This window comes from Pseudomonas sp. NPDC089407 (assembly GCF_044900445.1).
GTDB lineage: Bacteria > Pseudomonadota > Gammaproteobacteria > Pseudomonadales > Pseudomonadaceae > Aquipseudomonas.
In genome coordinates this window covers 199,414-255,709 of sequence record NZ_JBJDNB010000002.1, presented here as the reverse complement: position 1 = coordinate 255,709, position 56,296 = coordinate 199,414, and the positions used below count along the sequence as shown (strand labels likewise).

Below are 56,296 nucleotides of genomic sequence, written 5' to 3'. Positions count from 1 at the left end.
AACAGAATCATATTCGTTTAGTGAAAAAACACTTCTCGGAAAAATTCACGACTTCATTAGTCGCCATAACTTCGACACTCTCCACGTCATGGCTGGCCACTTCATGTTATTTTATGATCCTCAAGGCAAACACCTAGTACCGGGCATATTCGAAGACATCCAAAATCCCGTTCTGCAGGAACAAGTAAAATCTCGTGTTGGCATATTTCCTACATACACGTGGAAACTTGCAATAAAACTTGCCGAGCTCCAGTTAACTACCAACAACATATCGGCGAAATTCATACTTCTAATAAACGACTGGCAGTACATACCGGGCGAGCCAAACGACACAGACTACAGGGCCGAGTTCTACAAGCGCTTTACAAAACTGCCAGACTCTTACCTTTCATTACTGGAAGCGTCGAACATCATTTCAACCAACAATCTTTGCCAAAAGTCGGAAACACTCAATATGTTTCCCTGAGACTTGGCTTAAAAATCGTTTTCGAAATGAGGCTGCGCGCTTAGTTAAACAGAGAAAACTCGAAAAACGGTATCTACCGGATAGACCAGAAATGTCAGAAATTTCATTCACTGACTCTTCAGGTATAACTTTACCACTAATCAGTTGCGGCATGACTGGTTGTGCGGGCGAAATAACGGAACTGATTTCTGAGGCCTATAAATCAGGCGCTCGTCTCTTAGTAATTTTTGCACCAAGCGAATGTCATGCGCCGATTCGAAAAGGCATTGAAATCGCACTATCACTCTATGACTTCGAATCCGTCAGCATATTGGTAGCAGATTTGGGAGGCTCTGGAGAGTTCACACCGGAGGAGATCTTCACCAAAGGTGCTCAAGTCATCACTTATGAAACCTGAGAAATACACCATGCCTCAGACACCTATTATTTACTTAGACGCCGCATCAACTACTCCGTGCTCAGATGAAGTTATCCAGGAGATGCTCGAATTTAGCAAATCAACCTTTGGAAATCCATCCTCCTCCCACCTTATGGGCCGGCTTGCAAGATGTGCTATATGCGAAAGCACTTCAACCATTGCAAAGCTGCTCGGTTGCCGAACAAGCGAGCTTATATTTACCTCCGGAGCAACCGAGAGCAATAACATTGTGATTCTTGGGTCTACGAAACCACACCAAGGCAGTAATATTATAGTATGCCCCATAGATCATAAATCCACCCTTGCCGCGGCAGAAGAATTAGAGCGAAGAAATATCGAAGTCCGTAAAATGCGTGTAACTTCGAACGGACGGGTAGATATCGATCATCTCAGCAGCTTGCTCGACGAACGCTCAACCTTACTTTCAATTTCCTACGTCAACTCTGAAATAGGAACATTTCAAAACTTGAAAGAAATAAGATTAGCGCTCAATAAAAACCCGCATACATTATTCCATGTCGATGCTGCCCAAGCATTAGGAAAAATCCCAATAAACCTTAAAAAGCTTGGAGTTGATTGCGCCTCGTTTTCTGCGCACAAGATAGGCGGTCCAAAAGGGATCGGCATTCTCTATGCTTCTCAATCTGCAATCTCACGCTTGCAACCTCTTACATTTGGCGGTGGACAGTCACCACTTCGAAGTGGAACCCTACCTACACAACTTATAGTCGGCTTCGGTGCGGCTGCGCGCCGTATACAACTACAAAACAATCGTGACTCTTGGAATGCTGCTTCTCAACGTAGAACAGCGATCCTCGAGATTTTTAAAGCTTATAAAATACCGTACTTGACCAACTCCCCTAGATTTAAATCTACCCCCCACATCCTTAATATCACCATCACCGGAATTCAAGCTGAAACATTGATTAGCCACCTTGGACACGTATGCATCTCATCCGGGTCAGCTTGCAACGCTCATGACTTAAGGCCTTCACATGTTATCACGGGCATAGGGCATGATATGAAAAGAGCCACCAGTTCAATTCGCCTTTCATTCACAAGCGACACGGATATTGACCTAATCCGTAACGGAGCTGAAGTCATTTGCAAAACCATATCAGCATTGAGCCAGACCTCTCACAGGAGCAATTAAGATGAATAGCAATATTGCCATCATAACTGGGGGCGACTCCTCAGAACGGGATGTTTCTCTTCAGACCGCCGATGCCGTATCTAATTCCTTAAAGAAATCAAAGGTCCGCCATGAAACATTCACGATAGCTAATTTTAAAGAACTTCTCGAACTAGACCTTAGTAAGTTTACCCGCGTGTTTCTTGCCCTCCATGGCGGCTTCGGTGAAAATGGAATGGCTCAGAGTTATCTTGAGGCCCTTGGGATGCCTTACAACGGCCCCTCTCCCCAAGCCAGCGCAGTATGTATGGACAAGCTTCTTACCAAGCACATCGCACAGGGTTTAGGCATCAGTGTCGCAAACTACATATATTTCAAGTCCAAATGTAATATTGATTTTCAAGCAGCAACGGCACACCTCGGTACTACGTGCATTGTTAAGCCAAATCGCGAAGGCTGCAGTTTTGGCGTCTCCCTTGTCCGTGACAATGCTGTTGATTTTTTGACAGCAGTTAAACGAGCCGAAGCATTTAACACAGGAGTTCTCATCGAAGAATTCATTACAGGGCCAGAGCTATCAGTATGCTACTACTATGGCCACTTACTTCCCATTTACACAATTGATTTCGAAAACGACTTTTTTTCATACGATGCCAAGTTCACCTCCACGAAAACAACAGCCACACTTACCACTCTCGAGAAAAACTGCCATCAAAAGCTAAACGTTAATTGCCTAGCCATTGCACAAGCACTAGAACTCGACTATTTTCGAGCAGACTTTATTATCCAAAACTCAACACCGCATTTAATTGAACTCAACACGCTTCCTGGATTAACTAGTCACAGCCTTTTTCCAAAAGCGTGCTTGGAACATGGCATTCCTTTTGACGACTTGATTCTCCGCCTAAACAACTTACACGACAGTTTTCAAACACCCTAAACACATGATTTTCTCAAATGATAAGCCAGTCAAAAGAAATTCATGCAAAATTTAGGCGCCCACCTGCAGCCTAGACTCGACGCGACAAAATACCTTTCAGCTTTGGCAGAGAATGAATAAATTATTTGAGAAACTTATTCATACTAGGGCTGCTTTGCGGCCCTAGCCCTGTATAAAAAGTGTCGGCCGCATAGAACATGCCATCAAAACAATAGCAGCGAAGCTTTGGGAAGGTCGTCGAATCGTCGCGCTGTCAATACTTGAGGCAAACAGTCTATGTATCCGAGCTTGGGTTGTGCTTCATAGTGTGCAGTGGGATGACGGGCAGCTGCGATATCGGTCACAGTGGCGGCGCAATACCTCGGCGTAATTACCTTTGCCGGCAACCATTTACAGCGCTACATGGACGGCAACGTGCCCCCCAGATGAGTCACGACTAGACCGCGCAACTGTCGAGTCAATCATCCAAGTTTGCAAGTCGATCAAACCTTGATCATTGAGTTTGAGGTGCAATCGCCTGAGCATTTGATCGAATGTTCCTTGGTTCCGCCAGCCTCGAAACCGATGGTAGACCGTCGGCCAAGGCCCAAAACGCTCGGGCATATCGCGCCATGCAGCCCCCCGAACAAAGCACCCACAATACGCCATCAAGCATCAGTCGATCACTGGTGCGCGGCCTGCCTCTGACGTGGGTTTCGGTAAACAGGTCAGCGACCGCCTCCCACGCCTCGTCCGAGAGTTCATAACGCTTTCCCATCACAGAATTCCTTTCCGTCGATGGGCGGACACTCTACATGAACTCAGTCCTTTGAGGCGCAGCAATTGGGTTGCGCGGGATTTCACACAGGCCCTAATACGACACAAGGCTACTCCGGAAAGCTACCTATCGATCAGATAGATGATAATCATCTGCATTAAAGGGCTTGTCTTTAGATATATCTTGAGTAATATCTTACGATATATCGCAAACGACGGAGCCCTTTCCTTATGCGCGAACATGCCCCCCATGACCCCTTCGAGCGGCGCCCCGGCCGTGGCGAGCGCGGCCCCCGCGTGTTCGCCCCCGGCGACCTCAAGCTGCTGATGCTGGACCTGCTCGCCGAGCAGCCTGGCCACGGCTACGACCTGATTCGCCAGATCGAGAACCTGTTCGACGGCAGTTACAGCCCCAGCCCCGGGGTGATCTACCCCACGCTGAACTTTCTTGAAGAAGCCGAGCTGATCAGCGGCCAGGTGCAGGGCAGCAAACGCCTGTATGCCATTACCGACGCCGGTCGCAACGCCTTGGCCGAGCAGGCTGTGGCACTGGACGGCGTGCGCATGCGCATCGAAGTCAGCAAGCGCGCCCTGCGCGGTCACGACCGCCCGCCAGAAATTCATGAAGCCGTCGGCAACCTGCGCCACGCACTGCACATGCACAGCGGCCGCTGGACAGCAGAAGAAATCGAGCGGGTCCGCGACCTGCTCAACCATACCGCCAAGGCCATTGCCTCCGGGCCGGCCGAACCTGTCAGGGAGACTCCCCATGAGTGACAGCATTCACCGCGTCAACCACGAGATCCGCCAGCGCCGCCTGCAAGTGCTGCGGGTTACCGACCTGACCCCGCGCATGCGCCGCATCACCTTGGGTGGTGCCGAGCTGCAGGGCTTCACCAGCGTGGGCAGCGACGACCATATCAAGCTGCTGTTCGGCGAAACGCCAGAGCAGCAACAGGCCATCGAGGCGCGCAACCTGGGCAAGGAGGGCGGCGCACGGCCAACCATGCGCGAATACACGCCACGGCGCATTGATCTGGTGGTCAATGAGCTGGACATCGACTTCGTCTTGCACGGCGACGGCCCTGCCTCTACCTGGGCCGCGCAGGCCGCACCCGGGCAAACCCTGAACATCGCCGGGCCACGGGCTTCGCTGGTGGTGCCGGATATTTTTGACAGCTACTTGCTGATTGGTGACGAGACGGCCATCCCGGCGATTGGCCGGCGGCTGGAGGAGTTGCCCGCAGGCCGCCAGGTACTGGCGGTGATCCAGATCGAGGACGAACAGGAACGCCAGCCGCTGCCGAGCAAGGCGCAGGTGGAAGTGATCTGGGTGCGTCGACAGCAGGAAGACTTGTTGGCACTGGTGAAGAACCTGACCTTGCCGCAAGGCCGTTTGTACGGCTGGGTGGCGCTGGAAAAGGCACTCACCCGCCAGGCCAAGGCGATATTGCTGGAGAAAGGTGTGCCGGAAGATGCGCTGAAGGCTGCGGCCTACTGGCGGGCTGACGGGACTGCGGAAGACGAATAATTGTGTATTGCCTGCACGCGCCCTATCGCCGGCAAGCCAGCTCCCACACCGATCGCATTGCCGTCAGGCCCTGTGCAATCTCTGTGGGAGCTGGCTTGCCGGCGATAGGGCCGGAACAGGCTAAGCAAGCCTCTGCATGCCACGCCACCGGTCCAGTCCCAGCAACACCAGCCCGATCCCCCAGAACCCCGCCAGTACCCCCAGGGCATTGAGCATCACCCGCCCATACCCCAGGCTCGCCACATCGATGAACGGGTAGGCATACACGCCAATCTCGCTCCCCCGCCACAGGGCATAGCCAAAGTAAACCGCCGGGTACAGCGCCCACGGCGCCAGGTGCCATAACCGCAGCCGTCCCTTGGGCACTTCACACCACCAGTACAAGGCGTACAGCACCGGCATCACGTCATGCAGCAACTCGTCCGCCAGCCACTGCCAGCCCTGCGGCTGCCACAGGTGCCGCAGCAACACGCTGTACGCCAGCGCTACCAGCACGATACTGGCAGCCACTGCGGAACTCACCGACGGCGACAGGAAAAAACGCCTGGCACGGCCTTCATGACCGAACGCCGCATAACTGAGCACCGTCGCCACCAGGGTATTGGTCAGCACAGTGAAATAGCCGAACACATTGATCAGGCCGCCAATCAGGCTGGCCTGCTCCTGCCAACGCGCCAGCAGCACCAGGTACACCTGCACGGCCAGGCCGAACCAGCCCAGCACTGCCATGCCGGTCAGCCAGGGGCGGCGCGGCATGTCAGGCCTGACGCTGCAGCTTCACGTACAACTGCTCGACCTTTTCCCGCGCCCAGGGTGTTTTACGCAGGAAGGTCAGGCTCGACTTGATGGTCGGGTTGCTCTTGAAGCAGCGCACGTCGATGCGCTCGGCCAGGCCCTGCCATTGGTAGTGCGCCACCAGCTCGGTGAGGATCTGTTCGAGGGTCTTGCCGTGCAGCGCGTTGTGTTGGGCCGTGCTCATGCTGTGCTCCGTAGGAAAGATGCGCACCTTACACGAGTGTAGTGGCGGGTGGGATCAGGCAAGTAGACAGAAAAACTGCTGGCCACGGGCAAAACCTCTGTGCTGAAATAGTTATGTTATGTTGTAACACTATAAAAGCATCTGCCAAGGAGCGCCCCACTCCCATGCTGTACACACCGCTTCGCCTCTCCCCCGTTGCCGTCGCGCTCTGGCTGGCCGCATCACCCAGCCAGGCCGTGGAACTCGAACCCCAGGTCATCACCGCCAACCCATTGGGCAACCGCCAACTGGCCGCGCCCAGCACCGTGCTCGAAGGTGACAACCTGCTGCAACAGCAGCACGGCAGCCTGGGCGAAACCCTGAACAAACAACCCGGTGTCGCCTCGACCTGGTTCGGCCCTGGCGCCAGCCGCCCGGTTATTCGTGGCCTGGACGGCGACCGCATCCGCATCCTGCGCAACGGCGTAGGCGCACTGGATGCCTCGTCGCTGTCCTATGACCACGCCGTACCGCTGGACCCGGTGACCGTCCACCGCGTCGAAATCGTCCGGGGCCCAGCCGCCCTGCTGTATGGCGGCAACGCCATCGGCGGCGTGGTCAATACCTTCGACAACCGCATTCCGGACTCGCCGATCGAGGGCATCCACGGTGCCGGCGAACTGCGTTACGGCGGCGCCGACACCACCCGCAGCAGCGCCGGTAAACTGGAGGCCGGCAACGGCGCGTTCGCCTTGCACCTGGACGCCAACAGCCGCCAGTTCAATGACCTGCGCATCCCTGGCTACGCGCGCAGCGCCAAGGTGCGCGATGCCGACGAACCCGGCAGCAAGCACCGCCTGGAAAACAGCGATGGGCGCCAGGACGGCGGCGCCATCGGTGGTGCCTACCATTGGGACCACGGTTACGCCGGCCTGTCATACAGCCGCTACGACAGCAACTATGGCTCGGTGGCCGAATCCGGCGTGCGCCTGGACATGAAACAGGACCACTACGCCTTCGCCTCCGAACTGCGCGACCTCGACGGCCCGTTCAGTTCGGTCAAGCTCGATGCCGGCTACACCGACTACGAACACAGCGAAATCGAAGAAGGCGAGGTGCACACCACCTTCAAGAACAAAGGCTACGAAGCGCGTATCGAAGCCCGCCATCAGCCGCTCGGGCCTGTGGAAGGGGTTATTGGTGCGCAGGTCAGCCGCAATGAATTCTCTGCCCTGGGCGAGGAAGCCTTCGTTCCGCACACCAATACCGACAGCCTGGCGCTGTTCATGCTTGAGCAGTGGCAAGCCACCGAGCGCCTGAACCTGAGCCTGGGCGCACGCATGGAACACACGCGTGTAGACCCGGACGCCAAGGGCAACGAGAACTTCGTCGACGCCGACAGCGCCAGCAGCTTCAACGCCTTCAGCCTGTCCTCGGGCGCGGTGTACCAGCTCGACCCGACCTGGTCGCTGGCGGCCAACCTCGGCTACACCGAGCGTGCCCCTACCTTCTACGAGCTGTACGCCAACGGCGCGCACGTGGCCACCGGCGCCTTTGAAGTGGGCGATGCCAGCCTGAACAAGGAAAAAGCCATTTCTGCCGACCTGGCCCTGCGTTTCGACAATGGCACGCACAAAGGCAGCGTCGGGGTGTTCTACAGCCACTTCCGCAACTACATCGGCCTGATCGGTACCGGCAACCTGCGCGAAGGCGGGCATGACCACGGGCATGACGAAGATGACCATGACCACGACCATGATCACGACGACGGCTTCCCGGAATACCAGTACCAGGGCGTGCGGGCGCGCTTCTACGGCATCGAGGCCCAGGACCGCTGGCAGTTGGTCGAGAACCGGTATGGCAGCTTTGCACTGGAATTGTCTGGTGACTACACCCGGGCCAAGAACCTCGACAGCGGCGAGCCACTCCCCCGCATCGCCCCACTGCGGTTGCGCAGCGGCCTGGTCTGGGAACTGGACCGCTGGCAGGCGCGAGTGGACGTACAGCACGCGGCATCGCAGCACCGCAAGCCAGCCAACGAAACCAGCACCGATGGCTACACCACGCTGGGCGCCAGCGTTGGCTACCGCTTCGAAGTTGGCCAGAGCCAGTGGCTCGCGTTTGTACGCGGGGAAAACCTGACCGACCAGACCGTGCGCTACGCCAGCTCGATCCTGCGTGATATTGCGCCGGCGCCGGGGCGTAGCGTGGAAGTGGGCCTGCGTACCACCTTCTGAAATCACGGGGGCGCTATGCGCCCCAATCGCCGGCAAGCCAGCTCCCACAGATACTGCTTCTGCCGCAAGTGCAACGCGATCATGTGGGAGCTGGCTTGCCGGCGATTGGGCTGCAAAGCAGCCCCTTGCAAGTCAATTGTTACTTAGTGAGCAACAATCAACTGCGACAATTTGTCTTTTTTTCTTACAACTTCCCCTATATCCTCCCCGCCGCAAGCTGAAACGCTTCACTCAGACCACTTAGTCGCCATATCCATCGAAGGGCCCCTGCCTTCGATGCGCTTGCCGTTTTTTCAATAATCAGAAGATAGCGCTATCTCATGCTCCAACTGCCCAAAACCTGTTACATCGGCCTTGCCCTTAGTGCCTTGACCACCCCCGTCGGCGCCAGCGAAATGTTCGCCAGCGACTCACCCTGGATGCTCGGCGACTGGGGCGGTACCCGCAGCCAGCTGCTGGAACAAGGCTACGACTTCACCCTCGGCTACACCGGCGAGATGGGCAGCAACCTGCACGGCGGCTACGACCACGACCGCACCGCGCGCTACAGCGACCAGTTCACCTTCGGCAGCCACCTGGACCTGCAGAAGATCCTCGGCTGGCAAGACACCGAATTGCAGTTGACCGTCACCGAGCGCCATGGCGACAACATCAGCAACGACCGCATCAACGACCCGCGCGTGGGCGGCTTCACCTCCGCCCAGGAAGTCTGGGGCCGCGGCGAAACCTGGCGGCTGACGCAGCTATGGATCAAGCAGAAGTACTTCGATGGCGCACTGGACGTGAAATTCGGCCGTTTCGGTGAAGGCGAGGACTTCAACAGCTTCCCTTGCGACTTCCAGAACCTGGCCTTCTGCGGCTCGCAGGTCGGTAACTGGGTGGGTGGCATCTGGTACAACTGGCCGGTCAGCCAGTGGGCCCTGCGCGTGCGCTACAACCTCAACCCCGCGCTGTACGCTCAGGTTGGCGTGTTCGAACAGAACCCCTCCAATCTCGAATCGGGTAACGGCTTCAAGCTCAGCGGCAGCGGCACCCAGGGCGCAGTAATGCCGATCGAACTGGTATGGAGCCCACGTATCCAAGGTCTGAAAGGGGAATATCGCGCCGGCTACTACTACAGTAATGCCAAGGCACAAGATGTTCTCAAGGACAGCAACGGTCAGCCCGCAGCCCTCAGCGGCGCCGCTTACCGCAGCAACTCGAGCAAGCACGGCTTGTGGATCGGCGCCCAGCAGCAAGTGACATCGCTGGCATCCGACCAGTCGCGCGGCCTGAGCCTGTTCGCCAACGCCACGGTGCACGACAAGAAGACCAATGCCATCGACAACTATGTACAGGCAGGGCTGGTATACAAAGGGCCCTTCGACGCCCGCGCCAAGGACGACATCGGTTTCGCCCTGGCCCGTGTGCACGTCAACCCTGGTTACCGCAAGAACGCCCGCCTGGCCAACCAGGCCGCCGGCCTCGACGACTACGACAACCCCGGCTTCCTGCCTGTGCAGGACACCGAGTACAGCGCCGAGCTGTACTACGGCATCCATCTGGCCGACTGGCTCACGGTACGCCCCAACCTGCAGTACATCCGCCACCCGGGCGGGGTGTCGCAAGTCGATGGCGCCCTGATCGGCGGCCTGAAGATCCAGAGCAGTTTCTAACCCCTTTTTTGACCTGACGGAGAACCTACGATGAGCACTGAAGGTGCCAACCATGGAAGCCGCTGGCTACCGCGCCTGATCGGCGTGTTGCTGTTACTGATGGGCCTGGCCCTGCTGGCCGGCGGCATCAAGCTGAGCCAGGTGGGCGGATCGCTGTACTACCTGATCGCCGGTATCGGTTTTGCCCTGTCCGGCGCACTGCTGCTGGCCCAACGCCGCATCGCCCTGGGCCTGTACGGCCTGGTGCTGCTGGGCAGTACCGTCTGGGCGCTGCTCGAAGTCGGCCTCGACTGGTGGCAACTGGTGCCGCGCCTGGCCCTGTGGTTCGCCATCGGTGTGGTACTGCTGTTGCCATGGGCACGTCGCCCGCTGACCGGCCCGGCCAGTAAGGCCAACACGGCCCTGCTCAGCGTGGCCGTGGTCGCTTCTGGCGCCTGCGCCCTGGGCAGCCAGTTCACCCACCCCGGTGAAGTGTTCGGCGAACTGGGCCGCGATAGCAGCGAAATGGCCAGCGCTGCCCCGGCCATGCCGGATGGCGAATGGCAGGCCTACGGCCGCACCGAGCATGGCGACCGCTACTCGCCACTGCGCCAGATCACCCCGCAGAACGCCTACCGCCTGGAAGAAGCCTGGCGCATCCGCACCGGTGACCTGCCGACCGAAAACGACCCGGTGGAGCTGACCAACCAGAACACCCCGCTGAAGGTCAACGGCATGCTTTACGCCTGCACCGCGCACAGCCGCCTGCTGGCCCTGGACCCGGACACCGGCGCGGAAATCTGGCGCTACGACCCGCAGGTCAAGAGCCCGACCGGTACCTTCAAAGGCTTTGCCCACATGACCTGCCGCGGCGTTTCGTACTATGACGAAAACCGCTATGTCAGCCGCGACGGCAGCCCGGCGCCGAAAATTACCGACGCAGGCCAAGCCGTAGCCCAGGCCTGCCCGCGCCGCCTCTACCTGCCTACCGCTGACGCTCGTCTGATCGCCATCAACGCCGACAACGGCAAGGTGTGCGAAGGCTTCGCCAACCAGGGCGTGATCGACCTCACCACCGGCATTGGCCCGTTCACCGCCGGTGGCTACTACTCCACTTCGCCTGCCGCGGTCACCCGTGACCTGGTGATCATCGGTGGCCACGTCACCGACAACGAGTCGACCAACGAGCCGTCCGGCGTGATCCGCGCCTACGATGTGCACGACGGCCACCTGGTGTGGAACTGGGACAGCAACAACCCGGATGACACCAAGCCGCTGGCAGCCGGCAAGATGTACAGCCGCAACTCGGCCAATATGTGGTCGATCGCCAGCGTCGACGAAGACCTTGGCATGATCTACCTGCCATTGGGCAACCAGACCCCGGACCAGTGGGGCGCCAACCGTACCCCGGGTGCCGAGAAGTACAGCGCCGGCGTGGTCGCCCTGGACCTGGCCACCGGCAAAGCCCGCTGGAACTACCAGTTCACCCACCACGACCTGTGGGACATGGACGTCGGCAGCCAGCCGACCCTGGTGCACCTGAAGACTGACGATGGCGTGAAGCCGGCGATCATCGTGCCGACCAAGCAAGGCAGCCTGTATGTGCTTGACCGCCGCGACGGCACGCCGATCGTGCCAATCCGCGAAATTCCCACCCCGCAAGGTGCGGTGAAAGGCGACCACACTTCACCGACCCAGGCTCGCTCCGACCTCAACCTGCTTGGCCCAGAGCTGACCGAACAGGCCATGTGGGGCGCCACGCCGTTCGACCAGATGCTGTGCCGCATTCAGTTCCGCGAGCTGCGCTACGAAGGCCAGTACACCCCGCCGTCCGAGCAGGGTTCGCTGGTCTACCCGGGCAACGTCGGCGTATTCAACTGGGGCAGCGTGTCGGTCGACCCGGTGCGCCAGCTGCTGTTTACCTCGCCCAACTACATGGCTTTCGTGTCGAAGATGGTCCCGCGTGAGCAGGTTGCCGAAGGCAGCAAGCGCGAAAGCGAGACCAGCGGTGTGCAGCCGAACACCGGGGCACCGTATGCAGTGACCATGCACCCCTTCATGTCGCCGCTGGGTGTACCGTGCCAGGCCCCGGCCTGGGGCTATGTCGCCGCCATCGACCTGTTCACCAACAAGGTGGTGTGGAAGCACAAGAACGGCACCACCCGCGACAGTACCCCGGTGCCGATCGGCCTGCCGGTGGGTGTGCCAAGCATGGGAGGCTCGATCGTAACCGCAGGTGGCGTCGGTTTCCTTAGCGGCACCCTCGACCAGTACCTGCGCGCCTATGACGTGAGCAATGGCAAGGAACTGTGGAAAGCCCGCCTGCCAGCGGGTGGCCAGGCCACGCCGATGAGCTACACCGGCAAGGATGGCAAGCAGTACGTGCTGGTGACAGCCGGCGGGCATGGCTCGCTGGGTACCAGAATGGGCGATTACATCATCGCTTACAAACTCGCTGAGTAAGCTGCAAGCCACAAGCTACAAGCTGCAAGTAAAAGCGGGGCCAATGCGGTCCCGCTTTTTTCTTGCAGCTTGCAGCTTGCAGCTTGAAGCTTGAAGCTTGAAGCTTGAAACCCATCCCCCTCCGCCCCATCTAAGCACCATAGTCATTCACGCAGGTGCCCCATGAGCGACCAGCAGGATTTCCCGGAACACCCCGACGAACACAGCGAAGTCGAACACACCACCACTCAGGCCGAACCCGGCCACGCCCTCGCCCTGCCCGGCCAGCAGCTGCCGGACAAGGTCTACGTGATCCCGATCCACAACCGCCCGTTCTTCCCGGCGCAGGTACTGCCGGTCCTCGTCAACGAGGAGCCTTGGGCCGAAACCCTCGACCTGGTGGCCAAGTCACCGGATCACTGCCTGGCACTGTTCTTCATGGACACCCCGGCAGAAGACCACCGCCACTTCGATACCGCAGCGCTGCCGCAGTACGGCACGCTGGTCAAGGTGCACCATGCCAGCCGTGAAAACGGCAAGCTGCAGTTCGTCGCCCAGGGCCTGACCCGGGTCCGCATCCGCACCTGGCTCAAGCACCACCGCCCGCCTTATCTGGTCGAAGTCGAGTACCCGCGCCAGCCCGCGGAGCCGACTGACGAGGTCAAGGCCTACGGCATGGCCCTGATCAACGCGATCAAGGAACTGCTGCCGCTCAACCCGCTGTACAGCGAAGAACTGAAGAATTACCTCAACCGCTTCAGCCCCAACGACCCGTCACCGCTCACTGACTTCGCCGCCGCACTGACCTCGGCCACTGGCAACCAGTTGCAGGAAGTGCTGGACTGCGTGCCCATGCTCAAGCGCATGGAAAAGGTCCTGCCGATGCTGCGCAAAGAGGTAGAAGTCGCGCGCCTGCAGAACGAGATCTCGGCCGAGGTCAACCGGCAGATCGGCGAACACCAGCGCGAGTTTTTCCTCAAGGAGCAGCTCAAGGTCATCCAGCAGGAGCTGGGCCTGACCAAGGACGACCGCAGTGCCGACCTTGAACAGTTCGAACAGCGCCTCGAAGGCAAGACCCTGCCGCCCCAGGCGCAAAAGCGCATCGATGAAGAGATGGGCAAGCTGGCCATCCTTGAAACCGGCTCGCCGGAATATGCCGTCACCCGCAACTATCTGGACTGGGCCACCGCCCTGCCTTGGGGCATCTACGGCAAGGACAAGCTCGACCTCAAGCATGCGCGCAAAGTGCTTGACCAGCACCACGCGGGCCTCGACGACATCAAGGAACGCATCCTCGAATTCCTCGCCGTAGGCGCCTGGAAGGGCGAAATCAGCGGCTCGATCGTGCTGCTGGTAGGCCCGCCCGGGGTTGGCAAGACCAGCATCGGCAAGTCGATCGCCGAGTCGCTCGGCCGTCCGTTCTACCGTTTCAGTGTCGGCGGCATGCGCGACGAAGCCGAAATCAAGGGCCACCGCCGCACCTACATCGGCGCCCAGCCCGGCAAGCTGGTGCAGGCCCTGAAAGACGTCGAAGTGATGAACCCGGTGATCATGCTCGACGAAATTGACAAAATGGGCCAGAGCTACCAGGGCGACCCGGCCTCGGCGCTGCTGGAAACCCTCGACCCGGAACAGAACGTCGACTTCCTCGACCACTACCTCGACTTGCGCCTGGACCTGTCCAAGGTGCTATTCGTATGTACCGCCAACACCCTGGACTCGATCCCCGGGCCGTTGCTTGACCGCATGGAAGTGATTCGCCTGTCTGGCTACATCACCGAAGAAAAACTGGCCATCGCCAAGCGCCACCTGTGGCCCAAGCAGCTGGAAAAAGCCGGCGTGGCCAAAACCAGCCTCAGCATCAGTGACAGCGCCCTGCGCCTGGTCATCGAGGGCTATGCCCGCGAGGCCGGTGTGCGCCAACTGGAAAAGCAACTGGGCAAACTGGTGCGCAAGGCGGTGGTCAAGCTGCTGGACAACCCCGATGCCAAGCTGAAGATCGGCCCGAAGGACCTGGAAGCCGCGCTCGGCATGCCAGTGTTCCGCAGCGAGCAGGTACTGGCCGGCAAAGGTGTGATCACCGGCCTGGCCTGGACCAGCATGGGCGGCGCCACGCTGCCGATCGAGGCGACTCGCATTCACACCCTCAACCGCGGCTTCAAGCTGACCGGCAAGCTGGGGGACGTGATGAAAGAGTCGGCGGAAATTGCCTACAGCTACGTCAGCTCCAACCTCAAGCAGTTTGGCGGTGACCCGGGCTTCTTCAACGAGGCTTTCATCCACCTGCACGTCCCTGAAGGCGCTACGCCCAAGGACGGCCCGAGTGCCGGTATCACCATGGCCAGCGCCCTGCTGTCACTGGCCCGCGACCAGGCACCGAAAAAAGGCGTGGCCATGACCGGCGAGCTGACCCTCACCGGCCAGGTGCTGCCGATTGGCGGCGTGCGCGAGAAGGTGATTGCGGCGCGGCGGCAGAAGATCTTCGAACTGATCCTGCCGGAGCCTAACCGGGGTGACTTCGAAGAGCTGCCGGATTACCTGCGCGAAGGCTTGACGGTGCATTTCGCCAAGCGCTTTGCCGACGTGGCAAAAGTGCTCTTCTAACCTGCACCGGCCCTTTCGCGGGTGAACCCGCTCCCCCAGGTACCCCATTGGATTTGAAACTAGTGGGTTACCTGTGGGAGCGGGTTTACCCGCGAAAGGGCCGGCACAAGCAACCAAATCTGCGTGATCATCGGTTATCCTCAGGCAATCGCCAGCCTCCGGAGCCAACATGACCACCCCTCGTCTGCTCGTTCCCCTGAGCTTCGCCCTGCTTTCTGCCTGCGCCCAACAACCCACGCAGCCCGTTGAACTGGACGCCGAAAGCGAATGCCCGACGCGCCTGCAGGTGGGCCAGGGCCTGACACTGAGCTTGCCTGGCAACCCGTCCACCGGCTATCGCTGGCGGGTACAGAACCCAGCATCCAATGTGCTGCAAAGCCTCGGCCCCGAGGTTTACAGCGCTCCCGAAGACAGCGATGTGGTCGGCAGCTCGGGCCTCTCGACCTGGCGCTACCAGGCCCGCGCCACTGGCGAAGGCAACCTGGTACTGGTCTACCAACAGCCATGGGCCCTGGAAGTGCCGCCAGTGCAGACCTTCGATTGCGCCATCCGGGTCAACTGAACGTACAGCGCTGGTCAGCCGACCATGCATCCAGGCGGCAGTTTGGCTAGAATGCGCCCCCTGCCCATCAGCCGCCGCCTGGATTCACCGTGAGCAAACAACCCGACCGCCTCTTCGCCCACCCTCTGGAGCAGGTGCCCGACTTCGTCTTCAACGAGGACGTAGTGCGAGTATTCCCGGACATGATCAAGCGTTCGGTGCCGGGCTACCCGACCATCGTCGAAAACCTCGGCGTGCTGGCTGGCCGCTTCGCCCAGGCAAACACCGCGCTGTACGACCTGGGCGCATCGTTGGGTGCAGTCACCCAGTCGCTGCGCCGCCATGTGCGCAGCGACGGCTGCCGGGTGATCGCGGTAGACAACTCCGCGGCCATGGTCGAACGCTGCCGCCAGTACCTCACCGCGCAGGACTCCATGTTCCAGGAGCTGCTGCCGGTGCAAGTACTGGAAGCCGATATCCTCGCCCTGCCCTTCGAGCCCGCCTCGGTGGTGGCAATGAACTTCACGCTCCAGTTCATCGCCCCCGACCAGCGGCTGGAACTGCTCGGCCGTATCCGCCAGGCGCTGCTGCCGGGCGGCGCGCTGATCCTCTCGGAGAAGCTGCGCTTTGCCGATGAGCACGAGCAGGACCTGCTCAATGAACTGCACCTGGACTTCAAGCGGGCCAATGGCTACAGCGAACTGGAAATCGCCCAGAAGCGCAGCGCCATTGAAAACGTGATGCGCCCCGATACCCTCGAAGCCCATCGAGAGCGCCTGCGTGCCGCCGGTTTCTCGAAAGTGGTGCCCTGGTTCCAATGCCTTAACTTCGCCTCGTTGATAGCCCTGCCATGATCGATCTGTCCCCCCTCGTCCGCCGCCTGGCGGGCACGCCCCTGGCTTCTTGGTCGCAAGGCCTGCAAGCGCAACTGGAAGCCAAGCTGGAAAAAGGCCACGGTGACCTCGACCGCTGGCGCGGCGCACTCGACGCCCTGCCCACCTTGCAACCGAGCGAAATCGACCTGGTCAACGGGCTACGCCTGGACTGTGACTGCGACGACGCCACGCGCGCGCAGATGCGCCAGGCGCTGATGGGCCTGGCGCCTTGGCGCAAGGGGCCATTCGACCTGTTTGGTGTGCACGTGGACACCGAATGGCGCTCGGACTGGAAATGGTCACGGGTTGGTCCGCACCTGGACCTCAAGGGCAAGCGCGTGCTCGATGTGGGCTGTGGCAACGGCTATTACCAGTGGCGCATGCTCGGTGCCGGCGCCGACATGGTGGTGGGCGTCGACCCCAACTGGCTGTTCTTCTGCCAGTTCCAGGCCGTTCAGCAGTACCTGCCAGCGCTTCCGGCCTGGCACCTGCCGTTCGCGCTGGAAGAGCTGCCGGCCAACCTGGAAGGCTTCGATACGGTGTTTTCCATGGGCGTGTTCTACCATCGCCGCTCGCCCATCGAGCACCTGCTGGCGCTCAAGGACTGCCTGGTGAAGGGTGGTGAGCTGGTACTTGAAACCCTGGTGATCGAAGGCGACGAAAACCAGGTGCTGGTCCCTGAGGACCGCTACGCGCAAATGCGCAACGTCTGGTTCCTGCCGTCGGTACCCGCGCTGGAGCGCTGGTTGCGCCGTGCCGGCTTCAGCGATGTGCGTTGCGTCGATGTGAGCGTGACCAGCGTCGAAGAGCAGCGCAGTACCGATTGGATGCGCTATCAGTCACTGGGCGACTTCCTCGACCCGAACGACCACAGCAAGACCATCGAAGGCCTGCCCGCCCCACGCCGCGCCACGCTGGTGGCACGCAAATAAAAAAGGCGCCCGTTCGGGCGCCTGAAAACACCTGCGGCGAGGAGCTGTCGCGGCGCAGGTGCGGTTACCTCAATCCTTTGCTAGCTCGCGGGCCTTCTCTTGCGCCTTGCGTTCACGTTCGGCAACGGCCTGTTGCTTGTCGCCGTGCAGGCGCTGCTGGTCTTCGCGGAAGGCTTGCCAGAACTGTCTGGAGCGCTCCGCACCGCCCTCGGCGTAGACGCTGGCGCTGCCCAGGGCAAGGGTGGCCAACAGCAGGTATTGGGTCAGGTTCATCGTGTTTGCCTCGTGATAACCGATCAGACAGGGCCATCCTAGCGAGGGCTAGCTAACGGCAAAGTGAGGCGGGGATTACAGTCCTGCAATGTGGCTTCGTCTCTTCTGTTCTGGCCCTATCGCCGGCAAGCCAGCGCCCACAGGATCACCACAAGTTCTGAAAACTGTGAAAGACCTGTGGGAGCTGGCTTGCCGGCGATATGGCCAGAACAGACACCCACATAACACCAGGATTACAAATCCGTTATCCACGCCGCAGCCCCATTCTCATGCCGTAACATCCTGCCCCTTGACCCTGATGTCACTAAAGGGTCAAGAATCGCCCCCTTTCATTACTCCGAGCACTCCATGCGCCTACTGATCATCGAGGACGAGCTGCGTACCGCCGACTACCTGCAACAAGGCCTGCGCGAAAACGGCTACGTGGTCGACTGCGCCCACACCGGCACCGACGGCTTGCACCTGGCCCGCCAGCAGCCTTACGACCTGGTCATCCTCGACGTGAACCTGCCCGAACTCGATGGCTGGACCGTGCTGCAGCGCCTGCGCGCCGAGTCGGCCACGCGCGTCATGATGCTCACCGCCCATGGCCGCCTGGCCGACCGGGTCAAGGGCCTGGACCTGGGCGCCGATGACTACCTGCTCAAGCCTTTCGAATTCCCTGAACTACTGGCACGCATCCGCAGTCTGCTGCGCCGCAACGACCGGCAACTGCAACCCAGCACCCTGCGCGTCGCCGACCTGGAGCTGGACCCCGGCCGCCACCGAGCCTACCGTAGCGGGCAGCGTATCGACCTGACGGCCAAGGAGTTCGCCCTGCTGCACCTGTTGATGCGCCAGACCGGCGAAGTGCTGTCGCGCACGCAGATCATCTCGCTGGTATGGGACATGAACTTCGACTGCGACACCAATGTGGTCGAGGTCTCGATCCGGCGCCTGCGGGCGAAGATCGACGACCCCTTCGACAGCAAGCTGATCCATACCCTACGTGGCGTCGGCTATGTGCTGGAGGCCCGTTTTTGAAAAAGGCCAGCCTGTCGCTACGCCTGGGCCTGAGCGTAACGCTGATGGGCGCCGCACTGGTGCTGCTGCTGGCCTGCCTGGCGGTATTCGCCCTTGATCACGAACTGGACAGCCGCGCCCGCAAAGACCTGGCGCGCAAGATGCTGCAGGTCGAGCACAACCTGCGCGTCGACCTGCGCAGCGAGGACCTGGGCAGCCGCGCCCATCCGCTGCTCGATCTGGTGATGGGGCACGACAACCTCAGCCTTAACGTGCTGGCGCTGGACAGCCGCCACCCGCACCTGCTCAGCCTGGGGCCTGGCTTGGAGTCACGGGTGGCTGAACTGCCCACCGCTGCCCGCCTGGCCTTTTACCCTTGGCGCGACAGCAGCGGCAACCAGATCCTTACCGTGACCCGGCTGATGCACCTGCGCGACAACACCCCGGTCAAGGTGATGATGTCGCTGAACCGTGCCGACGATAACGCCCTGCTCCAGGCCTACCTACACTCCACCTTGCTGGCGTTGCCGTTGCTGCTGGTGTTGATTGGTGCGGCCGCCTGGTGGCTGATGCAGCGTGGCTTGAAACCGCTGCGGCGCTTTCGGCGGATCGCCGGGCAGGTTTCGACCCAGGACCTGCAACATCGCCTGCCCACCAACGACCTGCCGCTGGAGCTGGCGGAACTGGCACGCAGCATCAACGTGATGCTCGACCGCCTCGACCAGGGTGTCAGCCAGCTGTCGCAATTTTCCGATGACCTGGCCCATGAGCTGCGTACGCCGCTGAGCAACCTGATGGGCAAGGCCCAGGTGACACTGGCGCGTGAGCGGGACAACGCCAATTACCGAGAGGTGCTGGAAGACAGCATCGAGGAGCTGACCCGGCTCAACCGCATCATCAACGACATGCTGTTTCTTGCCCAGGTTAGCCAGCCACAGACTCTGGTGGCGCTGAAACCCTTGGCACTGGGTGACGAGGCGGTGCGGGTGGTCGAGTTGTTTGCCTTCAGTGCCGAGATGAAAGAGGTTGAATTGGTTGTCGAGGGCTGGGGGACGGCAATGGGAGACCGCCTGATGTTCCAGCGGGCATTGTCGAACCTGTTGAGCAATGCCATTCGGCATAGTCCTGACGGCAAGCCTGTGCTGCTGCGCATAGAGCGCCAAGGCAGTGAAGTTCGGCTATCAGTGGAAAACCAGGGGCCAGGCATTGCGGCAGAACAACAACCGCGCTTGTTCGAGCGGTTTTACCGGGTCGGCTCGGGGCGCTCGCGGCTGGAAGGTGGGACCGGATTGGGGCTGGCGATCGTCAAGTCGATCATGCAGTTGCATGGGGGGCGGGTTGAAGTGAGCAGCAGCCCTTTGGGGCCGACCTGCTTCAGCCTGGTGTTTCCTGCCGAATAATCGGCTGCCTGTGCCGGCCTCTTCGCGGGTGAACCCGCTCCTACACAGATCGTGGTGCTTGTGTAGGAGCGGGTTTATCGAGGCGTCGAACCGCCGCGAACAGGCCAGTACAGGCAACCGGCAAATCAGCGCGAAGCCGCCACGATCAGCGCCTTCATCTCGGCCACAGCCGCCTTGAAACCAACGAACAAGGCATGCGCCACCAGCGCGTGGCCAATGTTCAGCTCGTTGATCCCTTTGATCGCCGCCACCGCCTCGACGTTGTGGTAATGCAGGCCATGGCCGGCATTGACGATCAGCCCCTGGCCTACGCCAAACGCCACGCCATCGACAATGCGCTGCAGCTCTTCAGCCATTTCGGTCGGGGTTTGGGCGTCGGCATAACGGCCAGTATGCAGCTCGATCGCCGGCGCGCCAACACGGCGCGAAGCCTCGATCTGCCGCTCGTCGGCATCGATGAACAGCGACACTTCGGCACCGGTACGTGCCAGGCGCTCGACCGCCGCCTTGATCCGGGCCTCTTGGCCCGCCACGTCCAGGCCACCCTCGGTGGTCAGCTCCTGACGGGTTTCCGGTACCAGGCAGATATGCGCCGGGCGAATCTTTTCGGCAAAGGCCATCATCTCTTCGGTGATGCCCATTTCGAAATTCATGCGCGTCTGCAGCACATCCTTGAGCACCACCACATCACGTTCCTGGATGTGCCGACGGTCTTCGCGCAGGTGCACGGTGATGCCATCGGCGCCTGCTTCCTCGGCATCCAGGGCCGCCTTGACCGGGTCAGGGTAACGCGTGCCGCGGGCCTGGCGCAGGGTCGCCACGTGGTCGATGTTGACGCCAAGAAGCATGCGGTTGCTGTGAGTCACGAAAGGCTCTCCTGAAGATTGAGCCCCACAGCATACGTCGTGATCAGCGCTTGCGAAACAGTTCCCGGCTGACCAGCGGTTTTGCCCCCAGATGAACCGCCAGTGCCTGGCGCATCAGGCGCTTGGCAGCCAGCAAGGCGCCGGGCGCGTCCCAGTCGGCGTCAGCCAGGGCCAGCAGTTCGGTGCCGCGGAACAGGCCGGGTTGTGCCAGTTCGACCCGTTCCAGGCCGGCATCCACGCGCAAGCGGTACAGGCCGTCGGTGGCGATGGGCTGGTCGTTGACGTCCTGGCTCAGGGAAAACGCATAACCGAGCTCATCCAGCAGCCGCCATTCGAACGAGCGCAGCAAAGGCTCCAGCGGTCGTCCTTCGGCCAGGGCTTGCAGGGTCAGGGAGTAGTGCTCGAACAGCGCCGGGAATGGCGCTTCGGCAGGCAGCAGGCGCATCAGCAGTTCATTGAGGTACAGCCCGCTGAACAGTGCATCGCCATGCAGCCAGGCGGCGATGCCAGCGCTGTCCATGCGCCCGACATTTTTCAGCTCGCCGCGCCCGCGCAGCTCTACCTCAAGCGGCACGAACGGCCGCACCAGGCTGCCACCCTTGCCGCGTGCACGGCGCAATACCGCGCGCATACGGCCCTGCGGGGTGAAAAAGTCCACCAGCGCGCTGGTTTCCTTGTAGGCACGGCTGTGCAGCACATAGGCTGGCTGGCCGACAGGTTGTTCCATAAAGATCACTCGCCCCAAGGTTGCACTGGCCCTTGTAGGAGCGGCCTTGTGTCGCGATAGGGGCGCGAAGCGGCCCCAGGTTCTCAGCTTCGCAGCATGAATCGCTGGGGCTGCTGCGCAGCCCATTCGCGACGCAAGGCCGCTCCTACAGGGGCGAGAGCGCGGCTTAGAGGTCGCCGTAGCCCAGCGAACGCAGGGCGCGCTCGTCGTCGGACCAGCCGCCTTTTACCTTGACCCACAGGTTGAGCATGACCTTGGAGTCGAACAGCACTTCCATGTCCTTGCGTGCCTCGGAGCCAATGCGCTTGATGCGCTCGCCCTTGTCACCAATGATGATCTTCTTCTGGCCGTCACGTTCAACCAGGATCAACGCGTGGATGTGCAGCACATGGCCCTGCTGCTTGAACTCTTCGATTTCCACGGTGATCTGGTACGGCAGCTCTGCACCCAACTGGCGCATGATCTTCTCGCGCACCAGTTCCGCAGCCAGGAAGCGGCTGCTGCGGTCGGTGATCTGGTCTTCCGGGAAGAAGTGATCGTTTTCCGGCAGGTGCTTGGCGATCTGTGCTTCCAGCGCTTCGAGGTTATGCCCCTGCTGCGCGGAAATCGGCATCACCTCGGCATTCGGCAGTTGCTCCTGCAGCCACTGCAGGTGCGGGATCAACTCGGCCTTCTCTTCCATGCGGTCGGTCTTGTTGACCGCGATGATCAGCGGGCCGGTCACGTACTGCACACGCTCCAGTACCAGTTGGTCCTCGTCGGTCCACTTGGTACGGTCGACCACGAAGATCACCACGTCGACGTCCTTCAGGGCCGCCGAAGCGTTGCGGTTCATGTAGCGGTTCAAGGCCTTGTCGTTGGCCTTGTGCATACCGGGGGTATCGACGTAGATCGCCTGCACGTCACCCTCGGTCTTGATGCCGAGCATGTTGTGGCGAGTGGTCTGCGGCTTGCGCGAAGTAATCGCCAACTTCTGGCCGAGGATGTGGTTAAGCAGGGTCGACTTGCCGACGTTGGGGCGGCCGACAATGGCTACGTAGCCACAACGGGTCGGGGTGTTATCAGTCATTGCCATTCTCCACGCCCAGGGCGATCAGTGCAGACGCGGCAGCGACTTGCTCGGCAATACGCCGGCTAACGCCCTGGCCACGACTCTTGTTGTTCAGCAGCACCACTTCACATTCGACAAAGAAGGTGCGGCAGTGCGGTTCACCCTGGATATCCACTACTTCGTAACGCGGCAGCTCACAGCTGCGCGACTGCAGGAACTCTTGCAGGCGGGTTTTTGGATCTTTGTTGGTGTCGACCAGGGTCAGGCCTTCGAACTCATTGGCCAGCCAGGCCAGCACGCGCTCTCGGGCCGTTTCCATATCGGCATCCAGATAGATGGCGCCAATCAGTGCCTCCAGCGCGTCGGCCAGGATCGATTCACGACGAAAACCGCCGCTCTTGAGTTCGCCCGACCCCAGGCGCAAGTATTCACCCAGGTCGAAACCACGGGCCAGGCGGGCCAGGGTCTCGCCCTTGACCAGGCGTGCGCGCAGACGCGACAGCTGGCCTTCGCGGGCCTGCGGAAAACGCTCGAACAGCGCTTCGCCGGCGACGAAATTGAGAATGGCGTCACCGAGAAACTCCAGGCGCTCGTTGTTGCGCCCGGCATAGCTGCGATGGGTCAGCGCCAGGAGCATCTGGTCCTGGTTCTTGAAGGTGTAACCGAGCTTTCGCTCCAGGTTGGCAAGGGAAGCACTCATGCGGCCACCCGTTGGTTGTTCAACGCGTTGTTCAAATCAACATCCTGAAAGACTGTTTGGCTGTGGTTCGCCACGCGATGTGCGGCGAATCTCCCGATCCCTGAGAACACAGCCTATGTCAGAAATGCATTCGGCGCTGTCTACTGGACAGCGCCGATGGGTATCAATGGATCAGGCCGACCCGCGACAGGTTGGGCAGGTGGCTGAGTTTCGGCTCTGGCCAGCTCATCCACACTGCGAAGGCCTTGCCGACAATATTCCGGTCCGGAACCATGCCGTGCAGTTCCTTGGGAATGTTCGGGTCATCCCAGAAACGGCTGTCGTTGGAGTTGTCGCGGTTGTCGCCCATCATGAAGTAATGGCCTGCCGGCACGGTCCACTGCTGGTCCGGTGGCATGCGATAGCGGCTCATTTCCTTGCGGATCAGGTGTTCGGCCTCGCCGAGCTTTTCCTTGTACAGCTCGGCGCTGCCCAAGGTACCCGGCTCGCTGCCCACCAGCTGTTCGGCAATCGGCTGGCCGTTGACGAACAGCCGCTTGTCGTTGGTGTAGCGCACCACGTCGCCCGGCAGGCCAACCACACGCTTGATGTAGTTGACGTTCGGGTCGCTCGGGTAGCGGAACACCATCACATCCCCGCGCTGCGGGTCACCCACCTCGATGACCTTTTTGTCGATCACCGGCAGGCGAATGCCGTACGAGAACTTGTTCACCAGAATGAAATCGCCCACTTCCAGGGTCGGCTTCATCGACCCCGAAGGGATCTGGAACGGCTCGACCAAAAACGAGCGCAGCACCAGCACGATGAACAGCACCGGGAAGAACGACTTGCCGTACTCGACCAGCAACGGCTCCTTGTTCAGGCGCTCGACCACGGCCAACTCGGGCTGGCTGACGCTGCCCTGGTAGTTGGCAATTGCCGCACGCCGGCGCGGGGCCAGGAACAGCAGGTCGATCAAGCCCAGCAGACCGCAGACGAATACGGCGATGACCAGCAACAGCGGGAAATTTAGCGACATAGGACCTAGCTATCCAACCTGAGCACGGCGAGGAAGGCTTCTTGTGGAATCTCCACGTTGCCCACCTGTTTCATGCGTTTCTTACCGGCCTTCTGCTTCTCCAGCAGTTTCTTCTTACGGCTAACGTCACCACCGTAGCACTTGGCCAGTACGTTCTTTCTGAGCGCCTTGACGGTTGTCCGCGCAATGATCTGGCCGCCAATGGCTGCCTGAATCGCCACATCGAACATCTGCCGAGGGATCAGTTCCTTCATCTTCTCGGTCAACGCACGGCCTTTGTAGGCCGCGTTATCGCGGTGCACGATCAATGCCAGGGCATCAACCTTGTCGCCGTTGATCAGCACGTCCAGCTTGACCAGGTTGGCCGACTGGTAGCGATCGAAATGATAGTCCAGCGAAGCATAGCCGCGGCTGGTGGACTTGAGGCGGTCGAAGAAGTCCAGCACCACTTCGTTCATTGGCATGTCATAGCGCACCTGCACCTGGCTGCCGAGGAACTGCATGTCACGCTGCACGCCGCGCTTTTCTATGCACAGGGTGATGACGTTGCCCAGATGCTCCTGCGGCACGAGGATGGTGGCGGTGACGATCGGCTCGCGGAAGTCGGTGACCGAAGACACGTCCGGCAGCTTCGACGGGTTGTCAACGATGATGGTTTCGCCAGTCTTGAGCTCAAGCTCATAGATTACGCTTGGCGCTGTGGTGATCAGGTCGAGGTCGTACTCGCGCTCCAGGCGCTCCTGGATGATCTCCATGTGCAGCATGCCGAGGAAGCCACAGCGGAAGCCGAAGCCCAGGGCATCGGAGCTTTCCGGCATGTACTGCAGCGACGAATCGTTCAGCGTCAGCTTTTGCAGCGCGTCGCGGAAGTCTTCGAAGTCATCGGAACTGACCGGGAACAGGCCGGCGTAGACCTGCGGCTGGATTTTCTTGAAGCCTGCCAGTACTTCCACTTCCGGGGTGGAGGACAAGGTCAGGGTGTCACCAACCGGTGCACCATGGATGTCCTTGATGCTGGCAATGATGAAGCCTACTTCACCGGCTTTCAGATCAGCGGTCTGGGTGTGTTTCGGGGTGAACACACCGACGCTGTCGACCAGGTGCACCTTGCCGGTGGACTTGACCAGAATCTTGTCGCCTTTCTTGACGCGGCCCTGGCGCACACGCACCAGCGAGACCACGCCCAGGTAATTATCGAACCAGGAGTCGATGATCAGCGCTTGCAGCGGTGCATCGATTTCGCCTTCAGGCGGCGGGATGGAGTGCACCAGGCGCTCGAGCACCTCGTCCACGCCCATGCCGCTCTTGGCGCTGCAGGCCACGGCGTCGGTGGCGTCGATACCGATGATTTTCTCGATCTCGTCCTTGACGCGGTCCGGGTCAGCCTGGGGCAGGTCCATCTTGTTCAGGACCGGCATTACCTCCAGGCCCTGCTCGATGGCGGTGTAGCAGTTGGCTACGGACTGGGCTTCGACGCCCTGGCCGGCGTCGACCACCAGCAGTGCGCCTTCACAGGCTGCCAGCGAACGCGAGACTTCGTAGGTGAAGTCGACGTGGCCGGGGGTGTCGATGAAGTTCAGCTGGTAGGTCTTGCCGTCCTGCGCCTTGTAGTGCAGCGTGACGCTGTGGGCCTTGATAGTGATACCGCGCTCACGCTCCAGGTCCATGGAGTCGAGGACCTGAGCTTCCATTTCGCGCGCCGACAGGCCACCGCACATCTGGATGAAACGGTCGGCCAGCGTCGACTTGCCATGGTCGATGTGGGCGATGATGGAGAAATTGCGGATATGACTCAAATCACTCACAGATCAACACTCGAAAAGGCTGCGAGCCGGACGCCCGCCGAAAAATAGCCGGGAATTGTACCTTAAGCTGCTGGGTTATGGGAGATTCCTCTGTCCGACTGTACACAGCAATTATCCGTACAATTGTGAATATTCATGAAAAAGGGCAGCCGAGGCTGCCCTTTTCCCTTGCCGACCCGCTTATTCAGCGAGCTTGAAGGTAATGAAGCTGGCACGGCCCTGACGCAGTACGCGCATCGACACCGAACGGTTTTTCGGCAGCTCCTTGGCGATTTCGGTGAATTCCTTGGCCGAACCGATGGCCTGGTTGTTCAGGTGGCTGATGACATCACCCGGACGCAGGCCGATCAGCGCTGCCGGGCCATCCTGAACTTCCTTGATGACCACGCCGCCCTTGAGCTCCAGGGATTTCTTCTGCTCGGCGGTCAGGTCGGCCACCGAGACACCCAGGCGGTTGCTGCTGCGCTCGGCGCTGCCTTGCGCGCCAGTGCCGGTGCCGATGTCGGCATCGTCATCCGGCATCGCGCCGACGGCAATGTCGAGGCTCTGGCGCTTGCCATTGCGGATGATCTCAAGTTTGGCCTTTTCGCCATCCTTGAGGCTGCCGACCAGGTGCGGCAGGTCGGCCGACATGACGATCGGCTGGCCGTTCATGCTCAGGATCACGTCACCTACCTGCAAGCCACCCTTCGCTGCCGGGCCGTCTTCCAGCACCTGCGCCACGAGTGCACCGGCCGGTTTGTCCAGGCCGAAGGATTCAGCCAGGTCTTTGTTGACCTCCTGGATCACCACGCCCAGCCAGCCGCGGCTGACCTTGCCGTCTTTCTTCAGCTGATTGGAAACATCGATCGCCACATCGATCGGGATGGCGAACGACAGGCCCATGAAGCCACCGGAACGGGTGAAGATCTGCGAGTTGATACCCACCACTTCGCCCTTCATGTTGAACAACGGGCCACCGGAGTTACCCGGGTTGATGGCCACGTCGGTCTGGATGAACGGTACGTAGGTGTCATTCGGCAAGGTCCGGCCCTTGGCGCTGACGATACCTTTGGTTACCGAATGGTCGAAGCCGAACGGCGAACCGATGGCCAGCACCCACTCGCCCACCTTCAACTTCTCGGAGTCACCCAGCTTCACGGTCGGCAGGTTCTTGCCCTCGACCTTCAGCAGGGCCACGTCGGTACGCGGGTCGGTGCCGACCAGTTTGGCCTGCAGCTCACTGCGGTCCGACAGGCGGACGATGATTTCGTCGGCATCGGCCACCACGTGGTTGTTGGTCAGCACGTAGCCATCGCTGGAAATGATGAAGCCCGAGCCCAGCGACTGCGCCTCACGCTGGCGGTCCCCACGCGGCGAGCGCGGCTGCTGCGGCATGTTGCGCTCGAAGAACTCGCGGAACATTGGCGGCAGGCCTTCCAGGTCCGGCATCTGCCCTTGGGCAACGCGGCGGTCCGGCAGCTTCTGCTTGGTACTGATGTTGACCACCGCCGGCGAGGCCTGCTCGACCAGGGTGGTGAAGTCCGGCAGGGCTTCCTCGGCCTGGGCGCTGAGCACCTGGCCGAGCATCAGCACGGCGGCGAACATCGTTAGGTAGGATTTCAAGCGTGGTATTGACATACGGCTCCCGTCAAAACGAGCGGTAGTTTAGAAAGACCCCTGCACAAAGCAGGAAAGGCCAGGCTCCTGAAAGCCTGACCTATAGAAAATTTGCCGATGGATTGCAAATGACAATGCTTTAATTTCATTTCAGCCGTGTGTCCGCCCGCCTTGGCATCGCCCGCAAAAGCGCACCATTACTGGCGCGCCTGGGCATCCTGAGGGCGCATCGACAACGCGACGCGTTCTGCCGTTCCCAGCGGGATTTCGCCGACCACAGTCACCATCACCTTGCCCTTGGGCGTGTTCAAGCGGCGCGAAACCGCCGAAGTCGGGCCCAATTGGGTGCGCATGTCGGTGCCGCCGTCGTCTTTCACCGGTTCGAGAAACACCGAGAAGCGCGCCAGGCCATCGTCATACATCAAGCTGCTGACCGAGCTGTTTTGCTTGGGGTCGCGGCGCACCGAACTGTTGACCAGTTCGAAGCCAGGCGGCAGCCAGTCCGAGCGCCAGCCAGCGACGGTGTCATTGCTGACGGCGGTGGCAGGCTGCACCGGCTTGCAGGCTGCGCTGGGGCGCATATCCGCGTCACTGGGAAGTTTGTCGGTATCGAGGCGGGTCATCTGGAAGCGCTCCAGCAACTGCCCCTTGTCGTTGAGCATCAACGAGCGCAGCGGCAGGCCGCTGCGTCGATCCAGATGCAGTTCGAAGGCGTAACGGTGCTGATCACGTGGGGCCAGCGTAACAATCACGGCGTCGCGCCCGGCAACCCGCGACTTGCCTACCACGCTCAAGTCGTACCAGCCCATCAGTTTCAGTGGATCAAGCACACGCTGCGCAGTATCTGGCGGCGCCGTGACACTGCTGGCCAAGGCCCCGCTGACGCACTCCACCTTGCCATCCACGCGCACGATTTCCTGGGCAGCGCCATCGAGCTGCAAGAGCCGCTCGCTGACCTTGCCGCCCTCGACCCTGTGCCAGATATCATGGGAGGAGAAACTGCCGTTGCGTTCGTAAACGAAAGAGCCTTGGTAGCTCTGCTTTTGCTCGGCCTGCGCCAGCTTGTTCAGCCACTCACTCGCCTCAGGCGAAGAGTTGGCTGCCAACGCTGGCACCGTCATGCAGCTGCCAATCAGCAGCGACAGGAGAGGAAGCGCGCGCATGGTCCTCCTTACTTAACGGTTTTCCAGGCTGGCAGCGCGGGCATATGGCAGTGCGGTTTCAGTGCCCTTGAGCGCAGATTCCTGGGCATGCTGGCGCAGGTAGCCTGGCAGACGCTGATCCCAGCCGGCCTGGTTCTGCAGCACGCCGTTGGCCATTGGCCCGGTCGGTTGCTCACTGCTCTCACTATAGCCTGCCAAAACAGCCGGGCCTTGTGCTTGTGGCACGCTCAGGCCTTGCTGGACCGGCTGCTGGGCAGCCAGCTCGGCGCCAGTGATCTCGTCCTGGTTGTACATGCGTACCCCGGCCAGCACAGCCACGGTGACGGAAGCCGCGACCGCCAGGCGGCCAATGCTGCGCCAAGGACCTTTCTTGACCTTGGCCGGCACCGCTTCGTCAGCCAGCGCCGCAGACACCGCCGAGGCGATATCCAGGTTGGGCAGCAGCAGCTCCTTGTGCATGGCTGCACGGGCCACCTGGTAGCGCGACCAGGTGGCACGGGTTTCGGCTTCGTCGACGGCGCTCAGCACCCGACGCAGCTCCAGTTCGTCCGCTTCGTTATCCATCACCGCGGACAGCGATTCCTGCAAAGCTTCACGACTCATGGCGGTTCCTCTCTTGGCTGTCGCCGCTGTCTCAGGTTTCCTGCAACAAAGGCTGCAGGGCTTTATCTATGGCCTCCCGAGCGCGGAAGATTCGAGAGCGCACGGTACCCACCGGACATTGCATGACACTGGCAATGTCTTCGTAACTCAGCCCGTCGAACTCACGCAGGGTCAAAGCCGTGCGTAGGTCCTCGGGCAGTTGCTGGATGGTGCGATGGACGGTGCCTTCGATTTCATCCCGCAACAACGAGCGCTCTGGGGACTCGAGATCCTTGAGACCATGATCGCCGTCGTAAAACTCCGCATCCTCGGAGCTGACATCGCTGTCTGGTGGCCGTCTTCCACGGGACACCAGGTAGTTCTTCGCCGTGTTGATGGCGATGCGGTACAGCCACGTATAGAACGCACTGTCGCCGCGGAAATTGCCAAGCGCACGGTAGGCCTTGATGAAGGCTTCCTGTGCTACGTCCTGGGCCTCGTGGGTATCGTGAACGAACCGCACGATCAACCCGAGAATCTTGTGCTGATACTTCAGCACCAACAGATCGAACGCTCGCCTGTCGCCGCGCTGAACGCGCTCGACAAGCTGCTGATCCTCTTCCTGGGTTAGCATGAACACTCCTCAATGAACTCAAAGGAGCGTTGCAGCAGCCATTGTTCAGGCTTGCAACCATAGACTCGGGCTTTGCGCAAAAGTTCTCCCCTCCAAGCAAGTTTCCTGCAGCCCTTGGTCGGCTTGCACGGAAGACGCGGCGCGGACATGGCCGGCTACGTCGATAATCAGGTTTCGAATACGCAGGGGTCAGCCCGGAAAGGCCTGCCACCCTGCGTCGCCGCGGCAATTTGTGGCGTGCGGGCAGCCTTCATAGGATTTCCGGCCATGTCGGAAAGTTCCCACAAAGGTTGACGCGCGCCTCGGTAAGTGGCCAAGCGGCATGGAAATTGGCCACCTCAGGCTGCTATAAAGGCAACCCGGCCAAGTTTAACGATAGTTTCACAATGCCACCTGCGCGTGACTATTGTGCCGCGCCCCCTCCAAAGATTACTAGTGTCCCGACATGAGCCAACAATTCCAACATGATGTCCTGGTGATCGGCAGCGGTGCCGCCGGTCTCAGCCTGGCACTTAACCTTCCCCGCCACCTGCGCGTTGCCGTGCTGAGCAAGGGCGACCTGGCCAATGGCTCGACCTTCTGGGCCCAAGGCGGTGTCGCAGCGGTGCTCGACAATACCGATACCGTGCAGTCGCACGTCGAGGACACCCTCAATGCTGGCGGCGGGCTGTGTCATGAAGACGCGGTGCGGTTTACCGTCGAGCACAGCCGCGAAGCGATTCAGTGGTTGATCGAGCAAGGCGTGCCCTTTACCCGCGACGAGCACTACAGCGTCGACGACGGCGGCTTCGAGTTCCACCTTACCCGCGAAGGCGGCCATAGCCACCGGCGCATCATCCACGCCGCCGACGCCACTGGCGCAGCCATTTTTACCACGCTGCTGGAGCAGGCCCGCCGGCGCCCGAACATCCAGCTGCTGGAGCAGCGCGTGGCCGTCGACCTCATCACCGAGCGGCGCCTGGGGCTGCCAGGCGAACGTTGCCTGGGTGCCTACGTGCTCAACCGCAACACGGGCGAGGTGGACACCTTTGGCGCACGCTTCACCGTGCTGGCCACTGGCGGCGCGGCCAAGGTCTACCTCTACACCAGCAACCCTGACGGTGCCTGTGGCGACGGTATCGCCATGGCCTGGCGCGCCGGTTGCCGGGTGGCGAACCTGGAGTTCAACCAGTTCCACCCGACCTGCCTGTACCACCCGCAGGCCAAGAGCTTCCTGGTCACCGAAGCCCTGCGCGGCGAGGGTGCCTTGCTGCGCCTGCCCAATGGCGAGCGCTTCATGCCGCGCTTCGACCCGCGCGAGGAACTGGCCCCACGCGACATCGTGGCCCGCGCCATCGACCACGAGATGAAGCGCCTGGGTGTGGACTGCGTCTACCTGGACATCACCCACAAGCCGGCCGAGTTCATCAAGAGCCACTTCCCCACCGTGTACGAGCGCTGCCTGGCGTTTGGCATCGACATTACCCGCCAGCCGATCCCGGTGGTGCCTGCGGCGCACTACACCTGCGGCGGGGTGATGGTCGACGACCGTGGCCACACCGAAGTGCCTGGCTTGTATGCCATTGGCGAAACCAGCTTTACCGGCCTGCACGGCGCCAACCGCATGGCCAGCAACTCGCTGCTGGAATGTTTCGTCTATGGCCGCGCCGCCGCGGCCGACATCGAGGCGCACCTGGAACAGGTGCCCATGCCCGAGGCCCTGCCGGGCTGGGATGCCAGCCAGGTGACCGATTCGGACGAGGACGTGATCATCGCGCACAACTGGGATGAGTTGCGGCGGTTCATGTGGGACTACGTGGGTATCGTGCGCACCAGCAAGCGGTTGCAGCGGGCGCAGCACCGTATTCGTCTGTTGCTGGATGAAATCGATGAGTTCTACAGCAACTATAAGGTCAGCCGTGACCTGATCGAACTGCGTAACCTTGCGCAGGTGGCCGAGTTGATGATCCTGTCGGCGATGCAGCGCAAGGAAAGCCGTGGCTTGCATTACACGCTGGATTACCCGGGGTTGCTGGACGAGGCGAAGGACACGATTCTTGGTCCTGCCTGAAAGCTGTAGCGCCTGAGAGATCGAGCGCCGCCCGCGCGGCGCTTCGCGGGGCAAGCCCGCTCCCACATCTGTTTCGGGCCAATTACTCCTGCCACCTCCGCACTCGCTCCTTGGATGCATGGCTGGAGATAGCAGAAAAGCACAGATGACACCTTCGATATCGAATGGAAAATACTAGACGGGCAGAGGTGACTTCAAAGGAGTGACTGGCCCGAAACAAATGTGGGAGCGGCCTTGTGCCGCGAAGCGCCGCGCGGGCGGCGCTCGATCTCACAGGCGCCAAACCTGCCACGGCGAACACCTGTCAGCCCCGACTCGCTCCCACCTCAGCCCAGCGCCGCCGGCTGAACTTCAACCTCACCCGCAAACGCCGATGCTCATCCACCCCCAGCGCATCCCGCGGCACACACTGGCTTTGCCCCAACCAGCACCCTGCGCGCTGAAAACGCAACACCACCAACCCCGGCAATGCCACGCTGTCCCGACACAGCCGCACCGGCTGCCAGCCACAACCACGGCTGAACACTTGCCAGCCGCGCACATCACGGCGCAGGCCGACTACGGCATGTTCATGGGTCAGCAGAATACGTCGGGGAACAGCCCAGGCAGCGTGGGCAAGACAGGCGGCAACAACGCAAAAGGCCAACCACCCGGGCAGCGGGCTCGCCCACACGGCAAGCCACGCCAGCACCTGGCACGCCAGGTAGGCCACTAGCAGCAGGCGCGAGCCTTGCCAGCGGCATTCGAAGCACTCACTTGGGCTGGACACGGTCCAGGATGATGCGAACCATGCGCTGCAGCTCCGGGTCTTCAGACTCGGTGCGCTCCATGAACCAGCCGAACATGTCCTGGTCCTCGCAGCTCAACAGCCGCACGTACAGTTCGCGGTCGGTCTCGTTGAGGGTGGAGTAGACTTCCTGGGTGAAAGGCACCAGCAGTACGTCCAGTTCCAGCATGCCGCGGCGGCTGTGCCAGAAAAGCCGGTTGAGTTCAGTTTGTTCGACCATGGGGCCCTCCTCGAATGGCCCGCCAGTATACAGCCAGGCGAGCGAAGCGACACCGGGCGTTGGTCTAGTCACCTACCTATTTTGTTACCGGCGTTCTATGATGGCCGCCAGTCTTTAGCCACCGCGATGACCCATGGCCGATTCCGCTTTCTTTTGCCCCCTGTCCCACGAGGGCATCCTCGCCGTCCGCGGCTCCGATGCAGGCAAGTTCCTGCAAGGCCAGCTGACCTGCAACATCAACTACCTCAGCCTGGAACATGCCAGCCTCGGCGCCCGCTGCATGGTCAAAGGGCGCATGCAGTCCAGCTTCCGCATCCTGCCCGAAGGCAATGGCTACTTGCTGGCCATGGCCAGCGAACTGCTCGATGCGCAACTGGCCGACCTGAAGAAATACGCCGTATTCTCCAAGGCCACACTGACCGATGAAAGCGCCGCCTGGGCACGTTTCGGCCTGCAAGGTGGCGAAGCGGCACTGCAAGCGCTGGGGCTCGACGTGCCCGCCGCCATCGGCAGTACCGTGCGCCATGAGGGGCTGATTGCCATCAGCGTGTCCGTTGGCCGCGTGGAGTTGTGGGTGGCGGCGGAGAACGCCGAGCCGGTGCGCCAGGCGCTCGCCGCCGCGCTGCCCGAGGGCAACCTCAACGACTGGCTGCTGGGGCAGATTCGCGCCGGTATCGGCCAGGTCATGGGGCCAACCCGTGAGCTGTTCATCCCGCAGATGATCAACCTGCAGGCCGTCGATGGCGTCAGCTTCAAGAAAGGCTGCTACACCGGCCAGGAAATTGTTGCGCGCATGCAGTACCTGGGCAAGCTCAAGCGCCGCCAGTACCGCCTGGCACTGGACCAGCAAGCCATTCCGGCCCCGGGCGCCGAAATTTTCTCGCCTACCCATGGCTCGTCGGTCGGTGAAGTGGTGATTGCAGCCAGCAACGGCGCGGGCTGCGAGCTGCTCGCGGTGCTTAGCGCCGACGCAGTTGAGGACAATAACCTGCACCTGGGCAGCCTGGAAGGCCCACGCCTGCAGGTGCTGACCCTGCCTTACGAACTGGACCGCGACCGGGAAATCCAACGCTGACCAGCCTGCCCCGCCCGCATGGCGGGGCCGCACCACCACTGCGGTAGACACGCCCATGAACAAGCTGGCCGAGATGGTTCAAGCACAGTTGCTCGATGCCATCGAAAAGGATGACCTGGTCCTGCCAACCCTGCCCGAGGTTGCCCTGAGCATCCGTGAAGCTGCGGAAGACAGCGAGATCAGCGTAGCGGCCCTGAGCAAAGTGATCGGTCGCGATGCGGCCCTTTCAGCGCGCCTGATCAAGGTCGTCAACAGCCCACTGCTGCGCGCGGCGGTGGAGGTTACCGACCTGCACACCGCCATCACGCGGCTGGGCATAAACTACAGCTGCAACTTGGCCATCGGCCTGGTGATCGAGCAGATTTTCCATGCACGCTCATCGGCAGTTGAGCAGAAACTTCGCGATATATGGGCCAATAGCCTGGAAGTGGCGGGCATCAGTTACGAAATCTGCCGCCGCTACACCCAGCTCAAGCCGGAGCAGGCGACCCTGGGTGGGCTGGTCAACCAGATCGGCGCGCTACCGGTCCTGATCTATGCCGAAGAACACAATGAACTGTTGTCCGACCCGGTGTGCCTGCATTACGTGATCGAGCAGATCCAGCCAGTGCTGGGCGACAAGATTCTCAAGGCGTGGGAGTTTCCGGAGCAGCTGGTGAACCTGCCAAGCCAGGTTCAGGACCTTGACCGTCAGACTGAGAAGGTCGATTACATCGACATTGTGCAGATCGCCCGCTGCATCAGCCAGCGGGGGCGCCAACGGCCGCTGGCGGCACTGCCGGCGTACCGCCACCTGGGGTTGCCGTTTGGTACCGAGCTTGAAGTGGATGAGCTGCTTGAGGCGCGGAGCATGTTGCGCTGAGCGGTGTCAGCCTGTGCTGGCCCTATCGCCGGCAAGCCGGCTCCCACAGGTACTGCGTCGACGCGGTCCTTGTGGGAGCTGGCTTGCCGGCGATAGGGCCAGCACAGACAACCCATCAATCAGCAATAAAACTCACCCGCACCCGCAACCCGCCATTGGCCCCATCATGCAGGCTCACCTGCGCCAGGTGCGCCCGGCAGATCTCGCCAACAATCGCCAGCCCCAACCCGCTGCCCTGCGCACTACGCCGGTAGAAACGCTCGAACACCCGCTCGCGCTCAGCCTCGGGAATGCCCGGCCCGTCATCCTCCACCTCCAGCACCGCCGGCGCCAGCACCCGTAAAATCACATTGCCACCCTCCGGTGTATGCGCCAGGGCATTGTCCACCAGGTTGCTCAATAGCTCGTTGAGCAACGTCGGCTCGCCCTTCAGCCACACGGGTGCCTCGGCCTCCAGCGCCAGCGCCACACCACGCTTGTGCGCCAGTGGCGCCATGGCCATCCCCAGCTCACGGGCCAGTTGGCTCAAGTCCAGGCGCTGCGCACCACCCTCGGCAATCGCCCGCGCGCCGTTCTCGACCCGCGCCAACGACAGCAACTGGTTAGCCAGGTGAGTCAGCCTGTCGGTACCCTGTACCGCCGCCTCCAAAGTCTGCCGCCACTCCTGCGGTTCGGACGAGCGCAAGCCCAGCTCGACCCGCGCCTTCAGCGCTGCCAAAGGTGTACGCAGCTCGTGAGCGGCATCGGCGATGAACTGCGCCTGGCGCTCAAACTGCCCACGCAAGCGTTCGGTAAAGTGGTTCAAGGCCCGCACCAACGGGCCTAGCTCACGCTGCACCTGCACCACCGGCAAGGCCCGCAGGTCATCCGGCTGGCGCTCTTCCACCGCTGTGCGCAGGCGCTCCAGCGGCCGCAACGCGGCACTCACGGCAAAACCCACCATCACCAGCGCGCCTAGCGCCAGCATGCCAAGGCGTAGCAGCGTGTCGGTCATCAGGTCACGCGCCATGCGCACCCGCGCTTCCTCCGTCTCGGCTACACGGATTTCCGCCATGCCGTTCATGTTCGGCTCGCTCACCGGTTTCAGCAGGCTGACCACGCGTACATCCTGGCCCTGGTAGGTGGCATTGTAGAACCGCGCCAGCGCCGGGTAGTCGTCGGTACGCGGGGTACCTGGCGGCGGTGGCGGCAGGTTTTCGTAGCCGGAAATCAGCCGCTGCTTGATATCCAGCACCGTGTAGTAGATACGCCCGGCGCTGTCGTAGGCGAAGGTATCCAGCGCCACGTAAGGCACGTCCGCGCTCAGCGAGCCGTCGCGCTGCGACAGGCCGGCGGCGATGGTCCGCGCCGAGGCGAGCAAGGTGCGGTCGTAGGCGGTGTCGGCGGCCTCGCGACCATTCCAGTAGGCGCTTAGGCCGCTGGCCAGCATCAGCACCACCAGCAACAGCGCCAGGTTGCCCAGCAAACGCCCGCGCAGGCTGCCGTTGTCACGCATCGCGGTGCTCGAGCAGGTAGCCCAGGCCACGGAAGGTGACGATGGCCACCGGGTGGCCGTCGAGCTTCTTGCGCAGGCGGTGGATGTAGATCTCGATGGCGTCAGGGCTGGCCTCTTCGTCCAGGCCGAATACCTGGGCGGCCAACTGCTCCTTGCTCATCACCCGGCCAGGGCGGGCGATCAGCGCTTCCAGCACGCTCTGCTCACGCGAGGTCAGGGTCAGGTTATCGTCGCCGAGTGAAAAACGCCGGGTGTCCAGGTCATACACCAGCGGCCCACAGCGTTGCTGACGTTCGCCACCGAGCACGCTGCGCCGCAGCAGGGCCTTGACCCGGGCTTCCAACTCGGTCAGCTCGAACGGCTTGGCGAGGTAGTCGTCGGCGCCCAGGTTAAGGCCGTGGACCCGGTCCTTGACGTCGCTGCGCGCGGTCAGCATCAGCACCGGCAAGGTCTTGCCACGGCCGCGCAGGCGCGCCAGCACTTCGAAGCCGTCCATGCGCGGCAAGCCGACATCCAGCACGGCCACGGCGTATTCCTCGCTGGCCAAGGCCAGGTCGGCTGCCACGCCGTCATGCAGCACATCCACGGTCAAGCCGTGGCTTTTCAAGGCCTGGGCCACGCTTTCGGCCAGTTGCAGGTGGTCTTCGACCAGCAGCACACGCATCGGATTCTCCCTGCTCGGGTGGGGCGGTGGCGCGGAGTGTACCGCTGTCGGCAGGCCTGTGAAGCCCTGTCGACAAACCTTTCACGCTGAAAGGTTAGCGAAAGGTTCGTTGCCTAGCATCGCACCACGGTCGCCCTTCGCGCCGAAAAAAGCACCAGCAAGGTGCAACGAATAAGAACAATAAACGGAGTCATCGACGATGCTGTCATCGCAGCCGCAGGCGTTCGCGCCTACCCGTTCCTTTGCCGCTCGCCCCTCCGCCATCGCCAGCGCCCTTGCGCTTGCCGGTGTCGCCCCGATGAGCCAGGCCGCCTTCTTCGAAGACAGCACGGCCACCTTCGAAACCCGCAACATGTACTTCAACCGCGACTTCCGCGACGGCACCAGCGCGCAGCAATCCAAGCGCGACGAATGGGCCCAGGGCTTCATGCTCAATTTCGAGTCCGGCTACACCGACGGCACCGTAGGCTTCGGCCTGGACGCACTGGGCATGCTCGGCATCAAGCTCGACTCCAGCCCCGACCGCACCGACACCGGTCTGCTGCCGACTCACGATGATGGCAAGGCGGCCGATGAGTACTCCAAGCTCGGCCTGACCGGCAAGGTAAAGATCTCGCAGACCGAACTGAAGATCGGCACGCTGATCCCGGAACTGCCCACCCTGCAGCCCAACGACGGGCGCATCCTGCCGCAAACCTTCGAAGGCGGGCTGCTGACCTCGAAGGAGATCAAGGGCCTGACCTTCACAGGCGGGCGCCTGGACAAGGCCAAGGACCGCAACGACACCAACTGGGAAGACCTGGCCCTGAACAACAAGAACGGCCGCTTCGGTGGCTCGTTCAGCGCCGACAACCTGACCCTGGGCGGCCTTGATTACCAGTTCACCGACCGAATCACCGGCAGCTACCACTTCGCCCAGCTCGACGATATCTACCGCCAGCACTTCATCGGCATGGTCGCCACCCAGCCATGGGGCCCGGGCACCTTCGGCGCCGACCTGCGCCTGGCGGTCAGTGACGATGCCGGTGCCGCCAAGGCCGGCAATATCGACAACACCACGGTCAACGGCATGCTCAGCTACGCCATGGGCGGGCACAAGGTCAGCGCCGCCTGGCAGCAGCTGTCGGGCGACAGCGCCTTCCCGTATGTCGATGGTGCCGACCCGTACCTGGTCAACTTCGTCCAGATCAACGACTTCGCAGGTAAAGACGAGCGCTCCTGGCAGGCACGCTACGACTACAACTTTGCCGCCCTCGGTGTACCCGGCCTGACTTTCATGACCCGCTACATCAGCGGCGACAACGTCAGCCGCGCGGCCGGCGGCGACAACGTCAGCCGCGCGGCCGGCGGCGAAGGCAAGGAATGGGAACGCAACACCGAGCTGAAGTACGTGGTACAAAGCGGCCCGTTGAAGAACGTCGCCGTGCGTTTGCGCAACGCCACCTTCCGCTCCAACTTCGCCCGCGACGCCGACGAAGTGCGGCTGCTGGTGAGCTACAGCGTCGCCATTTGGTAAGCCAATAGCAGTAACCGATAACAACAACACTCACGGAGATCGACGATGACCTTTTCACTGCGCCGCCTCGTCCTCGCTACCGGCTGCCTGCTGTTGGCCGGTAACGCCCTCGCTGCCGAACCGAAACGCCCCGAATGCATCGCCCCCGCCTCGCCCGGCGGTGGCTTCGACCTGACCTGCAAGCTGGTGCAAAGCGCCCTGGTGCAGGAAAAGATCCTCAGCAAACCGATGCGCGTCACCTACATGCCCGGCGGTGTCGGCGCGGTGGCCTACAACGCCGTGGTCGCCCAGCGCCCGGCCGACGCCGGCACGCTGGTGGCCTGGTCCAGCGGTTCGCTGCTGAACCTGGCCCAAGGCAAGTTCGGCCGCTTCGACGAGAACGCAGTGAAATGGCTGGCCGCGGTCGGCACCAGCTATGGCGCCATCGCAGTGAAAAGCGACTCGCCCTACAAGACCCTCGATGACCTGGTCGCGGCACTGAAGAAAGACCCGAGCAAGGTGGTGATCGGCTCCGGCGGCACAGTCGGCAGCCAGGACTGGATGCAGACCGCGCTGATTGCCAAGGCTGCCGGCATCAACCCGCGCGACCTGCGCTACGTGGCCCTGGAAGGCGGCGGTGAAATCGCCACGGCACTGCTGGGTGGCCACATCCAGATCGGCTCGACCGACATTTCCGACTCTATGCCGCATATCCAAAGCGGCAACATGCGCATCCTCGCGGTGTTCGCGGAAAACCGCCTGGACGAGCCGGAGATGAAAGACATCCCCACCGCCAAGGAACAGGGCTACGACATCGTCTGGCCTGTGGTGCGTGGCTTCTACCTGGGGCCAAAGGTGAGCGACGAGGACTACGCCTGGTGGAAGCAATCGTTCGACAAGATGCTGGCCTCGGAAGACTTCGCCCAGCTGCGTGACCAGCGCGAGCTATTCCCGTTCGCCATGACCGGCGAAGAACTGGACGGCTATGTGAAGAAGCAAGTGGCTGACTACAAGGCACTGGCCAAGGAATTTGGCCTGATCCAGTAACACGCCACGCCGCTCGCTCTTTGTAGGAGCGGCCTTGTGTCGCGAAAAGGCTGCACAGCAGCCCCAGCAATTTGTGCAGCGCTGCTGAAATCCTGGGGCCGCTGTGCGGCCCTTTCGCGACACAAGGCCGCTCCTACAAAGGATCTGCGTCTTGCCAAACAACACGAGGATTCCTTCATGATCCTGCAACGCATCTTCGCCCTGGCCCTGCTGGCGGTGTGTGCCGTCCTGGCCGTGATGGCCTGGCCCTACCAGGCCGCCTTCTCCTACGAACCGGTGGGCCCGCGCGCCTACCCTCTGCTGATGCTCGGCCTGATGGGCCTGGGCCTGCTGTACCTGGCCATCCGCCCCACGCCCATCGTGCGCAAGGACGACGAACCGGAACTGGACCGCGAAACCCTGATCAAGATCGCCGCCTGCGTCGGCCTGCTGATCGTCTTCGCTGCCACTTTCGAATCGCTGGGCTTCATTCTCAGCGCCATCCTCGTCGGCCTGCCCATGGCCCGCCTGTATGGCGGCCGCTGGCTGCACAGCGCCATCGTGGTGGTGGGCATGAGCATTTTCCTCTACTGGCTGTTCGACCGCGTGATGGACGTGCCCCTGCCCCTTGGCCTGCTGAGCGTACTGGAGAACTGACACATGGATACCTTGAGCTACCTGGGCCAGGGCTTCGGCGTTGCACTGTCCCCCTACAACCTGGTCACCGCCCTTTCCGGCACCCTGATCGGCACCGTGGTCGGCCTGCTGCCGGGCCTGGGCCCGATCAACGGCGTGGCCCTGCTGATCCCTATCGCCTTCGCCCTCGGCTTGCCGCCGGAGTCGGCACTGATCCTGCTGGCAGCGGTATACCTGGGCTGCGAATACGGCGGCCGTATCAGCTCGATCCTGCTGAACATCCCGGGCGAAGCCTCGACCGTGATGACCACCCTCGACGGCTACCCGATGGCCCGCCAGGGCCTGGCTGGCGTGGCGCTGTCGCTGTCCGCCTGGAGTTCGTTCATCGGCGCCTTCATCGCCACCTGTGGCATGGTGCTGTTCGCCCCGCTACTGGCGAAATGGGCGATTGCCTTCGGCCCGGCCGAGTACTTCGTGCTGATGGTGTTCGCCATTGTCTGCCTGGGCGGCATGGCCGGTGACAAACCGCTTAAAACCTTCATTGCCGCCCTGATCGGCCTGTTCCTGTCAGCAGTCGGCATCGACGCCAACAGCGGCGTATACCGCTTTACCGGTGACAGCGTGCACCTGGCCGACGGTATCCAGTTCGTGGTGCTGGTACTGGGCCTGTTCTCCATCAGCGAAATCCTCCTGCTGCTGGAAAAGACCCACCATGGCCACCAGGCGGTCAAGGCCACCGGGCGCATGCTGTTCAACTTCAAAGAAGCGGCCTCGGTGTTCGTGGTCAACATTCGCTGCGGCCTGCTGGGCTTCATCATGGGCGTTCTGCCTGGCGCCGGCGCCACACTGGCCAGCGCCGTGGCCTACATGACCGAAAAGCGCATCGCCGGCACCAGCGGCAAGTTCGGCAAGGGCGACGCCCGTGGCCTGGCTGCGCCGGAAACTGCCATAGGTGCTTCCTGCTGTGGCGCCCTGGTACCTATGCTGACCCTCGGCGTACCAGGTTCCGGCACCACCGCGGTGATGATCGGCGCACTGACCCTGTACAACATCACCCCCGGCCCAATGCTGTTCGAACAGCAGCCCGACATCGTCTGGGGCCTGATCGCTTCGTTGTTCATTGCCAACATCATGCTGGTAATCCTCAACATCCCGATGATCCGCATCTTCACCCGCATCCTCGCCGTGCCGAACTGGGCGCTGGTGCCAGTGATCGCCATCATCACCGCAATCGGCGTGTACGCCGTGCATGCCACCACCTTCGACCTGTTCCTGATGGTCGGCATCGGCATCATGGGCTACATCCTGCGCAAGCTGGACTTCCCGCTGTCGCCGATCCTGCTGGGCTTCATCCTCGGCGGGCTGATGGAGCAGAACCTGCGCCGGGCGCTGTCGATTTCCAACGGTGAGCTGGGCATCCTCTGGTCGAGCCCGATCAGCATGTCGGTGTGGGTATTGACGATTTGCATGATGACCCTGCCGCTGCTGCGCATCTGGCGCAAACGCGCCCAACAGCGTCGGGCCATGGCCGATGCCTGATCGGTCATTCCCGCTGTTCGTTGCGACCGGGCTGGTCGGCCTTGCTGGCGGTTTTGCCGCCAGCAAGGTCGGCTGGCCTTTGCCATGGATGGTCGGCTCGTTACTGGCGATCATCCTGGTGCGCTGCCTGACGCCCTGGCAGCTGTCGGAAATACCCAATGGCCGCAAATGCGGGCAGTGGATCATCGGTATCGGCATCGGCCTGCACTTCACCCCCGCGGTGATCGAGCAGGTGGCCAGCCATTTCGCGCTGATCTTCTTCGGCGCGCTGTTCACCACCCTGTCCAGCGTGATCAGCGTGTGGCTGTTGCGGCGTACCGGAGAAGACCGCGCCACGGCGTTCTTCGCCAGCATGCCCGGTGGTTCGGGTGAAATGGTCAACCTCGGCGCGCGTAATGGCGCGGTGCTCAGCCAGGTAGCAGCGGCACAGAGCCTGCGGGTGCTGGCGGTTGTGCTGTGCGTACCGGCGCTGTTCAAGTTTCTGCTGGGTGACGGGGTACCGCTCAATCACGCAGGCAGCGTGAACTGGGGCTGGCTGGCACTGATTGCGCCACTGGGCGTTGCCATGGCGTTGCTGTGGCAGCGCTTGCGCCAGCCCAACCCGTGGTTGTTCGGGCCGTTGCTGGTGGCGGCTACGGTGAGCCTTGCCGGCAACCTGCAGATCGCACTGCCCAATGGCGCCAGCCAGATCGGCCAGTGGTTGATCGGCAGTGGCCTGGCGTGCCACTTCAACCGTGCGTTCTTCCGCCGTGCGCCGTCGTTCCTCGGGCGTACGCTGGTGGCCACGGCGTTGTGCATGGCGATTGCTGCCAGTGCTGCCTGGGTGTTGAGCGTTATGACTGCGCTGGACTTGCGTTCACTGACGCTGGGGATGATGCCGGGCGGGATTGCCGAGATGAGCCTGACGGCGGAGACCTTGCAGTTATCGGTGCCGCTGGTAACGGCGCTACAGGTGATGCGGTTGTTGTTTGTGTTGTTTCTGGCGGAGCCGTTGTTCCGGGTGTGGAACACCAAAGCTGAATAATCGCGCCGCCTGCTTCGCGGGTAAACCCGCTCCTACATCAGGTTTTCATCACCCGTTGTAGGAGCGGGTTTACCCGCGAAGCAGGCAACACGGCCTGTCAGGTGATCACAACGGCGGCAACGCCCAGTTGATCGGCGCCATCCCGCGCTGTTCAAGAAAGCTGTTGGTTCGGCTAAAGTGCCCGCAACCAAGGAAGCCACGGTAAGCCGACAAAGGCGACGGGTGCACCGACTTCAGCACCAGGTGCTTGGTGCCATCGATCAGCTTCTGCTTGCTCTGCGCATGCGCGCCCCACAGCAGGAATACCACGTTCGGGCACTGCTCGCTGACCACCTGAATAACCCGGTCGGTGAAGAACTCCCACCCCCTCTTGGCATGCGACGCCGCATTCGCACGCTCCACCGTCATGGTGGTGTTGAGCAGCAATACGCCCTGTTCGGCCCAGCTCTGCAGGTAACCATGGCTGGCGATCGGGATGTTCAGGTCGCGCTGCAGCTCTTTGTAGATATTGACCAGCGACGGTGGCGTGGCCACGCCCGGCTGTACCGAGAAGCACAGGCCATGCGCCTGGCCTGGCCCGTGGTACGGGTCCTGGCCGAGGATCACCACCTTCACCTGCCCCAGCGGTGTCGAGTTGAGCGCGTTGAAGATCAGCGGCCCAGGCGGGTAGATTTCCTTGCCGGCAGCGTATTCGCCACGCAGGAACTCGCGCAGCTGATGCATGTAGGGCTGGTCGAATTCGCCGCGCAATGCGGCCTTCCAGCTGGGTTCGAGTTTGATGCGATCGTCGTCAGTCATGGGGCCTTCCATAAACAATGGCGCGACACTAGGTAAGCCCTCCCCGCTTGTCAAACGATCCGACCGACAACCGGCACGATCGGCCAGGCCAGCCATACTTGTGCGATGACTTGCGCGAGGTAGTCCATGGCCATTCATTGCGAGGTACTCACCGGCGCCGACGGCGCCCGCATCGGCATCGCCACCCTGGATGCGCCCAAGGCGCTCAATGCCCTGAACCTGCCGATGATCGAGGCGCTGGGTGAGCAATTGCACAGCTGGGCCCGCGACCCGGGCATCGTCTGCGTGCTGCTGCGCGGCAACGGCACAAAGGCCTTCTGCGCCGGCGGCGATGTACGCGTGCTGGTACAAGCCTGCCGCGACCACCCTGGCAGCGTGCCGCCACTGGCAGCCTCCTTCTTCGCCGCCGAATACCGCCTGGACTTTGCCCTGCACACCTACCCCAAACCTTTGCTGTGTTGGGGCCACGGGCATGTACTGGGTGGCGGCATGGGGCTGCTGCAAGGCGCCAATGTACGCATCGTCACGCCCAGCAGCCGGCTGGCGATGCCGGAAATCAGCATCGGCCTGTACCCGGACGTGGGTGCCAGTTGGTTTCTGGCGCGCCTGCCGGGCAAGCTGGGCCTGTTCCTTGGCCTGACCGGCGCACCGATCAATGCCCGTGACGCCCTCGACCTGGGCCTGGCCGACCGTTTCCTTGGTGAGCATCAGCAAGAGGCCTTGATCGAGGAACTGCTGCAACTGAACTGGCAGGAACAGACCGCCCTGCAACTGAACAGCCTGCTCAAGGCGGAGCAGCACCGTGCTTGGGCCCAGTTGCCCGATGCCCAGTGGTTGCCGCGCCGGCAAGCGATCGACGCGTTGCTCGATGTGGCCGATGCAGCGGCTGCGTGGCGTGCGCTGGAGGGGCTCAAGCAGCATGACGACCCATTGCTGGCCGAGGCCGGCCAACGGCTGCATGAAGGCTGCCCGCTGACGGCGCATCTGGTGTGGGAGCAGATCCGCCGGGCGCAGCACCGGTCATTGGCGCAGGTGTTTCAGATGGAATACTGCATGAGCCTGAACTGCTGCCGTCACCCGGAGTTCAGCGAAGGTGTTCGTGCCCGCTTGCTGGACAAGGACAACCGCCCGCGCTGGCATTGGCCGGATGTGGGGCAGGTGCCGGCTGCGGTGGTGGAAGCGCATTTCGCCAAGGTGTGGGAGGGGCGGCACCCATTGGCAGACCTGGGTTAGCTTCAAGAATTTGGGGCTGCCTTGCAGCCCTTTCGCGACACAAGGCCGCTCCTACAGGGGACCGCGATCTGGTTGTAGGAGCGGCCTTGTGTCGCGATCGGGGCGCAAAGCGCCCCCGCTTCATTCACCTAACGCTGCCAGTTGCCCCCTCGCCCCTGCCCACCCCGCCCACCCCAACGCCCGTCGCCATTGCGCTGACCATTGGAGTGCCGGTCACCATGCTGATACCGCTGGCTGCCATCACGATAGTCATGCCGGTCGCGGTCCCCCCGATAGTCATTGCGCTGGCGGTTGCCATAGTCATAACGCGGGTTGCCGTGCCACCGGTTCGTCCCCGGTTGCGGATGCGAGCGGTAATAAGGCGCCGGAGCCGAACGGTAGTAACGCGGTCCCGGCTGGTAGTAATAACGCGGCTGTGGGGCCACATAGTAGCGGTCATAACGGTAGTAACCCGGCGCCACATAGCGATCGGTGGAGTAATAGTCCGAGCGGTAATAGCCCCCGCTGCCGTAGTACGGCGCGCAGGCAGACGTCATCAGCCCCAGCAGGGCGATCAACAGGATTCGATAGGACATGGCGGCCTCCTGGACCGCTGGAGTGCCCGAACAGCGGCGCTGGCGAGCGTCGACGCGAAATACGTTCATCGACACTGAATCAGACAGCGAGGCCGAGGTGCAGTGCCATTTCTGCAACAAATTGATACAGCTGCTATAACCCTGAAAAACTTGCAGTTATTTTTCAGCCATCTCACTAGAATGAGCGGCTCGGCACACATCACGGGAAGATCATGCCCTTACGTTCCGCCCTGTTCTCGCAGCGTTCGCTGATCTTGACCCTGCTGGTACTGTTGGCCTGCGGCTTCCTTGCCACTTCGCTGCTCAGCTACTTCGCCTCGCGCAGCGCCATCCGCGACGGCATCATCAACACCGAACTGCCACTGACCTCCGACACCGTCTACTCGGAAATCCAGAAAGACTTGATCCGCCCGGTGCTGATCGCCTCGATGATGGCCCAGGACACCTTCCTGCGCGACTGGGTGCTGTCCGGCGAGCAGGATACCGCGCGCATGACCCGCTACCTGGGCGAGGTCATGGGCAAGCAGGACACATTCACCTCCTTCTTCGTCTCCGACCGCAGCCTCACCTACTACCAGGCCAAGGGCGTACTCAAACATGTCGAACCGGGCACCTGGCGCGATGCCTGGTATTTCCGCCTGCGCGAACTCAAGGCCCCCTACGAGATCAACGTTGACCTGGACATGGCCAACCAGGACAGTCTCACCGTGTTCATCAATTACCAGGTGCATGACTACCAGCAGCGCTTCATTGGCGCTGCTGGTGTCGGCCTGAGCGTATCGTCGGTGGTCAAGCTGATCGACCAGTACCAACAGCGTTACCAGCGTGCGGTGCTGTTCACCGACGCCAAAGGCAAGGTGCTGCTGACCGGTTCGGCAGGCGGCCCGCATGGCTTGCGGGTCGGGCAACAGCTCAGTGCCAACCCTGAGTTGAATGACGTGCTGGCCGAGCAACCGGTACCCGGCGAAGGCAGCCACGAATACCGGGACAGCGCCAACCACAGCCATTTCATCAACGTGCGCCACCTGCCCGAACTGGATTGGTACCTGCTGGTGGACAAGCGTGAAACCGGTGCCCTCGACCGCATTCGCCACTCCCTGTACCTGAACCTGGCAATCTGCGCGATGATCACCCTGGTGGTACTGGCGCTGGTGCATGCCATGGTCCGCCGCCACCAGGCCAGCACCGAAGCCCTGGCCACCCTCGACAGCCTCACCGGCCTGCCCAACCGGCGCAGCTTCGACCTGCTCGCTGCCCAGGCCCTGCACGAAGCCCAGCGCGACAGCGGCCCTCTGGTGGCCTTGCTGATCGACCTTGACCACTTCAAGGCACTGAACGACACCCATGGGCACCTGGCAGGCGACGAAGTGCTGCGCCAATTCGCCAATGTGCTGCAAGGCAGCCTGCGCCAGTCGGATATACTGTGCCGCTGGGGCGGTGAGGAGTTCATCGTGCTGCTGCGTGAAGCCGAAGGCCGGCAGGCTAGCGAGGTGGCGGAAAAGATCCGCCGGCGCACCGAACAGCTGACCTTCAGCTACGACGACCAACCGCTGCGCCTGACGACCAGCATCGGCCTGAGCAGCCTGCAACCGGGGGATACCCTGCACGCCCTGCTGACCCGCGCCGACCGTGCGCTTTATCGTGCCAAGCAGGCTGGCCGCAACCGTGTCTGTAGTGAAGCCCATGACTGATCAGCAACACTGCCCCGCTTGCGGTGCCCTCAACCAGTGCAGCCTGGCCGACCCACGCCGGGCCACCCAGGCCTGCTGGTGCTACGGTGTCAGCATCGACCCGGCCGTGCTCCAGGCCCTGCCTGCCGAACTGCGCAACAAGGCTTGCCTGTGCCCGCGCTGTGCTGCCGTTGAAGAGCAACTGCGCTCGTCCACCACTCACTGACTGTTTTCCATGCGTCTCGACCGTTTTCTTGCCAGCCTGCCCAGCTACAACCGCCAGCAAGCACGCCTGATGCTGGCGCAGCGCCGCGTGCGGGTGGACGGCCAGGTGGTGAGTGACCCGCTGGCCGAGGTGCGCGCATTCAGCCGTGTGGAGCTGGACGACCAGTTGCTGCAGGCCGGGCGCCCGGCCCGCTACCTGATGTTGCACAAGCCAACCGGCTGTGTCAGCGCCACCCAGGACCCGCAGCACCGTACCGTGCTCGACCTGCTGCCCGCGATGTTGCGTGATGACCTGCACATTGCCGGGCGCCTGGATTTCAACACTACGGGGCTGATGATCCTGACCAACGATGGCCAGTGGTCGCGGCGCCTGACCCAGCCGACTACCAAGCTGCCCAAGCATTACCTGGTGGAAACCGAGGATGAGATTGGCGAGCACTATGTGGCCAAGTTCCGTGAAGGGTTCTACTTTGCCTTTGAAGACCTCACTACCCAGCCTGCACAGCTGGATATTCTCGGCCCACGCCAGGCGCGGCTGGCGATCGTTGAAGGGCGGTATCACCAGGTCAAGCGCATGTTCGGGCATTTCGACAACAAGGTGGTGGGGTTGCATCGCGAGCGCATGGGGGCGATCCGGCTTGATCCGGAGTTGGCGCCTGGGGCGTTTCGGGAACTGACGGCTGAAGAAATAGCTACCGTCTAGGTCGCCTGCTCGGGCCTATTCGCGGGTGAACCCGCTCCTACAGGGGGCGCCGAACCTGTGGGAGCGGGTTCATCGGGGCGCCGAACCGCCGCGAAAGGGCCGGAACAGACAATACAGGGTGGTCATACGACCGCTCAGCGACAAAAGTCACATTTTCCCCCGAACGGCACTTGCGGTATCCCTGACCCACTGCTTGAATCCACTTCGTCAGTCCGCATGTGACTACCAAGTCACGATCGCAGACCCAGACAACTTTTTGCCGGCCACCCAGGGCCTTGATGCCTTGGGGCACGGCAAATTGCCCGCCAAAAACAACACCGTCGACGCACGTGCCAAGGATCGACACAGGGCCCCCGGTTACTCTTCAGGCGAATGCCTACCTGTCATAAAGAACGTGCACCCTAGGTGACGCGAATACCCTTTTTGCGCCAGGAGTCGATGACATGAGGCCAGAAATCGCTGTACTTGATATCCAAGGTCAGTATCGGGTTTACACGGAGTTCTATCGCGCGGATGCGGCCGAGAACACGATCATTCTGATCAATGGCTCGCTGGCTACCACGGCCTCGTTCGCCCAAACGGTACGTAACCTGCATCCGCAGTTCAACATAGTACTGTTCGACCAGCCCTATGCGGGCAAATCCAAGCCACACAACCGTCAGGAACGGCTGATCAGCAAAGAGACCGAGGCGCATATCCTCCTGGAGCTGATCGAGCACTTCCAGGCCGACCACGTGATGTCGTTCTCGTGGGGTGGTGCAAGCACACTGCTGGCGCTGGCGCACCAGCCGCGCTGCGTAAAAAAAGCCGTGGTGAGTTCGTTCTCGCCGGTGATCAACGAACCGATGCGCGACTACCTGGACCGCGGTTGCCAGTACCTGGCCGCCTGTGACCGCTATCAGGTCGGCAACCTGGTCAACGACACCATCGGCAAGCACCTGCCGTCACTGTTCAAGCGCTTCAACTACCGGCACGTCAGCAGCCTGGACAGGCACGAATACGAGCAAATGCACTTCCACATCAATCAGGTGCTGCAACACGACCTGGAGCGGGCGCTGGATGGCGCGCGCAGTATCAATATCCCGGTGCTGTTCATCAACGGTGACCGCGATGAGTACACCACGGTCGAAGATGCCCGGCAGTTCGGCAAACATGTGGGCCGTAGCCAGTTCAGCGTAATCCGCGATGCGGGCCACTTCCTGGACATGGAGAACAAGGCCGCCTGCGAGGACACCCGCAACGTCATGCTGGGGTTCCTCAAGCCGACCGTGCGTGAAACCCGTCAACGTTATCAGCCGGTACAACAGGGGCAGCATGCATTGGCCATCTGAGCAGTTCGGCGCCCTGACACTGATACCCGCAGGCCACGGGGCGCCGACAGGCTTTTTTATAACTTGGGCTTCTAATTCGTGGAAGGTTCTGGTAAAAAGTGCTGCGCAGACGCGGGTATAGTTTAGTGGCAAAACGAAAGCTTCCCAAGCTTTAGTTGAGGGTTCGATTCCCTCTACCCGCTCCACATTTGCAATCCCCGCATGGCGTTCCAGCAACGTCATCGCTGTCAAAAGGAGCCATGGCTCCTTTTTTCGTTTCTGCCCCGCCCTTCGATCTGCTGCTTTCGATGATCAGTAGCATGGCCAAGTGCCTGCCGATCCGCTTCAATGCGTGCATGGTTTCGTGAAGCATTTCGAAAGGACGACGCATGTTTCTCTCCCGCTGGCTACCGGGCCTTGCCAACCTGCTGCACTACCGCCGCGAATGGTTCCACGCCGACCTGCAGGCCGGGCTCTCGGTAGCGGCAATCCAGATCCCGATTGCCATTGCCTACGCGCAGATCGTCGGCCTGCCGCCGCAATACGGCCTGTATGCCTGCGTGCTGCCGATGATGGTCTACGCACTGATCGGCAGCTCGCGCCAGTTGATGGTGGGCCCCGACGCGGCCACCTGCGCGATGATTGCCGGTGCCGTGGCGCCACTGGCCATGGGCGACCCGCAGCGCATCGCGGAGTTGTCAGTGATCGTCACCGTGCTGGTCGGGGTCATGCTGATTGCCGCCGGCCTGGCGCGGGCCGGGTTCATCGCCAGCTTTTTCTCCCGGCCGATCCTGATCGGCTACCTCAACGGTATCGGTCTGAGCCTGATTGCCGGGCAGCTGTCCAAGGTGGTGGGGTTCAAGATCGAGGGCGACGGTTTTATCCTCAGCCTGATCAACTTCTTCCAGCGCCTGGGTGAAATCCACTGGGTAACCTTGCTCATCGGTCTGGCCGCCCTGAGCCTGTTGATCTGGCTGCCACGGCGCTACCCACGGTTGCCTGCCGCGCTCATCGTGGTAGCGCTGTTCATGCTGCTGGTGGGCCTGTTGGGTCTCGACCGCTTTGGCGTTGCCATCCTCGGCCCGGTGCCCGCCGGCATTCCGCAACTGGCCTGGCCACACAGCAACCTGGCAGAAATGAAAAGCCTGTTGCGCGACGCCCTGGGTATCGCCACGGTCAGTTTCTGCAGTGCCATGCTGACTGCACGCAGCTTTGCTGCCCGGCATGGCTACGCAATCAATGCCAACCACGAGTTCGTCGCCTTGGGTGTGAGCAACCTGGCGGCCGGGGCTTCCCAAGGCTTTGCCATCAGCGGTGCAGACTCGCGAACCGCAGTCAACGACATGGTCGGTGGCAAAAGCCAGCTGGTAGGCATTATCGCTGCGCTGGTGATCGCTCTGATCCTGCTGTTCTTCACCGCGCCCATGGCGTGGATCCCACAGGCAGCACTGGGCGCGGTGCTGCTAATGGCCGGCTGGGGGCTGATCGACATCAAGTCGCTGGGGAATATCCGCCGCCTTAGCCGCTTTGAATTCTGGCTGTGCCTGCTGACCACAGTGGGCGTATTGGGCCTGGGCGTGCTACCCGGCATCGTGTTTGCCGTGACCCTGGCGATACTGCGCTTGCTGTACAGCATCTACCAGCCAACCGACGCCGTGCTCGGCTGGCTGCCGGGTACCGAAGGCCAGGTCGACATTCGCAAGTTCAAGGATGCCCGCACCGTGCCCGGCCTGGTGGTGTATCGCTTCGACGACGCGATCCTGTTCTTCAACGCCGACTACTTCAAGATGCGCCTGCTCGAAGCGGTGCAGAGCCAGGCCGAGCCGAAAGCGGTGCTGTTCGATGCTGAGGCTGTGACCAGCATCGACGTCAGCGGTATGGCCGCCCTGCGTGAAGTGCGCGACACCCTGGCCGCCCAGGGCATCTACTTCGCCATCGCCCGCGCCCGCGGCACCTTCCTGCGCATGCTGGTGCGTTCGGGGATGGCGCGCGAGATGGAAGACAAACTGCTGTTCGGCTCGGTGCGCGCGGGGATTCGGGCGTATCGGGTGTGGCGTAATCGCAACCGCAGTCTGCCGGTTGCCGGGCAGGGTCAAGCGGGCCACCCTGGCTAGCAGTCAGCATGCTGTACAGAAAAGGACTACCTGGTACTCGGAGAGGGATGATCGGCTAGGCACGACCAGGTTCGCTAGCCTCGCTATCCCGCTCCGAAGTACAGCCGTGCACTCCTTTCTCTGTAGCGCTGGACAACCAGCAGCTACGCCAATGGCGTATAACCTGCTATGCTTTTCACCGAAACAGCTTTGTTCTCTACATCTACGGCAAAAACGAGCAGCCCGACCTGTCCAGCGAACAACGCAAGGCGCTGAGGTCGATCATTGAACACTGGAGCACGCATGAACCGCTTTTTTGACGAACTGATGGAAAGCGTTCAACAGATGGACGACATCGTCCAGGGCAAGCGTGCGCCCTCTCGTGAATTCGAGATCGATGCGCTGCAGGTCCGTAACATCCGCAAGGCAACGGGGCTTACCCAAGCACGCTTTGCCGAGATCATCGATGTACAGGTTGCAACCCTGAGAAACTGGGAACAAGGGCGGCGAGAACCAACCGGGCCTGCCAAAGCATTGCTGCGTGCGATACGTAATGATCCTGACCATGTGCTGAAAGCCCTGGCGCACTGACGAAAGCCTGCACGTGATCAGTAACCCAACCTTTCCAGCGCTGCTGCCTCAGGCTCCGCCGGGCGCTGGTAATAGCGCAGCAACGCCCCTGCGCGGTTGGTGAATATCCCGTCTACCCCCGCTTTCATCGCCTTGTCGAAATCCACCGGCTCGTCGAGGGTGTACACATGCACCAGCAGACCTCGCGCGTGGCTAGCCTGGTTCATCCATGGCTGGATCAGGTCAGCGTAACTTTGCTCGCCCAGGCCCGTACGCCTGGCAGAGGGCCCGGTCCCCACAGCACCGCCTTGCCTGGCGTAGCCAAGCCAGCGCAGGAACTCTGCCTGGTCTCGCGGCTGCTGGCGGGCGTAGAACCCTGCCTTGTCGGTTACACCTGAGTCGACGAAGTCTTGCCCCGAGGCGGGCTTGATGGCTTTCGTGCCGACCCATAGCAGCAGTATCTTCGGTACTTGCGGCATGGCCTGGTGCAGCAGCGCCAGGCTGTTGCGGTCGAAGGTCTGCAGAACCACACGCCCCGGTCGGTCGAGCCAGCCACGGGCTTCAAGCCGTGTCTTCAGGTCCTGTTCGATGCCGGGGAACTGCTGGGGAACCTTGGTCTCGATGTACAAGCCGGGCTGCCGCTCGGGGTTGCCTTCGGCGATGTCGATGACTTCATCCAGGGTAAGGATGGGCAGTTTGCGGAAGCTTGGCCGGGCGCGTTCCGGGTAGGCCTGGTTGAACCAGCTGCCGGCGTCCAACGACTTGAGTTCGGCGAGGGTGAAGGCGCTGACCGGGCTGGCTTTGCGCTCCGGGAAACGCTCAGCGACATCGCTTGTGCGCGACAGCACATCGTCATGCACCACTACCAGCACGCCATCACGGGTACGTTGCAGGTCAAGTTCCAGGTAGTCGGCGCCCTGCTCACGCGCCAGCAGGTAGGCCGGGGTGGTGGATTCCGGGGCGTCGTACGAGGCGCCACGGTGGGCGATTACTGCCGGGTGCGGGATGCCGTGGGCGGCGGCCAGTGACTGGCCATTATTGTTGGCGGAGGCTGTGGATGCCGTGAATAAAGCGGCCAACGCCAAACCAGAGGCTATCTGATTACGCATGAAGAATTCCTCTTTCGTCCTGCGAGCCTTGAATAACCAATACCGGCCCTATCGCCGGCAAGCCAGCTCCCACAAGGATCACACCAGGCCCCAGGTCTGTGGTGCACCTGTGGGAGCCGGCATGCCGGCGATAGGGCCAATACAAGCAACACAAAGGCTATGCCTGGACAGCAACCCTCGCACACCTTGCATGACATGCTAAAGTCGCCCCCGTTCCCCGCACCACCCAACGGACCCAGCATGCCCGCACTCGACGCCACCCTCATCCCCTGGCCAGAACTCGCCGCCCGCCACCCCTGCGACGCCCTGCTGCTGGGCAACGGCGCCAGCCGCGCCGTGTGGAAGCCGTTCGGCTACTTCTCGCTGTTCGAGGAAGCGCAACGCGCCGGCCGCAAAAAAGGCCTGGCCATCAGCGACCAGGCCCTGTTCAAGTCCTTGGCCACGGAACTGTTCGAGCCGGTGCTCAGTGCCCTCAACACCACCGTGCGCGCCAATGCCGCACTGGCGATCAACTCTACCGCGCCGCTGAACCGCTACTACTCGATCAAGGAAGCGTTGATCCACGCCGTGCGCACCGTGCACTTGCCGTGGCCGCTGATGCGCCCTGCAACCCTGGACGCGCTCAACCAGGCCTTGCGCGGTTACCGCAGCGTCTACACCAGCAACTACGACCTGTTGCTGCCTTGGGCAGTGCAACACGCCCCGCATGGCTTCGCCGAACTGTTCGACGAGCAAGGCTTCTTCGACGTGCGCCGCACCCGTTGCGAAGGTACCCGGGTCATGCACCTGCATGGCGGCCTGCACCTGCTCAAGCTGCCCGACGGTACCACGCGTCAGCGCAGCGCCGACAGCGCCGAACTGCTTGATGGTTTTGCTGTGAACATTCCGGGTGAAGTACCGCTTTTCATCAACGAAGACCGCAGCGAAGAGAAACTGCGCGCGATTCGTCACTCGGACTACTTGAGCTGGTGCCTGGGGCAGCTTGCACAGGAACATCAGGGCCTATGCCTGTTCGGCCAGCACCTGGACAGCACTGACCAGCACCTGCTTGAAGCCATTCGACTGGCCGGGCCGAAACAGCTGTCGATCGCTATCCGGCCATTGAGCGAGGCTTCGGTGATCAACCAGAAGCAGCATTTCGTTGATCGATTCGGCGAAATGCCGGGTACGGCACTGCATTTCTTCGATGCCAGTACCCACCCATTGGGGCAGGTAGAACTAGCGATTGAAGTGCCCGTTACTCGACGCTGACACGATCTGTTGTAGGAGCGGCCTTGTGTCGCGATAGGGCCGCAAAGCGGCCCCAGCAATGTGTGCGTTTACGCTGAAATCCCGGGGCTGCTGCGCAGCCCTATAGCGACACAAGGCCGCTCCTACAGGGCCCATGATAGTTGTTTCAAAGCAACCCATCACCCCGCAACAACGTCTCCAGGCAGTGCTCCTGCACGCCATAGAACGCCTTGAGCTGGGCAATCTTCCCCAGCAACGCGCCGTTGTCCACCGCCTGGCGCCGCTTCACCGCAAGAATCATCTTGTTCTTGTTGGTGTGCTCCAGCGAGATGAACTCGAATACCTTGGTTTCATACCCGCAGGCTTCCAGGTACAGCGCACGCAGGCTGTCGGTCAGCATTTCGGCCTGCTGGCCCAGGTGCAGGCCGTACTGCAGCATCGGTTGCAACAAGCCTGGGCTGTGCAGTTGCGGGCGGATCTGCTTATGGCAGCACGGCGAGCACATGATGATCGCCGCATTACAGCGAATGCCGGTGTGGATGGCATAGTCGGTGGCGATGTCACAGGCATGCAGGGCGATCATCACATCGATGGCTGCAGGTACCACGCTGCGTACGTCACCACACTGGAACTCCAGGCCGGGGTGCTCCAGGCGCGAGGCGGCGGCGTTGCACAGGTCGACCATGTCCTGGCGCAATTCAACGCCGGTTACCTGCGCTTCGCGGCCCAGGCTGTTGCGCAGGTAGTCGTGCATGGCAAAGGTCAGGTAACCCTTGCCCGAACCGAAGTCGGCCACCCGCAGCGCCTGCTGTGCCGGCACCGGAGCGCTGGCCAGGGCGTGGTCGAAGACTTCGATGAACTTGTTGATCTGCTTCCACTTGCGCGACATGGACGGGATCAGCGCGCCTTGTGCGTCGGTGACACCGAGGTCGCGCAGAAACGGCCGCGACAGCTCCAGGTAGCGTTTCTTCTCGCGGTCATGACCGCTGCCTGCGGCAACCTCGCGCGGTGCCTGCGCGCCATGGCGCTGCAGCATGGGCTTGCCCTTCTTGCTGAAGGTCAGCTGCACTTCGCCGTCCGCGTCGAACAGATGGGCATTGCGGAAGCTGTCCGGCAGCAACTCGGCGACCAGAGCCTGGGCCTGGTCCAGCGCCAGGTTGCGGGTGATGTCGCGGGTCTGGTGACGGTAGACCAGCGACAGGCACGGCTGGCCCTTGACCTGTAGCGGCTTGGCAATGATCCGTTGCAAGGTCTGGTCGGCGCCGACATGGCGCGCCAGCACCAGCTTGACCAAGGTATTGCCGTGCAGGGCAGCGTGCAGCAGGTCGAGAAACTGGGCGCGCGCATCCGGCGCGGCGGAAGCGGAATGACTGACGGACATGGAAAAACGGTGCCTCGGATAGCGGGAAGCGCTTGGCGCAATGCGCACATTCTACAGGGAGGGGTACATCCTGTGGGAGATCACCCAGCCCTTCCGGGCTACGCTGTTTCGCAGAGAACAATGGCCATTGTGGGAGCGGGGGGGGGGGGGGGCCGCCCCCCCCCCCCCGGGGGGGGCCGGGGGGGGGGGGGGGGGGGGGGGCCCCCCCCCCCCCCCCCCCACAAAGCGGGGAAATAAAAA

52 protein-coding genes, 1 tRNA gene and 1 pseudogene (1 of these 54 cut by a window edge) are annotated in these 56,296 nt (G+C 61.8%); 32 read left to right on the top strand and 22 right to left on the bottom strand.

From position 1 onward, the window contains the following. The 4 genes from ACI2KG_RS03140 to ACI2KG_RS03125 all read left to right on the top strand — a co-directional run. Positions 1-466 carry the 3' portion of a hypothetical protein gene (locus ACI2KG_RS03140; protein ID WP_404660745.1) on the top strand. It extends 32 nt beyond the left edge of the window, so only the last 466 of its 498 coding nucleotides appear in the window; its start codon lies off the left edge, out of view; its stop codon occupies positions 464-466. Positions 467-557: 91 nt separating this feature from the next. Beyond that, complete coding sequence (locus tag ACI2KG_RS03135) at positions 558-863, top strand: hypothetical protein (protein WP_404660744.1); 306 nt, start codon at positions 558-560, stop codon at positions 861-863. After that, on the top strand, positions 853-2,037 hold the full coding sequence (locus ACI2KG_RS03130) for a cysteine desulfurase family protein (RefSeq protein ID WP_404660743.1): 1,185 nt from the start codon (positions 853-855) through the stop codon (positions 2,035-2,037). Before ACI2KG_RS03135 ends, ACI2KG_RS03130 begins: the two co-directional genes overlap by 11 nt. 1 nt (position 2,038) lies before the next feature. Beyond that, on the top strand, positions 2,039-2,956 hold the full coding sequence (locus ACI2KG_RS03125) for a D-alanine--D-alanine ligase (protein WP_404660742.1): 918 nt from the start codon (positions 2,039-2,041) through the stop codon (positions 2,954-2,956). Between the two features lie 420 nt (positions 2,957-3,376). On the opposite strand, the pseudogene ACI2KG_RS03120 reads toward ACI2KG_RS03125, so the two are convergent. Then, positions 3,377-3,713, bottom strand: a pseudogene (locus ACI2KG_RS03120) (transposase); the annotation flags it as partial. Positions 3,714-3,943: 230 nt separating this feature from the next. On the opposite strand from ACI2KG_RS03120, the gene ACI2KG_RS03115 reads away from it, so the two are divergent. Beyond that, a complete protein-coding gene (locus ACI2KG_RS03115) occupies positions 3,944-4,489 on the top strand; it encodes a PadR family transcriptional regulator (RefSeq protein ID WP_404660741.1) in 546 nt (181 codons plus the stop codon). After that, complete coding sequence (locus ACI2KG_RS03110; protein ID WP_404660740.1) at positions 4,482-5,243, top strand: siderophore-interacting protein; 762 nt, start codon at positions 4,482-4,484, stop codon at positions 5,241-5,243. The genes ACI2KG_RS03115 and ACI2KG_RS03110 overlap by 8 nt, the downstream gene beginning before the upstream one ends. A 120-nt stretch (positions 5,244-5,363) precedes the next feature. Here the strand turns inward: ACI2KG_RS03110 and ACI2KG_RS03105 are convergent, their stop codons facing one another. After that, on the bottom strand, positions 5,364-5,999 hold the full coding sequence (locus tag ACI2KG_RS03105; RefSeq protein ID WP_404660739.1) for a Pr6Pr family membrane protein: 636 nt from the start codon (positions 5,997-5,999) through the stop codon (positions 5,364-5,366). A gap of 1 nt (position 6,000) precedes the next feature. Further along, the gene (locus ACI2KG_RS03100) at positions 6,001-6,222 is read right to left on the bottom strand and encodes a VF530 family DNA-binding protein (RefSeq protein ID WP_003252112.1); all 222 of its coding nucleotides are present in this window, start codon (positions 6,220-6,222) and stop codon (positions 6,001-6,003) included. Between the two features lie 164 nt (positions 6,223-6,386). On the opposite strand from ACI2KG_RS03100, the gene ACI2KG_RS03095 reads away from it, so the two are divergent. The 7 genes from ACI2KG_RS03095 (at position 6,387) to cmoB (ending at position 17,466) form a co-directional block, all read left to right on the top strand. Beyond that, the gene (locus ACI2KG_RS03095; protein WP_404660738.1) at positions 6,387-8,438 is read left to right on the top strand and encodes a TonB-dependent receptor; all 2,052 of its coding nucleotides are present in this window, start codon (positions 6,387-6,389) and stop codon (positions 8,436-8,438) included. Positions 8,439-8,758: 320 nt separating this feature from the next. After that, on the top strand, positions 8,759-10,093 hold the full coding sequence (locus tag ACI2KG_RS03090; protein WP_404660737.1) for a carbohydrate porin: 1,335 nt from the start codon (positions 8,759-8,761) through the stop codon (positions 10,091-10,093). Between the two features lie 30 nt (positions 10,094-10,123). Beyond that, positions 10,124-12,535 carry a glucose/quinate/shikimate family membrane-bound PQQ-dependent dehydrogenase gene (locus ACI2KG_RS03085; RefSeq protein WP_404660736.1) on the top strand — a complete coding sequence of 804 codons (2,412 nt, stop codon included), beginning with the start codon at positions 10,124-10,126 and terminating at the stop codon, positions 12,533-12,535. A 162-nt stretch (positions 12,536-12,697) separates the two neighbouring features. Continuing rightward, positions 12,698-15,118 carry an endopeptidase La gene (gene lon, locus ACI2KG_RS03080; protein ID WP_404660735.1) on the top strand — a complete coding sequence of 807 codons (2,421 nt, stop codon included), beginning with the start codon at positions 12,698-12,700 and terminating at the stop codon, positions 15,116-15,118. A gap of 169 nt (positions 15,119-15,287) precedes the next feature. Beyond that, positions 15,288-15,680, top strand: a complete 393-nt coding sequence (locus ACI2KG_RS03075; RefSeq protein WP_404660734.1) for a protease inhibitor I42 family protein — start codon at positions 15,288-15,290, stop codon at positions 15,678-15,680. Between the two features lie 89 nt (positions 15,681-15,769). Beyond that, a complete protein-coding gene (cmoA, locus tag ACI2KG_RS03070) occupies positions 15,770-16,513 on the top strand; it encodes a carboxy-S-adenosyl-L-methionine synthase CmoA (protein WP_400614806.1) in 744 nt (247 codons plus the stop codon). Next, positions 16,510-17,466, top strand: a complete 957-nt coding sequence (gene cmoB / locus ACI2KG_RS03065; protein WP_404660733.1) for a tRNA 5-methoxyuridine(34)/uridine 5-oxyacetic acid(34) synthase CmoB — start codon at positions 16,510-16,512, stop codon at positions 17,464-17,466. Before cmoA ends, cmoB begins: the two co-directional genes overlap by 4 nt. A gap of 69 nt (positions 17,467-17,535) precedes the next feature. Here cmoB and ACI2KG_RS03060 read toward each other — a convergent pair whose 3' ends face one another. Continuing rightward, complete coding sequence (locus ACI2KG_RS03060) at positions 17,536-17,739, bottom strand: hypothetical protein (protein WP_404660732.1); 204 nt, start codon at positions 17,737-17,739, stop codon at positions 17,536-17,538. A 348-nt stretch (positions 17,740-18,087) separates the two neighbouring features. On the opposite strand from ACI2KG_RS03060, the gene ACI2KG_RS03055 reads away from it, so the two are divergent. Continuing rightward, positions 18,088-18,762, top strand: a complete 675-nt coding sequence (locus tag ACI2KG_RS03055; RefSeq protein WP_404660731.1) for a heavy metal response regulator transcription factor — start codon at positions 18,088-18,090, stop codon at positions 18,760-18,762. Continuing rightward, a complete protein-coding gene (locus ACI2KG_RS03050; protein ID WP_404660730.1) occupies positions 18,759-20,141 on the top strand; it encodes a heavy metal sensor histidine kinase in 1,383 nt (460 codons plus the stop codon). The genes ACI2KG_RS03055 and ACI2KG_RS03050 overlap by 4 nt, the downstream gene beginning before the upstream one ends. A gap of 125 nt (positions 20,142-20,266) precedes the next feature. Here ACI2KG_RS03050 and pdxJ read toward each other — a convergent pair whose 3' ends face one another. From pdxJ to rpoE, 10 genes are all read right to left on the bottom strand, one after another. Further along, positions 20,267-20,989 (bottom strand): pyridoxine 5'-phosphate synthase, encoded by a 723-nt coding sequence (gene pdxJ / locus ACI2KG_RS03045; RefSeq protein ID WP_404660769.1) that lies wholly within the window; start codon positions 20,987-20,989, stop codon positions 20,267-20,269. Between the two features lie 61 nt (positions 20,990-21,050). Next, positions 21,051-21,734, bottom strand: coding sequence for a DNA repair protein RecO (gene recO, locus ACI2KG_RS03040; RefSeq protein WP_400614794.1), 684 nt, complete (start codon positions 21,732-21,734; stop codon positions 21,051-21,053). A gap of 166 nt (positions 21,735-21,900) precedes the next feature. Beyond that, positions 21,901-22,803 (bottom strand): GTPase Era, encoded by a 903-nt coding sequence (gene era, locus ACI2KG_RS03035; RefSeq protein WP_346644665.1) that lies wholly within the window; start codon positions 22,801-22,803, stop codon positions 21,901-21,903. Then, entirely contained in the window at positions 22,796-23,485 is a 690-nt protein-coding gene (rnc, locus tag ACI2KG_RS03030) for a ribonuclease III (RefSeq protein ID WP_400614791.1), read from the bottom strand. Before rnc ends, era begins: the two co-directional genes overlap by 8 nt. A gap of 163 nt (positions 23,486-23,648) precedes the next feature. Beyond that, on the bottom strand, positions 23,649-24,503 hold the full coding sequence (gene lepB, locus ACI2KG_RS03025; RefSeq protein WP_110742721.1) for a signal peptidase I: 855 nt from the start codon (positions 24,501-24,503) through the stop codon (positions 23,649-23,651). A gap of 5 nt (positions 24,504-24,508) precedes the next feature. Further along, positions 24,509-26,308 (bottom strand): translation elongation factor 4, encoded by a 1,800-nt coding sequence (gene lepA, locus ACI2KG_RS03020; protein WP_400614786.1) that lies wholly within the window; start codon positions 26,306-26,308, stop codon positions 24,509-24,511. 180 nt (positions 26,309-26,488) lie between these two features. After that, on the bottom strand, positions 26,489-27,895 hold the full coding sequence (locus tag ACI2KG_RS03015; protein WP_404660768.1) for a DegQ family serine endoprotease: 1,407 nt from the start codon (positions 27,893-27,895) through the stop codon (positions 26,489-26,491). A gap of 209 nt (positions 27,896-28,104) precedes the next feature. Next, entirely contained in the window at positions 28,105-29,070 is a 966-nt protein-coding gene (locus ACI2KG_RS03010) for a MucB/RseB C-terminal domain-containing protein (protein ID WP_404660729.1), read from the bottom strand. 12 nt (positions 29,071-29,082) lie between these two features. Next, positions 29,083-29,673: a sigma-E factor negative regulatory protein gene (locus ACI2KG_RS03005; protein ID WP_404660728.1), complete on the bottom strand. Its 591-nt coding sequence runs from the start codon at positions 29,671-29,673 to the stop codon at positions 29,083-29,085. Between the two features lie 31 nt (positions 29,674-29,704). Then, entirely contained in the window at positions 29,705-30,286 is a 582-nt protein-coding gene (rpoE, locus tag ACI2KG_RS03000) for an RNA polymerase sigma factor RpoE (protein ID WP_003252049.1), read from the bottom strand. A 445-nt stretch (positions 30,287-30,731) separates the two neighbouring features. Here rpoE and nadB point away from each other — a divergent pair, with 445 nt between their 5' ends. Further along, positions 30,732-32,336, top strand: a complete 1,605-nt coding sequence (gene nadB, locus ACI2KG_RS02995) for an L-aspartate oxidase (protein ID WP_404660727.1) — start codon at positions 30,732-30,734, stop codon at positions 32,334-32,336. Between the two features lie 304 nt (positions 32,337-32,640). Here nadB and ACI2KG_RS02990 read toward each other — a convergent pair whose 3' ends face one another. Both ACI2KG_RS02990 and ACI2KG_RS02985 read right to left on the bottom strand, forming a co-directional pair. Then, a complete protein-coding gene (locus tag ACI2KG_RS02990; protein WP_404660726.1) occupies positions 32,641-33,105 on the bottom strand; it encodes a protein YgfX in 465 nt (154 codons plus the stop codon). Next, positions 33,089-33,343: a succinate dehydrogenase assembly factor 2 gene (locus tag ACI2KG_RS02985; protein WP_016498168.1), complete on the bottom strand. Its 255-nt coding sequence runs from the start codon at positions 33,341-33,343 to the stop codon at positions 33,089-33,091. The genes ACI2KG_RS02990 and ACI2KG_RS02985 overlap by 17 nt, the downstream gene beginning before the upstream one ends. 133 nt (positions 33,344-33,476) lie before the next feature. On the opposite strand from ACI2KG_RS02985, the gene ACI2KG_RS02980 reads away from it, so the two are divergent. Both ACI2KG_RS02980 and ACI2KG_RS02975 read left to right on the top strand, forming a co-directional pair. Continuing rightward, positions 33,477-34,418 (top strand): YgfZ/GcvT domain-containing protein, encoded by a 942-nt coding sequence (locus tag ACI2KG_RS02980; protein WP_404660725.1) that lies wholly within the window; start codon positions 33,477-33,479, stop codon positions 34,416-34,418. Between the two features lie 55 nt (positions 34,419-34,473). Continuing rightward, complete coding sequence (locus tag ACI2KG_RS02975) at positions 34,474-35,280, top strand: HDOD domain-containing protein (RefSeq protein WP_404660724.1); 807 nt, start codon at positions 34,474-34,476, stop codon at positions 35,278-35,280. Between the two features lie 115 nt (positions 35,281-35,395). Here the strand turns inward: ACI2KG_RS02975 and ACI2KG_RS02970 are convergent, their stop codons facing one another. Then, positions 35,396-36,775 carry a sensor histidine kinase gene (locus tag ACI2KG_RS02970; protein WP_400614772.1) on the bottom strand — a complete coding sequence of 460 codons (1,380 nt, stop codon included), beginning with the start codon at positions 36,773-36,775 and terminating at the stop codon, positions 35,396-35,398. Next, a complete protein-coding gene (locus tag ACI2KG_RS02965) occupies positions 36,768-37,439 on the bottom strand; it encodes a response regulator (RefSeq protein ID WP_400614770.1) in 672 nt (223 codons plus the stop codon). The genes ACI2KG_RS02970 and ACI2KG_RS02965 overlap by 8 nt, the downstream gene beginning before the upstream one ends. A gap of 199 nt (positions 37,440-37,638) precedes the next feature. On the opposite strand from ACI2KG_RS02965, the gene ACI2KG_RS02960 reads away from it, so the two are divergent. The 5 genes from ACI2KG_RS02960 (at position 37,639) to ACI2KG_RS02940 (ending at position 43,159) form a co-directional block, all read left to right on the top strand. Beyond that, a complete protein-coding gene (locus ACI2KG_RS02960; RefSeq protein WP_404660723.1) occupies positions 37,639-38,955 on the top strand; it encodes an OprD family porin in 1,317 nt (438 codons plus the stop codon). Positions 38,956-39,000: 45 nt separating this feature from the next. Beyond that, positions 39,001-39,981 carry a Bug family tripartite tricarboxylate transporter substrate binding protein gene (locus ACI2KG_RS02955; RefSeq protein ID WP_404660722.1) on the top strand — a complete coding sequence of 327 codons (981 nt, stop codon included), beginning with the start codon at positions 39,001-39,003 and terminating at the stop codon, positions 39,979-39,981. Between the two features lie 177 nt (positions 39,982-40,158). Next, positions 40,159-40,617, top strand: a complete 459-nt coding sequence (locus ACI2KG_RS02950) for a tripartite tricarboxylate transporter TctB family protein (RefSeq protein WP_404660721.1) — start codon at positions 40,159-40,161, stop codon at positions 40,615-40,617. Positions 40,618-40,620: 3 nt separating this feature from the next. Beyond that, positions 40,621-42,135 (top strand): tripartite tricarboxylate transporter permease, encoded by a 1,515-nt coding sequence (locus tag ACI2KG_RS02945; RefSeq protein WP_400614762.1) that lies wholly within the window; start codon positions 40,621-40,623, stop codon positions 42,133-42,135. After that, entirely contained in the window at positions 42,128-43,159 is a 1,032-nt protein-coding gene (locus ACI2KG_RS02940; protein ID WP_404660720.1) for an AbrB family transcriptional regulator, read from the top strand. The genes ACI2KG_RS02945 and ACI2KG_RS02940 overlap by 8 nt, the downstream gene beginning before the upstream one ends. 105 nt (positions 43,160-43,264) lie before the next feature. On the opposite strand, the gene ung is transcribed toward ACI2KG_RS02940, so the two are convergent. Beyond that, on the bottom strand, positions 43,265-43,957 hold the full coding sequence (ung, locus tag ACI2KG_RS02935; protein WP_404660719.1) for a uracil-DNA glycosylase: 693 nt from the start codon (positions 43,955-43,957) through the stop codon (positions 43,265-43,267). A gap of 126 nt (positions 43,958-44,083) precedes the next feature. Between ung and ACI2KG_RS02930 the strand changes: the two genes are divergently transcribed. Further along, positions 44,084-45,190 (top strand): enoyl-CoA hydratase/isomerase family protein, encoded by a 1,107-nt coding sequence (locus ACI2KG_RS02930; RefSeq protein ID WP_404660718.1) that lies wholly within the window; start codon positions 44,084-44,086, stop codon positions 45,188-45,190. A 128-nt stretch (positions 45,191-45,318) separates the two neighbouring features. Here ACI2KG_RS02930 and ACI2KG_RS02925 read toward each other — a convergent pair whose 3' ends face one another. Further along, on the bottom strand, positions 45,319-45,765 hold the full coding sequence (locus ACI2KG_RS02925; protein WP_404660717.1) for a hypothetical protein: 447 nt from the start codon (positions 45,763-45,765) through the stop codon (positions 45,319-45,321). Positions 45,766-45,977: 212 nt separating this feature from the next. Between ACI2KG_RS02925 and ACI2KG_RS02920 the strand changes: the two genes are divergently transcribed. The 7 genes from ACI2KG_RS02920 (at position 45,978) to nadS (ending at position 52,357) form a co-directional block, all read left to right on the top strand. Beyond that, positions 45,978-47,456, top strand: coding sequence for a diguanylate cyclase domain-containing protein (locus tag ACI2KG_RS02920; RefSeq protein ID WP_404660716.1), 1,479 nt, complete (start codon positions 45,978-45,980; stop codon positions 47,454-47,456). After that, a complete protein-coding gene (locus tag ACI2KG_RS02915; RefSeq protein WP_400614751.1) occupies positions 47,449-47,661 on the top strand; it encodes a cysteine-rich CWC family protein in 213 nt (70 codons plus the stop codon). Before ACI2KG_RS02920 ends, ACI2KG_RS02915 begins: the two co-directional genes overlap by 8 nt. A 9-nt stretch (positions 47,662-47,670) precedes the next feature. Continuing rightward, positions 47,671-48,363 (top strand): pseudouridine synthase, encoded by a 693-nt coding sequence (locus ACI2KG_RS02910; protein WP_404660714.1) that lies wholly within the window; start codon positions 47,671-47,673, stop codon positions 48,361-48,363. A gap of 443 nt (positions 48,364-48,806) precedes the next feature. Further along, entirely contained in the window at positions 48,807-49,694 is an 888-nt protein-coding gene (phaG, locus tag ACI2KG_RS02905; protein WP_400614747.1) for a (R)-3-hydroxydecanoyl-ACP:CoA transacylase, read from the top strand. A 111-nt stretch (positions 49,695-49,805) separates the two neighbouring features. Then, positions 49,806-49,879, top strand: a tRNA-Gly gene (locus tag ACI2KG_RS02900). A 183-nt stretch (positions 49,880-50,062) separates the two neighbouring features. Beyond that, entirely contained in the window at positions 50,063-51,787 is a 1,725-nt protein-coding gene (locus ACI2KG_RS02895; RefSeq protein WP_404660713.1) for a SulP family inorganic anion transporter, read from the top strand. A gap of 282 nt (positions 51,788-52,069) precedes the next feature. After that, the gene (gene nadS, locus ACI2KG_RS02890; protein WP_201200899.1) at positions 52,070-52,357 is read left to right on the top strand and encodes a NadS family protein; all 288 of its coding nucleotides are present in this window, start codon (positions 52,070-52,072) and stop codon (positions 52,355-52,357) included. A gap of 17 nt (positions 52,358-52,374) precedes the next feature. Here the strand turns inward: nadS and ACI2KG_RS02885 are convergent, their stop codons facing one another. Continuing rightward, a complete protein-coding gene (locus ACI2KG_RS02885) occupies positions 52,375-53,445 on the bottom strand; it encodes a glycerophosphodiester phosphodiesterase family protein (protein WP_404660712.1) in 1,071 nt (356 codons plus the stop codon). Positions 53,446-53,685: 240 nt separating this feature from the next. Here ACI2KG_RS02885 and ACI2KG_RS02880 point away from each other — a divergent pair, with 240 nt between their 5' ends. After that, complete coding sequence (locus ACI2KG_RS02880) at positions 53,686-54,696, top strand: DUF4917 family protein (protein WP_404660711.1); 1,011 nt, start codon at positions 53,686-53,688, stop codon at positions 54,694-54,696. Positions 54,697-54,841: 145 nt separating this feature from the next. On the opposite strand, the gene ACI2KG_RS02875 is transcribed toward ACI2KG_RS02880, so the two are convergent. After that, on the bottom strand, positions 54,842-56,056 hold the full coding sequence (locus ACI2KG_RS02875; RefSeq protein WP_404660710.1) for a class I SAM-dependent methyltransferase: 1,215 nt from the start codon (positions 56,054-56,056) through the stop codon (positions 54,842-54,844). Positions 56,057-56,296: the final 240 nt, after the last annotated feature.

Coding starts and splice junctions, on each gene's coding strand:
- cmoB (WP_404660733.1), top strand. CDS start 16,510: ATGATCGATCTGTCCCCCCTCGTCCGCCGCCTGGCGGGCACGCCCCTG.
- ACI2KG_RS03090 (WP_404660737.1), top strand. CDS start 8,759: ATGCTCCAACTGCCCAAAACCTGTTACATCGGCCTTGCCCTTAGTGCC.
- ACI2KG_RS03085 (WP_404660736.1), top strand. CDS start 10,124: ATGAGCACTGAAGGTGCCAACCATGGAAGCCGCTGGCTACCGCGCCTG.
- ACI2KG_RS03115 (WP_404660741.1), top strand. CDS start 3,944: ATGCGCGAACATGCCCCCCATGACCCCTTCGAGCGGCGCCCCGGCCGT.
- ACI2KG_RS02945 (WP_400614762.1), top strand. CDS start 40,621: ATGGATACCTTGAGCTACCTGGGCCAGGGCTTCGGCGTTGCACTGTCC.
- era (WP_346644665.1), bottom strand. CDS start 22,803: ATGACTGATAACACCCCGACCCGTTGTGGCTACGTAGCCATTGTCGGC.
- phaG (WP_400614747.1), top strand. CDS start 48,807: ATGAGGCCAGAAATCGCTGTACTTGATATCCAAGGTCAGTATCGGGTT.
- nadS (WP_201200899.1), top strand. CDS start 52,070: ATGAACCGCTTTTTTGACGAACTGATGGAAAGCGTTCAACAGATGGAC.
- ACI2KG_RS02965 (WP_400614770.1), bottom strand. CDS start 37,439: ATGCGTGTGCTGCTGGTCGAAGACCACCTGCAACTGGCCGAAAGCGTG.
- ACI2KG_RS03105 (WP_404660739.1), bottom strand. CDS start 5,999: ATGCCGCGCCGCCCCTGGCTGACCGGCATGGCAGTGCTGGGCTGGTTC.
- ACI2KG_RS02925 (WP_404660717.1), bottom strand. CDS start 45,765: ATGTCCTATCGAATCCTGTTGATCGCCCTGCTGGGGCTGATGACGTCT.
- ACI2KG_RS02885 (WP_404660712.1), bottom strand. CDS start 53,445: ATGCGTAATCAGATAGCCTCTGGTTTGGCGTTGGCCGCTTTATTCACG.
- ACI2KG_RS02915 (WP_400614751.1), top strand. CDS start 47,449: ATGACTGATCAGCAACACTGCCCCGCTTGCGGTGCCCTCAACCAGTGC.
- ACI2KG_RS03125 (WP_404660742.1), top strand. CDS start 2,039: ATGAATAGCAATATTGCCATCATAACTGGGGGCGACTCCTCAGAACGG.
- ACI2KG_RS02985 (WP_016498168.1), bottom strand. CDS start 33,343: ATGGTCGAACAAACTGAACTCAACCGGCTTTTCTGGCACAGCCGCCGC.
- ACI2KG_RS02895 (WP_404660713.1), top strand. CDS start 50,063: ATGTTTCTCTCCCGCTGGCTACCGGGCCTTGCCAACCTGCTGCACTAC.
- ACI2KG_RS02940 (WP_404660720.1), top strand. CDS start 42,128: ATGCCTGATCGGTCATTCCCGCTGTTCGTTGCGACCGGGCTGGTCGGC.
- ACI2KG_RS02920 (WP_404660716.1), top strand. CDS start 45,978: ATGCCCTTACGTTCCGCCCTGTTCTCGCAGCGTTCGCTGATCTTGACC.
- ung (WP_404660719.1), bottom strand. CDS start 43,957: ATGACTGACGACGATCGCATCAAACTCGAACCCAGCTGGAAGGCCGCA.
- ACI2KG_RS02955 (WP_404660722.1), top strand. CDS start 39,001: ATGACCTTTTCACTGCGCCGCCTCGTCCTCGCTACCGGCTGCCTGCTG.
- ACI2KG_RS02975 (WP_404660724.1), top strand. CDS start 34,474: ATGAACAAGCTGGCCGAGATGGTTCAAGCACAGTTGCTCGATGCCATC.
- ACI2KG_RS03095 (WP_404660738.1), top strand. CDS start 6,387: ATGCTGTACACACCGCTTCGCCTCTCCCCCGTTGCCGTCGCGCTCTGG.
- ACI2KG_RS02950 (WP_404660721.1), top strand. CDS start 40,159: ATGATCCTGCAACGCATCTTCGCCCTGGCCCTGCTGGCGGTGTGTGCC.
- ACI2KG_RS03010 (WP_404660729.1), bottom strand. CDS start 29,070: ATGCGCGCGCTTCCTCTCCTGTCGCTGCTGATTGGCAGCTGCATGACG.
- lepB (WP_110742721.1), bottom strand. CDS start 24,503: ATGTCGCTAAATTTCCCGCTGTTGCTGGTCATCGCCGTATTCGTCTGC.
- nadB (WP_404660727.1), top strand. CDS start 30,732: ATGAGCCAACAATTCCAACATGATGTCCTGGTGATCGGCAGCGGTGCC.
- ACI2KG_RS02930 (WP_404660718.1), top strand. CDS start 44,084: ATGGCCATTCATTGCGAGGTACTCACCGGCGCCGACGGCGCCCGCATC.
- ACI2KG_RS02970 (WP_400614772.1), bottom strand. CDS start 36,775: ATGCGTGACAACGGCAGCCTGCGCGGGCGTTTGCTGGGCAACCTGGCG.
- ACI2KG_RS03135 (WP_404660744.1), top strand. CDS start 558: ATGTCAGAAATTTCATTCACTGACTCTTCAGGTATAACTTTACCACTA.
- ACI2KG_RS02980 (WP_404660725.1), top strand. CDS start 33,477: ATGGCCGATTCCGCTTTCTTTTGCCCCCTGTCCCACGAGGGCATCCTC.
- ACI2KG_RS03060 (WP_404660732.1), bottom strand. CDS start 17,739: ATGAACCTGACCCAATACCTGCTGTTGGCCACCCTTGCCCTGGGCAGC.
- rnc (WP_400614791.1), bottom strand. CDS start 23,485: ATGAGTGCTTCCCTTGCCAACCTGGAGCGAAAGCTCGGTTACACCTTC.
- ACI2KG_RS03055 (WP_404660731.1), top strand. CDS start 18,088: ATGCGCCTACTGATCATCGAGGACGAGCTGCGTACCGCCGACTACCTG.
- ACI2KG_RS02880 (WP_404660711.1), top strand. CDS start 53,686: ATGCCCGCACTCGACGCCACCCTCATCCCCTGGCCAGAACTCGCCGCC.
- ACI2KG_RS03110 (WP_404660740.1), top strand. CDS start 4,482: ATGAGTGACAGCATTCACCGCGTCAACCACGAGATCCGCCAGCGCCGC.
- ACI2KG_RS02910 (WP_404660714.1), top strand. CDS start 47,671: ATGCGTCTCGACCGTTTTCTTGCCAGCCTGCCCAGCTACAACCGCCAG.
- ACI2KG_RS02875 (WP_404660710.1), bottom strand. CDS start 56,056: ATGTCCGTCAGTCATTCCGCTTCCGCCGCGCCGGATGCGCGCGCCCAG.
- ACI2KG_RS03015 (WP_404660768.1), bottom strand. CDS start 27,895: ATGTTCGCCGCCGTGCTGATGCTCGGCCAGGTGCTCAGCGCCCAGGCC.
- lon (WP_404660735.1), top strand. CDS start 12,698: ATGAGCGACCAGCAGGATTTCCCGGAACACCCCGACGAACACAGCGAA.
- ACI2KG_RS03130 (WP_404660743.1), top strand. CDS start 853: ATGAAACCTGAGAAATACACCATGCCTCAGACACCTATTATTTACTTA.
- ACI2KG_RS03100 (WP_003252112.1), bottom strand. CDS start 6,222: ATGAGCACGGCCCAACACAACGCGCTGCACGGCAAGACCCTCGAACAG.
- pdxJ (WP_404660769.1), bottom strand. CDS start 20,989: ATGCTTCTTGGCGTCAACATCGACCACGTGGCGACCCTGCGCCAGGCC.
- rpoE (WP_003252049.1), bottom strand. CDS start 30,286: ATGCTAACCCAGGAAGAGGATCAGCAGCTTGTCGAGCGCGTTCAGCGC.
- ACI2KG_RS02960 (WP_404660723.1), top strand. CDS start 37,639: ATGCTGTCATCGCAGCCGCAGGCGTTCGCGCCTACCCGTTCCTTTGCC.
- ACI2KG_RS03075 (WP_404660734.1), top strand. CDS start 15,288: ATGACCACCCCTCGTCTGCTCGTTCCCCTGAGCTTCGCCCTGCTTTCT.
- ACI2KG_RS03005 (WP_404660728.1), bottom strand. CDS start 29,673: ATGAGTCGTGAAGCTTTGCAGGAATCGCTGTCCGCGGTGATGGATAAC.
- recO (WP_400614794.1), bottom strand. CDS start 21,734: ATGGAACAACCTGTCGGCCAGCCAGCCTATGTGCTGCACAGCCGTGCC.